The organism is Demequina maris (assembly GCF_000971155.1).
Lineage (GTDB): Bacteria > Actinomycetota > Actinomycetes > Actinomycetales > Demequinaceae > Demequina > Demequina maris.
The window spans coordinates 55,310-97,930 of sequence record NZ_BBLX01000009.1 but is presented as its reverse complement, the minus strand read 5'-3'; the positions used below and the strand labels follow the sequence as shown (position 1 = coordinate 97,930).

The 42,621-nt window shown below is 74.1% G+C and carries 40 protein-coding genes (1 of these 40 running past the window's edge); 27 read left to right on the top strand and 13 right to left on the bottom strand.

Annotated elements, in window-relative coordinates; translation table 11 throughout:
- Positions 1-130: 130 nt before the first annotated feature.
- On the bottom strand, positions 131-1,639 hold the full coding sequence (locus tag AOM02_RS11225) for a DHA2 family efflux MFS transporter permease subunit (protein ID WP_062299241.1): 1,509 nt from the start codon (positions 1,637-1,639) through the stop codon (positions 131-133).
- Between the two features lie 282 nt (positions 1,640-1,921).
- Here AOM02_RS11225 and AOM02_RS11220 point away from each other — a divergent pair, with 282 nt between their 5' ends.
- The 5 genes from AOM02_RS11220 to AOM02_RS11200 all read left to right on the top strand — a co-directional run bounded on the left by AOM02_RS11220 (position 1,922) and on the right by AOM02_RS11200 (position 7,725).
- Positions 1,922-2,767 carry a hypothetical protein gene (locus AOM02_RS11220; RefSeq protein ID WP_062299240.1) on the top strand — a complete coding sequence of 282 codons (846 nt, stop codon included), beginning with the start codon at positions 1,922-1,924 and terminating at the stop codon, positions 2,765-2,767.
- 24 nt (positions 2,768-2,791) lie between these two features.
- Entirely contained in the window at positions 2,792-3,448 is a 657-nt protein-coding gene (locus tag AOM02_RS11215; protein WP_062299253.1) for an NADPH-dependent F420 reductase, read from the top strand.
- Between the two features lie 2 nt (positions 3,449-3,450).
- A complete protein-coding gene (locus tag AOM02_RS11210) occupies positions 3,451-4,467 on the top strand; it encodes a glycerate kinase (protein WP_082105049.1) in 1,017 nt (338 codons plus the stop codon).
- Between the two features lie 85 nt (positions 4,468-4,552).
- Entirely contained in the window at positions 4,553-6,436 is a 1,884-nt protein-coding gene (locus AOM02_RS11205; RefSeq protein WP_062299239.1) for a family 43 glycosylhydrolase, read from the top strand.
- The gene (locus AOM02_RS11200; RefSeq protein WP_228373823.1) at positions 6,433-7,725 is read left to right on the top strand and encodes a glycoside hydrolase family 43 protein; all 1,293 of its coding nucleotides are present in this window, start codon (positions 6,433-6,435) and stop codon (positions 7,723-7,725) included. The genes AOM02_RS11205 and AOM02_RS11200 overlap by 4 nt, the downstream gene beginning before the upstream one ends.
- A 3-nt stretch (positions 7,726-7,728) precedes the next feature.
- Here AOM02_RS11200 and AOM02_RS11195 read toward each other — a convergent pair whose 3' ends face one another.
- From AOM02_RS11195 to AOM02_RS11170, 6 genes are all read right to left on the bottom strand, one after another.
- On the bottom strand, positions 7,729-8,103 hold the full coding sequence (locus AOM02_RS11195) for a SpoIIAA family protein (RefSeq protein WP_062299238.1): 375 nt from the start codon (positions 8,101-8,103) through the stop codon (positions 7,729-7,731).
- A gap of 73 nt (positions 8,104-8,176) precedes the next feature.
- Positions 8,177-9,166, bottom strand: a complete 990-nt coding sequence (locus AOM02_RS11190; RefSeq protein ID WP_082105048.1) for a pirin family protein — start codon at positions 9,164-9,166, stop codon at positions 8,177-8,179.
- Positions 9,163-9,456: a GNAT family N-acetyltransferase gene (locus AOM02_RS11185; RefSeq protein WP_062299237.1), complete on the bottom strand. Its 294-nt coding sequence runs from the start codon at positions 9,454-9,456 to the stop codon at positions 9,163-9,165. Before AOM02_RS11185 ends, AOM02_RS11190 begins: the two co-directional genes overlap by 4 nt.
- A complete protein-coding gene (locus AOM02_RS11180) occupies positions 9,453-10,154 on the bottom strand; it encodes a CE1759 family FMN reductase (protein WP_062299236.1) in 702 nt (233 codons plus the stop codon). Before AOM02_RS11180 ends, AOM02_RS11185 begins: the two co-directional genes overlap by 4 nt.
- A complete protein-coding gene (locus AOM02_RS11175) occupies positions 10,151-10,651 on the bottom strand; it encodes a MarR family winged helix-turn-helix transcriptional regulator (protein ID WP_062299235.1) in 501 nt (166 codons plus the stop codon). Before AOM02_RS11175 ends, AOM02_RS11180 begins: the two co-directional genes overlap by 4 nt.
- 8 nt (positions 10,652-10,659) lie before the next feature.
- Complete coding sequence (locus AOM02_RS11170) at positions 10,660-11,847, bottom strand: CE1758 family FMN-dependent luciferase-like monooxygenase (RefSeq protein WP_062299234.1); 1,188 nt, start codon at positions 11,845-11,847, stop codon at positions 10,660-10,662.
- Between the two features lie 158 nt (positions 11,848-12,005).
- Here AOM02_RS11170 and AOM02_RS11165 point away from each other — a divergent pair, with 158 nt between their 5' ends.
- Positions 12,006-12,650 carry an MBL fold metallo-hydrolase gene (locus tag AOM02_RS11165; RefSeq protein ID WP_062299233.1) on the top strand — a complete coding sequence of 215 codons (645 nt, stop codon included), beginning with the start codon at positions 12,006-12,008 and terminating at the stop codon, positions 12,648-12,650.
- On the opposite strand, the gene AOM02_RS11160 is transcribed toward AOM02_RS11165, so the two are convergent.
- From AOM02_RS11160 to AOM02_RS11150, 3 genes are read right to left on the bottom strand one after another with little or no spacing between them, the layout of a single operon-like run.
- Complete coding sequence (locus tag AOM02_RS11160) at positions 12,647-13,405, bottom strand: fructosamine kinase family protein (protein WP_062299232.1); 759 nt, start codon at positions 13,403-13,405, stop codon at positions 12,647-12,649. The genes AOM02_RS11165 and AOM02_RS11160 overlap by 4 nt on opposite strands.
- Positions 13,406-13,440: 35 nt before the next feature.
- Complete coding sequence (locus tag AOM02_RS11155) at positions 13,441-14,700, bottom strand: MFS transporter (protein ID WP_156156194.1); 1,260 nt, start codon at positions 14,698-14,700, stop codon at positions 13,441-13,443.
- Between the two features lie 4 nt (positions 14,701-14,704).
- Positions 14,705-16,942 carry an exo-beta-d-1,3/1,6-glucosidase gene (locus AOM02_RS11150; protein ID WP_228373822.1) on the bottom strand — a complete coding sequence of 746 codons (2,238 nt, stop codon included), beginning with the start codon at positions 16,940-16,942 and terminating at the stop codon, positions 14,705-14,707.
- Positions 16,943-17,073: 131 nt separating this feature from the next.
- Here AOM02_RS11150 and AOM02_RS11145 point away from each other — a divergent pair, with 131 nt between their 5' ends.
- The 3 genes from AOM02_RS11145 to AOM02_RS11135 all read left to right on the top strand — a co-directional run bounded on the left by AOM02_RS11145 (position 17,074) and on the right by AOM02_RS11135 (position 19,156).
- Positions 17,074-17,655 (top strand): TetR family transcriptional regulator, encoded by a 582-nt coding sequence (locus AOM02_RS11145; RefSeq protein WP_062299230.1) that lies wholly within the window; start codon positions 17,074-17,076, stop codon positions 17,653-17,655.
- A 167-nt stretch (positions 17,656-17,822) separates the two neighbouring features.
- On the top strand, positions 17,823-18,404 hold the full coding sequence (locus tag AOM02_RS11140) for a hypothetical protein (protein ID WP_062299229.1): 582 nt from the start codon (positions 17,823-17,825) through the stop codon (positions 18,402-18,404).
- 188 nt (positions 18,405-18,592) lie between these two features.
- Positions 18,593-19,156, top strand: a complete 564-nt coding sequence (locus AOM02_RS11135) for a DoxX family protein (protein WP_156156193.1) — start codon at positions 18,593-18,595, stop codon at positions 19,154-19,156.
- A gap of 58 nt (positions 19,157-19,214) precedes the next feature.
- Here AOM02_RS11135 and AOM02_RS11130 read toward each other — a convergent pair whose 3' ends face one another.
- Genes AOM02_RS11130 through AOM02_RS11120 form a run of 3 tightly spaced genes read right to left on the bottom strand, consistent with a single transcriptional unit; the run spans position 19,215 to position 22,293 of the window.
- Positions 19,215-20,054 carry an SGNH/GDSL hydrolase family protein gene (locus AOM02_RS11130; protein ID WP_062299227.1) on the bottom strand — a complete coding sequence of 280 codons (840 nt, stop codon included), beginning with the start codon at positions 20,052-20,054 and terminating at the stop codon, positions 19,215-19,217.
- A complete protein-coding gene (locus tag AOM02_RS11125; protein WP_062299226.1) occupies positions 20,051-21,175 on the bottom strand; it encodes a glycosyltransferase in 1,125 nt (374 codons plus the stop codon). The genes AOM02_RS11130 and AOM02_RS11125 overlap by 4 nt, the downstream gene beginning before the upstream one ends.
- Complete coding sequence (locus tag AOM02_RS11120) at positions 21,172-22,293, bottom strand: glycosyltransferase family 4 protein (protein ID WP_062299225.1); 1,122 nt, start codon at positions 22,291-22,293, stop codon at positions 21,172-21,174. Before AOM02_RS11120 ends, AOM02_RS11125 begins: the two co-directional genes overlap by 4 nt.
- A 126-nt stretch (positions 22,294-22,419) precedes the next feature.
- Here AOM02_RS11120 and AOM02_RS11115 point away from each other — a divergent pair, with 126 nt between their 5' ends.
- From AOM02_RS11115 to moaC, 18 genes are all read left to right on the top strand, one after another.
- Positions 22,420-23,037, top strand: a complete 618-nt coding sequence (locus AOM02_RS11115) for a copper resistance CopC family protein (RefSeq protein WP_062299224.1) — start codon at positions 22,420-22,422, stop codon at positions 23,035-23,037.
- Positions 23,038-23,098: 61 nt separating this feature from the next.
- Positions 23,099-23,770 carry a metal-dependent transcriptional regulator gene (locus AOM02_RS11110; RefSeq protein ID WP_062299223.1) on the top strand — a complete coding sequence of 224 codons (672 nt, stop codon included), beginning with the start codon at positions 23,099-23,101 and terminating at the stop codon, positions 23,768-23,770.
- The gene (locus tag AOM02_RS11105) at positions 23,770-24,984 is read left to right on the top strand and encodes an MFS transporter (RefSeq protein ID WP_062299222.1); all 1,215 of its coding nucleotides are present in this window, start codon (positions 23,770-23,772) and stop codon (positions 24,982-24,984) included. Before AOM02_RS11110 ends, AOM02_RS11105 begins: the two co-directional genes overlap by 1 nt.
- A 40-nt stretch (positions 24,985-25,024) precedes the next feature.
- Positions 25,025-25,942, top strand: coding sequence for a hydroxymethylbilane synthase (gene hemC, locus AOM02_RS11100; protein WP_062299221.1), 918 nt, complete (start codon positions 25,025-25,027; stop codon positions 25,940-25,942).
- Positions 25,939-26,736 carry a uroporphyrinogen-III synthase gene (locus tag AOM02_RS11095; protein ID WP_062299220.1) on the top strand — a complete coding sequence of 266 codons (798 nt, stop codon included), beginning with the start codon at positions 25,939-25,941 and terminating at the stop codon, positions 26,734-26,736. Before hemC ends, AOM02_RS11095 begins: the two co-directional genes overlap by 4 nt.
- Entirely contained in the window at positions 26,733-27,707 is a 975-nt protein-coding gene (gene hemB / locus AOM02_RS11090; RefSeq protein WP_062299219.1) for a porphobilinogen synthase, read from the top strand. Before AOM02_RS11095 ends, hemB begins: the two co-directional genes overlap by 4 nt.
- Positions 27,708-29,021: a glutamate-1-semialdehyde 2,1-aminomutase gene (gene hemL / locus AOM02_RS11085; protein ID WP_062299218.1), complete on the top strand. Its 1,314-nt coding sequence runs from the start codon at positions 27,708-27,710 to the stop codon at positions 29,019-29,021.
- Positions 29,022-29,302: 281 nt separating this feature from the next.
- A complete protein-coding gene (locus tag AOM02_RS11080) occupies positions 29,303-30,700 on the top strand; it encodes an MFS transporter (RefSeq protein WP_062299217.1) in 1,398 nt (465 codons plus the stop codon).
- Position 30,701: 1 nt separating this feature from the next.
- Entirely contained in the window at positions 30,702-32,903 is a 2,202-nt protein-coding gene (locus AOM02_RS11075; protein ID WP_082105047.1) for a molybdopterin oxidoreductase family protein, read from the top strand.
- Positions 32,900-34,375: an FAD-dependent oxidoreductase gene (locus AOM02_RS11070; protein WP_062299216.1), complete on the top strand. Its 1,476-nt coding sequence runs from the start codon at positions 32,900-32,902 to the stop codon at positions 34,373-34,375. The genes AOM02_RS11075 and AOM02_RS11070 overlap by 4 nt, the downstream gene beginning before the upstream one ends.
- Positions 34,375-36,945 carry a nitrite reductase large subunit NirB gene (nirB, locus tag AOM02_RS11065; protein ID WP_062299215.1) on the top strand — a complete coding sequence of 857 codons (2,571 nt, stop codon included), beginning with the start codon at positions 34,375-34,377 and terminating at the stop codon, positions 36,943-36,945. Before AOM02_RS11070 ends, nirB begins: the two co-directional genes overlap by 1 nt.
- The gene (locus tag AOM02_RS11060; RefSeq protein WP_062299214.1) at positions 36,942-37,325 is read left to right on the top strand and encodes a nitrite reductase (NAD(P)H) small subunit; all 384 of its coding nucleotides are present in this window, start codon (positions 36,942-36,944) and stop codon (positions 37,323-37,325) included. The genes nirB and AOM02_RS11060 overlap by 4 nt, the downstream gene beginning before the upstream one ends.
- On the top strand, positions 37,322-38,545 hold the full coding sequence (gene cobA, locus AOM02_RS11055; RefSeq protein WP_062299213.1) for a uroporphyrinogen-III C-methyltransferase: 1,224 nt from the start codon (positions 37,322-37,324) through the stop codon (positions 38,543-38,545). The genes AOM02_RS11060 and cobA overlap by 4 nt, the downstream gene beginning before the upstream one ends.
- Positions 38,546-38,564: 19 nt before the next feature.
- Positions 38,565-39,674, top strand: a complete 1,110-nt coding sequence (locus tag AOM02_RS11050; RefSeq protein ID WP_062299249.1) for a uroporphyrinogen-III synthase — start codon at positions 38,565-38,567, stop codon at positions 39,672-39,674.
- The gene (locus tag AOM02_RS11045) at positions 39,671-40,357 is read left to right on the top strand and encodes a sirohydrochlorin chelatase (protein ID WP_062299212.1); all 687 of its coding nucleotides are present in this window, start codon (positions 39,671-39,673) and stop codon (positions 40,355-40,357) included. Before AOM02_RS11050 ends, AOM02_RS11045 begins: the two co-directional genes overlap by 4 nt.
- Entirely contained in the window at positions 40,347-41,054 is a 708-nt protein-coding gene (locus AOM02_RS11040) for a HesA/MoeB/ThiF family protein (RefSeq protein ID WP_062299211.1), read from the top strand. Before AOM02_RS11045 ends, AOM02_RS11040 begins: the two co-directional genes overlap by 11 nt.
- Entirely contained in the window at positions 41,047-42,294 is a 1,248-nt protein-coding gene (locus tag AOM02_RS11035; protein WP_062299210.1) for a molybdopterin molybdotransferase MoeA, read from the top strand. The genes AOM02_RS11040 and AOM02_RS11035 overlap by 8 nt, the downstream gene beginning before the upstream one ends.
- On the top strand, positions 42,291-42,621 hold the 5' portion of the coding sequence (gene moaC / locus AOM02_RS11030; RefSeq protein WP_062299209.1) for a cyclic pyranopterin monophosphate synthase MoaC. It continues 170 nt past the right edge of the window; the window shows 331 of its 501 coding nt (coding positions 1-331); it begins with the start codon at positions 42,291-42,293; its stop codon lies off the right edge, out of view. The genes AOM02_RS11035 and moaC overlap by 4 nt, the downstream gene beginning before the upstream one ends.

Here is a 42,621-nt window from a genome sequence, read left to right as displayed (position 1 = left end):
TGGACGGCTCGCAAAGCGACCATGAGGTACCCATGAGACGCGCACATGTGCGGAAAGCGACCACCAGCCACCATCAGACTTGCAGGGGAACTGGTGGACGGTCCGCGCCGTGCGAGGTGGGTTTGAAGGCTCAGTGCGCCGCGTGCTCGGGGGAGGGCGAGTCGATCGGCCGCTCGATGAAGAACGCCGCCACCACCAGCGTGGTCGCGAGCGACGCCGAGATCAGGTACGCCGCACGGATGCCGGCGGCGATGGACTCCGCCTCGGCCACGCCCGCGGCGGCCTCTCCGGCCGCCACCGCCGCCATCGTCGAGACGAACAGCGCCGTGCCGGCCGCCGCCGCGACCTGCTGGACGGTCGACACCGTGGCCGATCCGTGCGAGTACAGCTGCGGCGGGAGCGCGCCGAGGCTCGCCGCGAACAGCGGCGTGAACATCAGTGCGAGGCCGCCGCTCATCGCGACGTGGCACGCGAGCAGCGCCCACCAGGGGGTGCCCGTGCCCAGGATCAGGGACAGGGCCCACAGCGTCGCCGCGACGATCGCCGACCCGGGGATCAGCAGCGGGCGCGGGCCGAAGCGGTCGACCGCGCGGCCGACCGGGCGCGCGCACAGGCCCATGAGCAGGCCGCCGGGCAGGAGCAGCAGCCCGCTCTGCAGCACCGACAGGCCCAGCACCTCCTGCATGAAGATCGGCAGCAGGATGATCATCCCGAACAGCGACATCATCATCACGACGAACATCACGATCGACACCGAGAACGTGCGCGCGCGGAAGGTCCGCAGGTCGAGCAGCGCGTCGTCGATGCGCTGCAGCACGAGCTGGCGCCACACGAACAGCCCGAGCGCGGCGACGCCGACCGTGATCGCGAGCACCGTCGACACCGGGACGCCCTCGCCGCGCGCCTCGCCGATCTGGCTCAGCCCCAGCACGATGCCGCCGAAGCCCAGCGCGGACAGCACCACCGAGAGCGCGTCGATCGGGGCGTCGCGCGTCTCGCTGACGTCGCGCATCAGCCGCCAGCCGAGGGCCAGCACGGCCGCCGCGATCGGCAGCACGAACACGAACATGAAGCGCCACGAGAACGTGGACAGGATGAGCCCGGAGATCGTGGGTCCGATTGCAGGCGCGACCGCGATCACCACCGAGATCGACCCCATGCGCCGACCGCGCGTGGCCGGCGGCTCGAGCTGCATCACGGTGGTCATGAGCAGCGGCAGCATGATCGCCGTGCCGCTCGCCTGCACCACGCGGGCGAGCAGCAGCACCTCGAAGCCGGGCGCGAGCGCCGCGATCAGGGTGCCCGCCGTGAACAGCGCCATCGCGGTGAGGAAGACGGGCCGGGTCCGGTAGCGCTGCAGCAGGAAGCCGGTCACCGGGATGACGATCGACATCGTCAGCAGGAACGCGGTGGTGAGCCACTGCGCCGCCACGGCGGTGATGCCCAGGTCGTCCATGAGGTGGGGCAGCGCGACGCCCATGATCGTCTCGTTGAGGATCACGACGAACGCCGAGACGATCAGCACCCAGATCACCACCGCGTTGCGACGCGAGGTCGCCTCGTCGAGGGAGGGGGTGGGGCCGGGGGCGCTCGCCTGCGAGGCGGGTGCCCGGCGCGAGGTCGCCAGGTCGTCGGACATGGGTTCCATTGTGACGCGGATCTCCGACAGCCCTTGAGCCCCCAGTTGTGAGGGTCCTGCACGACCGCGCATAACGCAGTCATTGCCTGATCGGCCTGGTCGTGCCTACCATCGTCCTGCTGAGCCGGCGGTGCACCCCGCCGGAGAGCGTCCTGGGGGGACCGCCGACCGGCGGAGGATGCGGAGGTTCTGATGGTGCACACGGCTGAGGGGGCCGCTCGTCGCTTCATCGCGCGCGACGTGCGGGCAGTAGGGGCCGCGCTTGACCCGTCAGGGCTGAGGATGGTGCGGCTGGACGTCGGGGACGAGTCCGACGACGCGATGCCGCTCGGGCCTGACGAGCATCCTTCGCCGGTCTCCTCGGGGACCTTCGGGGAATGGGCGGCGCGGATCGGCACGCCCGCGGCGCTGCCCAACATCTACCTGCCGTCGGTCGAGCGGCTGTCGTACCCCGACGGGGACGAGATGTTCGCCGGCCCGGCGCTCGACGAGCACGCCCGTCGCTACCTGATGGCGGCGACCGACGCCCGCGCCCTGCGCGTGCGGGCACGGGTGCTCCAGTGGATCGCGCAGCGGTCCGCGATCGACGTCGCGGGGACGCTGCGGTGGGCGAGCCTGTCGTGCGGACCCGCGTACCCGGTGGTCGCGGCGATCGCCGCCGCGTCCGACGCCGGCGCCCGCGTGAGCGCGACGCTCGTCGACACGTGCACCGACGCGCTCGACGCCAGCCGTCGCGTCGCGTTGGCCCACGGCGTCGATCCGGCGGACCACCTGTTCATCAGCGTCGAGGACACGCCCGTGTCGCCGGCGGCCGTCGTCGAGCCCGGCTCGCAGCACCTCGTCGAGGCTCTCGCGCTGCTCTCGTCGGTCGACGACGACGAGGCGCCCGCGGCGCTCGCGGAGGCGTTCGCCCTGGTACGGCCGGGTGGCACGCTCGTGTTCTCGGTGATGCTCGACGACCGCCCGCCGTGCGCGGGCTGCGCGGCGATCGGCTGGCCCACGGGCCCGACGTTCGACCTCGCGGGCGTCGCCGAGCTGCTCGCCGCCGCCGGCATCCCGGTCGCGGACGCGCTCGCCCTCGTGCCGCAGGACGGCGTCTACGCGGTCGTCGAGGTCGAGCGCCTCTGACACCCGCGCGCTAGCCTCGTGCCCGTGGACGATGCGCGGGTCGAGGGTGCGCCCGCGCCGCCGCGCGCGGTCGGCATCCTCGGCACGGGTCGCGTCGGCACGGTGCTCGCGCGCCTGTGCCGCGACGCCGGCCTCGAGGTGACCGCCGCATCGTCCGCCGACGACCCGGCCGCCGTGTGCGCCGCCGACGTCGTGATCCTCGCGATCCCGCTCGGCCGCTTCCGGACGCTCCCGGCCGACCTCCTGCGCGGGCGCCTCGTCGTCGACGCCATGAACTACTGGTGGGAGCTCGACGGCGCGCGCCCCGATCTCGACGACCCCACCACCTCCACCTCCGAGACGGTCGGCGCGTTCCTCGACGGCGCCCGCGTCGTCAAGGCGCTCAACCACGCGAGCGTGTGGGAGCTCGAGAACCTCGCGCACCCACCCGGGCACCCCGACCGGCGCGGCATCGCGGTGGCGGGGGACGACGCGGGGGACAGGGCCGCGGTCGCGGCGCTCGTGGATGCGATGGGCTTCGACCCCGTCGACGCGGGTCCCCTCGCGGCGGGGGTGCGGTTCGAGCCGCCGACCGAGATCTTCGGCTCGGACGCGACGGCCGCGGAGCTGCGCGAGATGCTCGACCGCTTCCCGCGCTCGCAGCGCGGCCGGGTGGTCGCACGGGCGCGCGGGGAGGCCTGACCGTGCGCGTGGTCGTCGCCCCCGACTCGTTCAAGGGCACCTGGCCGGCCGAGCGGGCCGCGGCGGCGATCGCGCGGGGCTGGCGATCCGTGCGGCGGGACGATGCGGTGGTCGAGATCCCGCAGGCAGACGGTGGCGAGGGCACGCTCGCCGGCGTGCGCCACGCGCGACCCGAGGCGGAGCTGCGGGGCGCCGGCGCGGTGACGGGCCCCGCGGGCACCCCCGTGCCGGGCGCGTGGCTCGACCTGGGGGACGGGACGGCGCTGTGCGAGCTCGCGATCGTCGCGGGCATGCACCTCATGCCGGGCCTCGACGCCCTCCGCGCGACGTCGCGCGGGCTCGGCGAGGTGATGGCGCACGCGCTCGACGCCGGCGCGACGCGGGTCATCGTCGCGCTCGGCGGCTCCGCCTCGACCGACGGCGGCCTGCCGGTGCTCGAGGCGCTCGGCGACCGGCGGCCGCCGCCGGGTGGCGCCACGGTGCTATGCGACGTGCGCGCGCCGCTGCTCGGCCCCGGGGGCGCGGCCGCGGTGTTCGCGCCGCAGAAGGGCGCCTCGCCGCTCGAGGCGGTCGCGCTCGAGGAGCGCCTCGCGGCGGTGGCCGCGCGGCTGGGTGCCGACCCGTCGGTCCCCGGGGCCGGTGCCGCCGGCGGCGTGGGCTACGCGCTGCTCGCGTGGGGCGCGACGCTCGTCGAGGGCGCGCCCGCGATGGCGCGCCTGACCGGCCTCGAGGACGCGGCCCACGACGCGGACCTCGTGATCACGGGAGAGGGGCGCTTCGACGCGCAGTCGTCGATGGGGAAGGTCACCGGGCATGCCCTGGAGTCCTTCCCCCGAGTCGCGGTGGTCGCGGGGGAGGTCGCGGTGGACCCCGGCGTGTGGTCCGCGTCGCTCGCCGCGCTCGCGGGATCGCGCGACGCCGCGATCAACGCGCCGGACCGCTGGCTCGAGGCGGCCGGGCGCGCCGCCGCGCAGGCGTGGGAGGACCACGGTCCCAGCGCTTTTGTGCGCCCTGGGTAAACGATGTAAATTCCACTGAGGCCCCGAGCGTCGCGCCCCGCGCGCGCGACGCCACCACCCCCGCCCGACTCGAAGGAGAGCGCCCGTGACCGACTCGATGGAGCGCCGCGTCCGCGCCTACCACCGCACGCCCACCACGGCCGCGGAGGCCAACAACGAGGACGTCGCGCTGAGCATGCACCTCGCGCTCGAGGGGCCTGACGGCTTCGTGCCGCTCTTCGACGACTACGGCATCCTCTTCGCGCGCGTGTCCGAGACGCCCGCGCCCGCCGGCACGAGCGAGGAGATCCTCCGCTCGCTCGTCGACCCGCACCTGTTCGCGCTGCGCGACGGCGGCTACGGCGTCGTCGCGACCCGAGTCGCCCGCGGCGGCGGTCCCGACGGCACCGAGCGCTCGAGCGTCCTCGTCGCGACGTCGGCCGACCTGCTCGCGTACGACGAGCTCGGCCTGCTCGACCTCGGCGTGACCGACGGCGTGCATCGTCCCGCCGCGGTCTACGACGCCGCGAGCGACACCTACCTGCTCCAGTGGACGAACGACGCCGGCGAGGTCCTCCACGCCGCCGTCACCGACCCCGCCGACGGCGGCCTCGCGAGCCCCGCGGAGCCGGGCCCCGTGCCCGGCCTCGAGCACGGCGCCCCGATCAGCATCCCCGCCGAGGTCGCGCGCGGCCTCGAGGTGCGCTTCGGTCCCATCGTCAACACGGGCGCGCGCCCCCTGCCGGTCGTCGAGGTCGCGGTGGGCTCGGCCCCGACCGTCGCCGACCTGCCGGCGCGCCTCGAGCTCGACTACAGCGACGGCTCGGCGGGCTCGCTCGCGATCGCGTGGGACGCCGACGCGCTGGCCGCGATCGACACCGCGGTGCCGGGCACCCACGAGGTCGCCGGCCGCGTCCGCCAGGAGGTCTACCCGACGCCGTTCGCGGACGAGCGCGCCGACCCGAGCGTCTACCGCTTCGACTTCAACGGCGTGCAGAAGTTCCTCATGATCGCGACCAAGGACCTCCACATGGACCCGGTCAACAACGCGGGGGAGCCTGTCGGGATGCCGATCCGCATGGCCGACCGCATCGAGGACCTCTCCGACGAGGCGCTCGAGGCCGGCCGCGTCGCCGAGGTCGACCTGCTCGTCCACGGCTCGCTCGACGCCGATGGCAACCCCATGACCGGCTGCTTCTGGGCGCCCGAGATCCACCTGATCGACGGCACCCTGTCGATCCTGTTCATGCCCTCGTACGGCGACCCGACCGACATGTGGTCCGGCCGCGCGAGCATCGTGCAGCTGCGCAAGGACGAGGCGGGGAACCACCTCGACCCGACCGTGCCCGAGCACTGGACCGCGACCCGCCACGTGCTGTGCGCGGATGGCTCCGCGCTCAACAAGATCCAGGGCATCTCGCTCGACATGACGTACTTCGAGGACTCCGGCACGCACTACTACGCCTGGCAGATGCTGGGTTCGGTGTTCATCGCGACGATGGACCCCGCGGACCCGACGCGCCTCACGAGCGAGCCGGTGCGCATCGTCGCCCCCGAGTACGCGTGGGACAACTTCATCGCCGAGGGCCCCAACGTCCTCGTCCGCGACGGCCGCCTGTTCCTGCTGTACTCCGGCTCGACCGTGGGCGACAGCTACACCACCGGCCTCGTCACGGCCGACGCCGGCGAGGGCGTCGACCTCACCGACCCCGCCGCCTGGACCCGTCTCAACTATCCGATCCAGAAGTCGGGCCCGTTCAACGGCGAGATGCAGCTGGGCACCGGCCACGGCATGTGGTCCGAGGACCAGGACGGCAACCTCCTGTACGTCTTCCACGCCCGCACCGACCACAAGGGGCTGACCGGCCGCGACATGTTCGTGCGCCGCGTCCACTTCGCCTCCGACGGCATGCCCGTGCTCGACATGGAGACCGAGGAGGAGCTGCTGCCCGCGCTGCGCGATGTGAGCGTGACGGTCGTCGTCCGATGACCGCCGTCGGCGGGGGCGACCGGCCCTACGGCTACCTCATGGTCCACTTCCTCGAGGACCCCGAGGGCTACGCCGAGAAGATCTACCTCGACCTGTCGGAGGGCGACGACCCCGAGCGCTGGATCCCGCTCAACGGCGGCGAGCCGATCCTCGCCTCCCACCTCGGCACCACCGGCGTGCGCGACCCGCACCTCACCTACAACCCGCAGACCGGCGTGTACTTCATCCTCGCGACGGACCTCCGCGTCTTCGGCGGGGACGATGCGGGCTGGGCCGGGTGGTCGCACGGCTACTCGACGCGCATGAACGTGTGGGAGTCGCGCGACCTCGTCACGTGGTCGCCGCTGCGTCAGCTCGACGTGGCGCTCGACACGTCCGGCGCTCCCGCCGCGGGCGCGCCCGACATGGGCATGATGTGGGCCGCCGAGACCACCTTCGTCCCGGACTTCCACGGCGAGGGTCGGGGCGCCTTCGTCGTGTACTGGACGTCGACGGTCGGCGACCACCAGGTCATCCTGTGGGGCTCGACGACGGACTTCACGCAGGAGACGTTCGCGTTCGGCGGGGTGCTGCTCGACCACGGCGACCACACCATCGACACCACGATGATCCAGCACGGCGGCCGCACCTACCGCGTCACCAAGGACAACGGCGCCACGCGGCGCGGCCTGTTCATGGAGGTCACGGACGCGGAGCGCTGGTGGGAGCCGGACGCCGCGTGGCACGAGGTCCAGACCCGCATCGGCGAGGGCTACGCCGACGGGCACGGCGTCGAGGGCCCCACGATGTTCAAGGCCCACGGGGAGGACCGCTGGTACCTCTACGTCGACGTCATCCCGTCGGTGGGCTACCGGCCGATGGTGTCGACCGACCTCGACGCGGAGACGCCGTGGGCGCCGCTCGACAGCCCCCGCTTCTCGCTGCGCGCCTCGACCAAGCACGGCGGCGTCCTCGGCCTCACGCGCGCGCAGCACGATGCGCTTCGGGCGGCGGACGCGGAGGCGGCGGTCACGCCGGACCTGGGCGAGATCCCGTCGGTGGCCGCGCTGCCCGCGACCGCCGAGGCCTCCCTGCACGGCGGCGGCACCGCATCGTTCCCCGTGGACTGGGCTGCCCCGGACGCCGACGGCGTCGTCGTGGGCACCCTGCGGGGCACGCTCGGCGCGAACCTCAACGCGTGGGCGGGGGAGGGCGGCTCGACCGCCTGGGACGCGCCCGGCAGGGAGCCGTTCAGCGCGACCGCGATCCGGGTGCGCGCGACCGTCGCGGCGGTCCCGGGGCCCGCGTAGCGTTCAGCCTTCGGTGCCGCTCGCCCAGGCGATCGCCTCGGCCTCGTGGTGGCCCGGGAAGATGCGCAGCTCGCCGGGGAAGAGGAACGACATGAGGTGGACGGCCTCGGCGAGCACCTCGTGCTCGGTGACGAGCGCGAAGCGGCCCCACGCCCGATGCGGGACGCCCTCGAGCCTCGCGTCCTCCCACATGGCGCCCAGCGAGTAGCGCTCGAAGTCGTCGCCGAGCACGTAGACGAGGTTGACGGGCCCGCCCGCCTCGACCGCGGCGTCGATCGCGGGCTCGAGGGCCGCGCGGTAGTCGTCGGCGCTCACGAGCCCCGTGCCGCGGAAGCCGAGCGTGCCGGTGGGAAGGTCATGGAGCTGCTCGATGGGCATGCCTCCATCGTGGCCCGGACCGCGGCGGTCCGCACGGCGGGCGCCGCGGCGGTCGGGCCGGTCGCCGGCCCCGCTACGCCTCGCGCCGGCGAGGACGCAGCCGCGCGTGGGGCAGCGGCGGCGCCGGGATCCGCGCGGTGTGGCCGGCGACCTCGCCGAAGCGCGGATCGCGCGCGTTCCACTCGCGCTGCGCGGCGACGATCTCGTCGTGATCGCGCGCCACGAAGTTCCACCACATCACCAGGTCGTCGGGGAAGGGCTCGCCGCCGAGCAGCATGACGGTCGCGCCGTCGCGCGAGGACAGCGCGACGGCGTCGCGGTCCGTGCCGAGGTAGAGGATCCCGCCCGCCGCGGGCGTCTCCAGCGCGCCCGCGCGGTCGGCGACCGTGACGTCGCCCGTGAGCGGCACGAGCCCGTGCTCCCACGCGGGGTCGAGGGGGAGCGTCACCGTCGACCCCGGTGCGAGCGCGATCTCCGCGCCGACGATCGGGGTGAAGGCGGTGGCGGGCGAGGCCGTGCCCGCGAGCGTGCCGAGGATGACGGTGGCGGTCGCGTCGTCCCCGCGCGACGCGGGCAGCGCGACGGACGGGAGCGACGGGTGCGTCTCGAACGACGGCGCGCCGTGGCGTGCCTCCTCGGGCAGGGCGACCCACAGCTGCAGCGCGTCGAGTCGGAGCGGCACGTCGCCCACCGAGTACTCGGAGTGCGCGATGCCGCGCCCGCTCGTCATGAGGTTGAGCGCGCCCCGCCGGAGCACCACGTCCGAGCCGAGCGAGTCGCGGTGGCGCACCTCGCCCGCGAGCGGCCACGTCACGGTCTGCAGGCCGATGTGCGGATGCGGCTCGACGCGCATGACCGCCTCCTGCGGCCCGAAGCGGTCGAGGAAGCACCAGGCGCCGATGGTCGTGAGCCCGCGCTGCGGGAGCGCGCGCCGCACCGTCATCGCGCGCAGCCCGCCGAGGGGGACGTCACGCGCCTCGAGGACGCGCGCGACGGGGCCGGGACGCCGGCCCGCGCCGGGGCAGAGCACCTCGGCGACGGGACCCGCGTCGTGCCGGGTCATGCGGCCGGCCAGTCCACCTCGGCGTCGGGGATCTCGTGGCGCTGCAGGTACCGCGCGATGAACGGGCACAGCGGCACGATGGTCTCGCCGCGCGAGGCGGCGTCCGTCAGCGCGGCCTCGGCGAGGGTCGAGCCGAGCCCGCGACCCTCGTAGGCGTCCGCGATCTCGGTGTGCGTGAACACGATGCGGCCCGAGCGGAGCCGGAACTCCGCGACGCCGGCGAGCTCGCCGTCGACCTCGAGCTCGTAGCGGCCGCGCTCATCGGACCGCGTCACGGCGGTCGTCATCATGCCTTCCGCGGGTCGAAGGGGTCGTCCTCGGGATCGCGCAGCGAGCCGCCGGTCGCGAGCCGCATCATGTCCGAGCTGAGGTCGATGTCCAGCTCGGTGCCGCCGCCGGAGCCGTAGGTGTGCTGGTAGGCGCCCCACGCATCGTCCCGCACGGCCCGCGCGAAGCCGGACTCCATGAGCAGGACCAGCTCGCGCGCCGCGCGGTCGATGCGGGTGCCGAGCGCGGTGTCGGTCCAGTCCTCCGTCGACGCGAAGAGGCTGGTGGGCACGGGCAGCGCGCGCAGGTAGGCGAACAATGCGCGCATCTCCTCGTCCACGACGAGCGCGTGGCGGGCGGTGCCGGCGGTGGCCGCCAGGATGACCGGCTTGCCGATGAGGAGATCGTTGTCGAGGACCTGGAAGAAGCTCGTGAACAGTCCGGACGCGCCGGCCTTGTACACGGGGGCGGCGGCGACGACCGCGTCCGCGGCGACCAGGGCGTCGACGGCGCGTGTGAAGCGCGGGCCGAGCAGCTGGCTCGACAGCGCGGCGGGCAGCTCCTGGAGGAGCTCGCGCAGGTCGATCGTGGTGACGGTCACGGCGTGACCGCGCTCGCGGGCGAGGGCGGTGACGCGCTGGGTGGCGCGGTCGGCGAGCAGGCGGGTCGACGAGGGGTCGGACACGCCCGCGCTCACGACCACGAGGCGGAAGTCGGTCATGGGGTCTCCTCGGGGAGGTCGTCGTCGGGAAGGGAGAGCTTGCGGGAGAGCGACTCGAGGAGCGCGAGCTCCTCGTCGGTCAGGCGCGCGGTGAGCGCGGCGGCCACGGAGGCGCCGTGCGCGCGGCCCACGCGGCGCTGGAGCGCGCGGCCCTCGGCGGTCAGCGACAGGTGGGCGGCGCGCGCGTCGGTCGGGTCGGCGCATCGTCCCACCAGGCCGCGCTCGACCAGGCGGTCGACCAGGCGGGACAGGCCCGGCTGGCTCAGCATCACGTGCCGGCCGAGGTCGCTGAGCCGCTGAGGCGCGTCGCACTTCGACAGCGTGTAGAGCACGTCGTAGTCGCGCATCGACAGCCCGGCCCACACGTCGTCCTCGGTGAAACGCCGCATGAGCGCGGTGTGGGCGCCCAGCGCGGCCTCCCACGCATCGTTCGCGAGGCGCGTGCGGCCGCGGGACGATGCGTGGGTCGCCGCGGGTGCGACGGGTGCGGTGGTCATCGCCCCTCCTAGAGGGTGGGGTAGGAGCCGACCGTCGACTCCGAGTCCTGGTAGGGCGAGCCGCCGGTGACGTTGTCGCCGCGGTTGGCGTTGGGGCGCGGCTGGCGCGGCTCGGCGTCGCCGTACTTCGCGTGGACCAGGTCCGCGTGCGACGGCGGGTTCGACGGCGACTCGGGGTCGCGGAGCTTGTCGAGCTCCTCGCGCAGCACGGGGACGACGTGCTCGCCCATGAGGTCGAGCTGCTCGAGGACCATCTTGAGCGGCAGGCCGGCGTGGTCGACGAGGAACAGCTGGCGCTGGTAGTCGCCGAACGCCTCGCGGAAGGTCAGGGTCTTGTCGATGACCTCCTGCGGGCTGCCGACCGACAGCGGCGTCATCTCCTCGAAGTCCTCCATGGTCGGGCCGTGGCCGTAGACCGGGGCCTCGTTGAAGTACGGGCGGAACTGGTCGTGCGCGTCCTGGCTGTTCTTCGCGATGAAGGCCTGGCCGCCGAGGCCGACGACCGCCTGCTTCTGCGTGCCGTGGCCGTAGTGCTCGAAGCGCTGGCGGTAGAAGCGGATGAGGCGCTTGTAGTGCTCCTTGGGCCAGAAGATGTTGTTCGCGAAGTAGCCGTTGCCGTAGAACGCGGCCTGCTCGGCGATCTCGGGGGTGCGGATCGAGCCGTGCCACACGAACGGCGGGACGTCGTCGAGCGGGCGCGGCGTCGAGGTGAAGCCTTGCAGGGCGGTGCGGAACTGGCCCTCGAAGTCGACCACGTCCTCGCGCCACAGGCGGTGGAGCAGGTTGTAGTTCTCGAGCGCGAGCGGCAGGCCCTGACGGATGTCCTGGCCGAACCACGGGTACACGGGCGCGGTGTTGCCGCGACCCAGCATGAGGTCCATGCGGCCCTTGGTGAGGTGCTGGAGCATCGCGTACTCCTCGGCGAGGCGCACCGGGTCGTTCGTGGTGATGAGCGTCGTCGAGGTGGTGAGCACGAGGCGCTCGGTGAGGGCGCCGATGTGGCTCAGCAGGGTCGTGGGCGACGACGAGAAGAACGGCGGGTTGTGGTGCTCGCCGACGGCGAAGACGTCGAGCCCGACCTCCTCGGCGTGGACCGCGATCTTCACGATCGCGTCGATGCGCTCCGCCTCCGACGGCGTGTAGCCGCTGACGGGGTCGCGGGTGATGTCCGAGACGGACATGATGCCGAACTGCATGGTGTGCTCCTCCGGGGCCGTGGCTGCGATGGTCGGGACGTGCGTCCCAGCCTCTGCCGCCGATTATATGCATTCGCATGTAACTAACGCGAGCCCCGTCGATCTATTCCCCGCGCATCGCGCCGTCGACGGGACGATGCGTGTGGTCGACTGGGCGCATGCGCCTCACCAAGCACGTCCACGCCTGCGTCGAGATCGCGCACGGCGGCGACCTCCTGCTGATCGACCCCGGGGCGTACACGCCCGACGCCGCCGAGCTGCTCGACCGGGCGCACGCCGTGCTGCTCACGCACGCGCACCCCGACCACGTGCACGCCGACGCGATCGCCGGGGCCCTCGCGTCGCGCCCCGGGCTGCGCGTCTACGGCCCGGCGAGCGCGCTCGCGCCGTGGGCCGCGCCGTTCGCGGACCGCGCGACCGCGGTCGAGCCGGGGGACGCGTTCCGCGTGGGCGGTCTCGAGGTGACGGTCCACGGCGGCACGCACGCCGTGATCCATCCGGACCTGCCGGGCGTCGCGAACGTCGGCTACCTCGTGGGGGATCGCGTGTTCCACCCGGGCGACTCGTACGAGGTGCCCGCGGTCGACGTGGAGCTGCTCCTCGTGCCCGTGAGCGGGCCGTGGATGAAGCTCGCCGAGGCGGTGGACTTCGTGCGCGCGGTCGCGCCCCGGCGTGCCGTCGGGATCCACGAGCTGGCGGCCTCGGACTTCGGGATGCGCCTCGTGGCCACGCGGCTGAGCGAGGGCGGGCTCACGCCCACGCCGGTCGAGCTGCTCGCTCCCGGCGAGGCGATCGAGGTCTAGGCGAGGCGGAGCACCGCGACCGCGGCCTCGGCCAACGCGACCCCGTACGCGCGCCCGTGCCCGGCGGCGTGCACCGCGAGCGGGTGCAGCTGATGGAGCGGCACGTGCGCCCGCCAGCCGGGGCGCAGGTCAGCCGCCTCCGCGTACCCGGCCAGCGCATCGTCCAGGAACGGCAGCCCGAAGAGCGTGAGCATCGCGAGGTCGGTCTCGGGGTGGCCGCCGTGCGCGGCCGGGTCGATGAGGACGACGCCGTCGGGGGAGAACAGCACGTTCCCGCCCCACAGGTCGCCGTGGATCCGCGCGGGCGGTGCGTCGTCGTCGAAGGCGCCCGCCTCGAGGAGTGCGCAGGCCTCGTCGACCAGCCGCGCCTCGTCCTCGCGCAGGAAGCCGGCGGCGAGGGCGGGCGCGAGGAACGGCCGCACGCGGGCCCGTGCGTAGAACGCGCCCCAGCTGTCGTCCGTGAGCGCCGGCATGCCGCGGCTGCCGATGAACAGCGGCCCGTCCCAGCCCGGCGGGCGCGCGCCGAACGCGGGCGCGCCCGCCGCGTGCGTGCGGGCGAGGTCCCGCCCGAAGGCGCGCGCCGCGGCCGGGGTGGGGATGGCGGGCTCGACGTGCTCGAGGACGATGCGGCCGGGGCCCACGTCCAGCACGCGCGCGATCCGGGCGCCGCCCGCCTCGGCGAGCCAGCGCAGGCCGGCCGCCTCGGCCTCGAAGAAGCCCGCCGGCGCGTCCGGGCGCCGCTTGACGTGGTCCATGAGTCCTCAGTGTCCCGGGAGGCGCAGTGAGGGCGCTAGGAGGAGGACTGAGCGTCCCGGACCGCGGGGTGGGGCTCCTTGCGCGTCGCCATCGCGCCCGCGAGGAGCACGACGAGCACGCCGAAGACCGGCACGAGCACCAGCCCGACGCGCACGCTGGTCTGGTCGGCGATCCATCCCACCAGGGGCGGGGAGAGCAGGAACGCGAGCCGCAGCAGCCACGACAGGATCGTGAGGCCGGTGCCGGCCCGCAGGCCGGGGAGCTCGTCGGCGGCGTGCATCGCGCCCGGGATCAGCGTCGCGACGCCGAAGCCCGCGGCGCCGAAGCCGGCGATGGTGCCCCACGGCGACGGGAACGCGAGCGCGAGCCCCATGCCCACCGCGACGAGCGCGCCGCCGGCCCGCGCGACCGCGCGCTGGCCCCAGCGGTCGACCATGCCGTCGCCGAGCAGGCGCCCGATGAACTGGCAGCCCTGCATCGCGACGAACGCGACGGCGGCGAGCGTCGCGCCGGCCGCCAGCTCGTCGCGCATGTAGATCGCGGACCAGGTGGACGCCCCGTCCTCGGCCCAGCCGCCGGCGATCGCGATGACGGTGAGCGCGCCGAGCAGCGCCCAGGTGCGCAGGGGGACGTGCTTGAGCGGGAGGTGCTGGGCGTGCGGGATCGCGGACTCGTCGGCGCCCTCCTCGCCCGCGTGCTGCGGCTCGGGTCCCTTGAGCAGCAGCGGGTACGCGACCGCGTTCGCGGCCGTCACCACGACGAGGCCGATGAGGAACTGCCACGGCACCGCGAGGCCGACGCCGGCCGCGACACCGCCGAGCAGGCCGCCCGTGACGGCGCCGATCGACCACAGCGCGTGGAACGAGTTGAGGATGGACCGCTTGTACAGCCGCTGGACCCGCAGCCCGTGCGCGTTCTGGGCGACGTCGACCCACGCATCGGTGACGCCGACGAGGAACAGCGCGGCGCCGAAGGTCCACACGTTCGGCGTGAGGCTCGCCGCGAGCATCGCGGATGCGGAGACGACCATCGCGACGGTCGCGACGCGAGACGAGCGGAAGCGGCGGATCATCGCGGCGGCCAGCAGGCCGAGCGCGAGGGCGCCCACCGGCCACATCGCCATCGCGACGCCGAGCTGGCCGTACGAGACGCCCAGCTGGTCGCGGATCTCGGGCACGCGCGGCGCGAAGCCGCCGAGCACGATGCCGTTGGTGAAGAACACCATCGACACGCCCAGGCGTGCGCGCCGCAGGTGCGGGGCGACGGGCGCGGCGGGGACGCGGGCGGACGTCATGGCCTCACGCTACCGAGAGGTCGGCGACCAGGAGGTCCGCGAGGCGCGAGGTCGGGCCCACGAGCACCTGGAACGCGCCCGGCTCCACGACGCGCTCGCCGCGGGCGTTCACGATCGAGCACTCCGCGACCGGGATCCGGATGGTCGCGTCCACGGACGCGCCGGGCTCGACCTCGACCTGAGCGACGCCCTTGAGCTCGCGGTCGGCCCATGTCGCGGACGTGTTGACGTCGCGCACGTAGGCCTGCACGGTCTCGAGGACGGGGCGCCGGCCGGTGTTCGTGACGGTCACGGTGGCCTCGATCGTGCCGTCGGTCCCCAGCGCGGAGGAGGCGAGGCGCAGGTCCGCGTACGCGACGGACGAGTACGACAGGCCGTCGCCGAAGACCCAGCGCGGCTCCTGCGTGAGGTCCGCGTAGCGGTAGCCGTGCTGGGCGTCGATCTGGTTGTAGAACGTCGGCTGCTGGCCCACGTGGCGCGGCCACGAGATCGGCAGGCGGCCGCTCGGCTCGATCGCGCCGAGCAGCAGCTCCGCCAGCGCGCGGCCGCCGGCCATGCCGGGGTTGGCGGCCCACACGACCGCGGCGGCGCGCTCCGCGGACGGCGGCAGCACGTGCGGCTTCGACGCGAGCACGACGAGGACCACCGGGGTGCCCGTCTCGACGAGCGCGTCGAGCAGCGCGACCTGGCCGCCGAGCAGCTCGAGCGTTGCCGTCGACTTGCCCTCGCCGACGAGCTCGATGCGGTCGCCCAGGACCGCGACCACCGCATCGGCGCCGCGCGCGGCCTCGACGGCCTGAGCGATTATGGCCGGGTCCGGCTCGACGGGGAAGGCGATGTGCGGGCGCGGCTGGCCGTCAGGGAAGAACTCGCCCTTGGGGTCGGGGCCGGTCGTGATGATCTCGGCGCCGCGGGCGTGGACCACCTCGGAGCCCTCGGGCGCGAGCGCCCGGAGCCCGTCGAGGACGGTCGTGGTGAGCTCGCGCGGGTGGCCCTCCATGAGCCAGTCGGCCTGGCCGGAGGCGCCGGCCCAGTCGCCCAGCTGCGTCTGCGCATCGTCCGCGTTGGGGCCGACCACCGCGAGGCGGAGCGGGCGGTCCGTGGGCAGCGGCAGCGTGCCGTCGTTCTCGAGCAGCACCAGCGAGCGGCGCGCGACCTCGACGTTGAGGGCACGATGCGCGGGCCGGCCCACGACCTCGCGCTGGCGGTCCTCGTCGGGCAGGCGCGGGTCCTCGAACAGGCCGAGGTCGAACTTGAGGGTGAGGATGCGGGCGACCGCCTCGTCGATACGCGACTCGTCGAGCAGGCCCTGCTCCACGGCTGCCTGGGCCCCCTGGAAGAACGCGGGGGTGGTCATGATCATGTCGTTGCCGGCGTTGACCGCGGCGGCCGAGGCCTGCGCGTAGTCGGGGAACAGGCGCTGCTCGCGCACGAGGTTGCCCACGTTGTCCCAGTCGGTGATGAGCGTGCCCTCGTAGCCCCACTCCCCGCGCAGCACGTCGTTGAGCAGCCAGTCGTTGATGGTGATCGGGATGCCGTCGGTCGACTGGTAGCCGAGCATGAAGGTGCCGCAGCCCGCGCGCGCCATGCGCTCGAAGGGCGGCAGGTACCAGGAGCGCAGCTTGCGGCGCGAGATGTCCGCCTCGGAGGCGTCGCGGCCGCCCTGGGTCTCGGAGTAGCCGGCGAAGTGCTTCGCGGTCGCGAGGATCGCGGTGCGGTCGCCGAGCCCGTCGCCCTGGTAGCCGCGCACCATCGCGGCGCCCAGCTCGCCCAGCAGGTAGGGGTCCTCGCCGAACGTCTCGGAGACGCGGCCCCAGCGCAGGTCGCGGGCGATGCAGAGCACGGGGGAGAAGGTCCAGTGGATGCCGGTGGCGGCGACCTCGACCGCGGTGGCGCGCGCGACGCGCTCGAGCAGGTCCGCGCTGAAGGTCGCGGCCATGCCCAGCTGCGTGGGGTAGATCTCGGCGCCCTTGAAGAACGAGTGGCCGTGGATGCAGTCCTCGCCGATCAGCAGCGGGATGCGCAGCCGGGTCTCCTCGACGAGCGCGTGGGCCTGCGCGAGGCGCTCGGGGGAGGCGTGCAGGATCGAGCCGACGTGGAGCTCCTCGATGAGGTGCGGCACGCCGTCGTAGGTGTGCATCTGCATCATCTGCCCCACCTTCTCGGGCAGCGTCATGCGTGCGAGGAGGTCGGCGACGCGCGCCTCGGTGGGCTGCGCGGGGTCCAGGTAGAGGTCGGTCACGTCGGTTCCTTCCACACGGCGACGGGCGGGCTCTGGCGAGCATTTCTACCACATGGTAAAAAGAGACTCGAAACGTTGCAAGCCCGGGGCGAGGAGAACCGGGCCGGGTGAGGACAGGAAGGAGGCGCGGGATGGCGGGACGGGAGCTGTCGGAGCGCGGCGCGGGCACGCGCGCGCTGATCCTCGACACCGCGCTCGCGGCCTTCGCGGAGTCCGGCTACCGCGGCACCTCGGTGCGCGACATCGCGACGCGCTGCGGCCTCACGCACCCCGCGCTGCTCTACCACTTCCCGACCAAGGCGGACCTGCTCATGGCGGTGCTCGGGCGCCGCGACGACTCGGAGGGTCGCGCCGTCGGCTTCGACGAGCTCCACGGGCGCGCGCTCCTCGACCACCTCGTCGACACCGCGCGGAGGAACTCCGCGAGGCGCGGGGTCGTCGAGCTCTACGCGACGCTATCGGCCGAGTCGACGGAGCCGGGCCACCCTGCCCACGCGTACTTCGTCGCGCGCTACGCCTCGCTGCGCGAGGCCGTGACCCGCGCCTACCGCGAGCTCGAGGCGGACGGCGCGCTACGGCCCGGCATCGCGCCCGCGACGGCCGCGCGCCAGCTCGTCGCCCTCATGGACGGCCTCCAGATCCAGTGGCTGCTGGACCCCGAGCTGGACATGGCCGAGGCGCTCGCTGCGCACGTCGAGGCGCAGCTGCGCTGAGCCGCCGCCACGCCTCTCCCGCGCCGCCGCGGAAGGCTCGCCGGTTGATCCGTCACGTATCCGGGACCGAGGTCCCTAGCAGGGGTTTCGAAGCGCTCCTAGGTTCGACGTAGGCGCTATCCCCGGTGCCACGGGCTCACGAGGCCCGGCTACAAAGGAGTAGAGCAATGGCAGTCAACTCAGAGGTCGCGGGCAGCGCGACCGCAACCGGCAGCAAGTTCGGCTTCGCGATGCTGAGCGTCACGCGCATCGCGCTCGGCTTCGTGTTCCTGTGGGCCTTCCTGGACAAGCTCCTGGGGCTCGGATTCTCGACGTGCCGCACCGTGGCGGAGGACGGCACCTTCACCATCGACGCGCTGTGCGACAAGGCGTGGGTCAACGGCGGCCACGTGACCGAGGGCTACCTCGTGTACGGCGGCAACGTGAACAGCCCGTTCCACGACTTCTTCGTGAACCTCGGCGCCGACCGCTGGACGGACTGGCCGTTCATGCTCGGCCTGCTCGGCGTGGGCGCCGCGCTCATGCTGGGCATCGGCACCAAGATCGCCGCCTGGGCGGGCAGCCTCATGCTGCTGTTCATGTACATGACGCAGATGTTCCCCAGCACCAACCCGATCCTGGACGACCACATCGTCTACATCCTCGCGATCTTCGGCATCGTGTGGGTCGAGCTGACCCGTCAGCCGATCGGCCTCGGGAAGTGGTGGCGGTCGCTCGAGATCGTCAAGAAGAACGCCTGGCTGGTCTAGCCGGCCGGCAGTTCTCACGGGGCCCCGCGTACGCGCGGGGCCCCGTTTCCGTGTCCGCGCGACACGGTGGTTTTCGTCCGCTTCCAGCGACGATGCGCGGACGGGAGTAGCGTGGACAGCGCGGACAACGTCGTCCGGGGGCCCACGGGCCTCGCCATCGCACCGCATTCCATCCCCGGGAGGCAATGATGAGCAGCACCGAACCGACCACCACCAGCCGCAGCTCGTTCGGCTGGGTCATGCTGAGCCTGACCCGCATCGCGCTCGGCTTCTACTTCCTCTGGGCCTTCCTCGACAAGCTCCTGGGCCTCGGGTACTCGACCTGTCGCACCACCGCGGAGGACGGCAGCTTCACCATCGACAACATGTGCGACAGCGCGTGGATCAACGGCGGCCACATCACCGAGGGCTACCTGGTCTACGGCGGCAACGTGAACAGCCCGTTCCACGACTTCTTCGTCGACCTGGGCGCGCAGCGATGGACGGACTGGCCGTTCATGCTCGGCCTGGCCGGCGTGGGCCTCGCGCTGATGCTCGGCATCGGCACCAAGGTGGGCGCGTGGGCCGCGACCGCGATGCTCATCATGATGTACCTGACCCAGATGTGGCCCTCGACGAACCCCATCCTCGACGAGCACCTCATCTACGCCCTGGCAGCCCTGGGCATCGTGTTCGTCGAGCTCGAGCACCAGTCCATCGGCCTCGGGCGATGGTGGCGAGGACTCGTCGGCGAGAAGAGCTGGCTGGTCTAGCAGCCGTCACGCACGAGGGGCGGGGCCGCGGGGCCTCGCCCCTCTGTCGTGCCACCGCTCAGGCATCCGCCGCGCGGGCGTGCCCGTCCGCGCCGGGACGCGCGGTGCCGGGCCGCGTGACCGAGGCGCCCGCCGTCCCCTCGCGGGCGAGCCGGCGCTCCTCGCGAAGCTCGCGCGCCACCACCATCGTCACCTGGGGGATGAGGTCGCGGCTGCGCTTGACGGCCCACGGCACGCCGTTGACGGCGAGCCACGCGGCCACGGCGAGACGGCTCGGGGGAGCGGGCGGGGCGGGGATGGCCGCCCGCTGCGGCCACGCGCCGGCGGCGAGCTCGACCGCCGCGCCGGCGAGGGCGCGATGCCCCTGCGGCGAGGGGTGGATGCGGTCGATGTGCCACGCGCGCCTGCCGAGCGAGGCGAGCAGCGTCGCGCCGTCGATGACCGCGACGTCGGAGCGCGCGACCGCGCGCCCGATCGCGGCGTTCGCCTGCCCGATGCGGCGTGCCATGGCGTCCGCGACGCGCCCGGGTGCGAGGTCGAAGAGCCCGATGCGGTCGAGCGACACGGTGATGAGCAGCCGCCCGGGTCGGGCGAGCCGCCCGATCGCGTCGCCCAGCGCCCGCTCGACCTCGTCGGGCGAGAAGTCGCCGCGCAGGACGTCGTTGCCGCCCACCGTGAGCAGGACGACGTCCGGCCGCTGCGCCTCGGCGGCGACCACCTGCTGCGTGAGCATCTCGCGCGCCCGCACCCCGTTCGCGGCGAGGTTGGCGAAGGACGACGCGCCAAGGGCCCGGGCGGCATGGGCCGCCCAGCCGACGTCGCCGCGCGAGTGCTGGACCCCGTCGCCCACGCCGAGCGTGATCGAGTCGCCGAGCGCCACCACCCGCGGGCCGGTCATCGCACGACCGCCAGGGACCCCGCGTGCACCGCCCGCATGCGCGCGACGGAGGCCGACCAGGGGAACTTGACCGCCCGCGCCCGCGCCTCGAGCCGTCTCGACCGTCCGTCGCGCGCGAGCATCGTCTGGATCGCGTCGGCGAAGGCCTCGGGCGTGCCCGCGGCGGCGATCCCGGCGTCGCCCACGACCTCCGGGAGCGCGGAGACGGCGTTGACGACCACGGGCGTGCCCGAGGCGAGCGCCTCGAGCGCCGCGAGGCCGAACGTCTCGATCGGTCCCGGGGCGACCACCGCGTCGGCGCTGGCGAGCAGCGATGCGAACGCGCCGCGGTCGGAGACGAAGCCCAGCAGCTCGACCGGCAGGCCCGACGCCGCGCGGCGCAGCGGGCGCGCGAGCGGGCCGGCGCCGGCCACGACGAGCCGCACGGGTCGCCCGCGCTCGCGGAGCACGCGCACCGCGTCGATCGCGAGGTCCGGGCGCTTCTCGCGCGACAGCCGCGAGGCGAGGACCACGAGCGGGACGTCGTCCGGCGCGTGGCGGCGGCGGGTCACCGCGTCGGCGTGGCGCGGGTGGAAGCGGTCGAGGTCGACCCCGAGCGGCACCGTGCGGACCCGCGCGCCCGCGGCGGCGAGCTCCGCGCCCGCGTACGCGGTGGTGGCGACGATGGTGTCGAAGCGCTCCGCGATCCGTGCGGCGTGCGCGCGAGCGAGCCTGTCCACCGTGCGCGAGGCGGCCCCGGGCAGCGCGGAGGCGAGGACGCCGTCGACCCGCTCGTGGGCGACGAAGGCGGCGCCGATGCCGCGCTCGCGCGCCCACGTGCCGAAGCCCGCGAGGGTGGTGCGGTCGGAGACCTCCAGGGCGTCGGGGCGGAACGCCTCGAGCGTGTCGGCGACCGCGCCGAGCCGCGTGATGGCCCGGTAGCCCCCGGTGCCCGGGACGAGCGGGCTGTGGAGCGTGACGACGCGGCCGTGCGAGGCCTCGTGCACGCGGTCCTCGTCACCCGGGACCACCAGCAGGACGTCGTCGCCGGCGTCCACGTAGCCGCGGCCGAGCGCGTGCAGCGCCGTGCGCAGGCCGCCCGAGCGGGGGCCGTAGAAGTTCGCGAGTTGAGCGATCCTCATGACGCCACCGCCCTCGCCGCGATGGCGCGCGCGTAGTGGTCCGTGAGCGCCTTGCACACGCGTGGCCAGGTGCGTCCCTCGACGGAGACCCGCGCGTGCGCGCCCTGCAGCAGCCGCATGTCCTCGTTGCCCACGAGCGCCGCGACCGCGTCCCGCAGATGGTCGAGCCGGCCCGGCGCGTACAGGAAGCCGTTCGAGCCGTGGTCGATGAGGTCGATCGGTCCGCCGCGGCGCGGCGCCACCACCGGCACGCCCGAGGCGAGGGCCTCCTGGATCGACTGCCCGAAGGTCTCGAGCTCGCCCGGGTGGACCATGACATCGAGGCTCGCGACGGCGCGCGCGAGCTCGCCGCCGCCCAGGAAGCCGGCGAGCTCCGCCCGGGGCAGCGCGCGCCGCAGGCGCGGACCCTCGGGGCCCTCGCCGATGACGACCAGCCGCACGCCCGGCAGGTCCGCGAGCACCGCGAGGTCGTCGACGCGCTTCTCGGGCGCGAGGCGGCCCACGTACCCGACCACGACCTCGCCGCGCGGCGCCCACGAGGCCCGCAGCGCATCGTCCCGATGCGCGGGGTTGAAGCGCACGGTGTCGACGCCGCGCGGCCACAGCCGCAGGCGGTCGACGCCGAGGTCCTCGAGCTGGCCCATCGCAGCCGTCGAGGGCGCGAGCGTGAGGTCGGCGGCGCGGTGGATGTTGCGGACGCGCGCCCACAGCAGCGGCTCGCCCCACGGCGCGCGGTACGAGGCCGCGTAGGACGGCACGTCCGTCTGATAGATCGCGACCGTCGGAAGCCCGAGGTCGGACGCGGCGCGGACCGCCGCCCAGCCGAGCATGAACGGCGACGCGAGGTGGACGACGTCGGGGCGCACGTCCTCGAGGATGCGGGCCACGCCGCGCACCGTCGACAGCGCGACGCGCACGTCCTTGTAGCCGGGCCAGCCGACGGCGGGCACGTGGATGATGGGCACGCCCGCGACGGACCCCGGAGCACCGGGGGCCTCGGGGGCGATGACGACCGCCTCGTCGCCGCGGGCGGCGAGGTGGTCGAGGACTCGCAGCAGCGAGTGGGTGACGCCGTTCGTGTGCGGCAGGAACGACTCTGCGACCAGCGCGACCTTCACGCTCGTCAGTCTTGGAGCCCCGGGCGAACCGTCGGTTGCCTCGCGCTTGATGTCGCGTGACCATCGGGTGACCATCGGGTGAAGCCGGCGGACGGTCGCGCCGGCGCCCCGTGGGAAACTGGCCCCATGCCCCGCATCGTGCCTCGGATCCTTGCCGCCCTGGCGGCCGTCGCGGGTGCGCTCGTGCTCGCGGGCGCCCCGGCGTCCGCGCACACCGCGCTGGTCTCGTCGACCCCCGCCGAGGGGGACACCGTCACGGAGCTCGCCGAGGTGTCGCTCGAGTTCACCGAGCAGCTGCTCGACATCGGCAACGAGCTCGCGATCGTCGCGCCCGACGGCACGCGCACCGCGCTCGAGGTGCAGGAGCCCGTCACGGAGACCATCACGGCCGCCGTGCCGGACGATGCGCTGGGCGCCGGCGAGAACGTCCTCAGGTACCGCGTGGTCGCCGGCGACGGCCACCCGATCGAGGGCGAGGTCGCCTTCACGTACGCGCCGCCCGAGGCGGCCGGCGCGGACCCCAGCGCCTCCGTCACCGCGTCCCCCAGCGCCTCGCCGTCGGCGACCGACGCGAGCGCCGAGGCCGTGCTGCCGACCGCGAGCCCCGCGCCCCACGTCACCGTGTACGAGGAGGTCGGCCCCAACCCGGCCGTCTACGTCATCATCGGCGCGGTGGCCGCCGGCGCGCTCGCGCTCACCATCGCGCTGCGGGGCCGCGGCCCCGAGGACGGGACCCGCCGCTGACGCGCTCGCTACCGTGTCCCCTGGGGGCACGGCGCGGCGCGAGGCCGCGGGGGAGGACACGATGACCGAGGTGCAGCTGACCGCGACCGCGCAGGACTACGTGAAGATCGTGTGGAGCGCGACCGAGTGGTCCGACGAGCCGGTCACCACGAAGCGCCTCGCGGAGCGGCTCGGCGTGTCCGCGCCCACCGTGTCGGAGAACGTCCGCAAGCTGGTCGCGGCGGGCCTGCTCGACCATCGGCCGTACGGTGCGATCACGCTCACTCCCGAGGGGGAGCGGCGCGCGCTGGACATGGTGCGCCGGCACCGGCTCATCGAGACCTTCCTCGTCACGCAGCTGGGCTACGGCTGGGACGAGGTGCACGACGAGGCCGAGGTGCTCGAGCACGCGTGCTCGCCGCGCATGATCGACGCGATCGACACGATGCTCGGCCACCCCACGCGCGATCCGCACGGCGACCCGATCCCGAGCGCGAGCGGCCGCATCGACGTCGTCGACGGCACGAACCTCGCCGAGGCGGCTGCCGGCGACTGGACCGTCGCCCGCCTGTCGGATGCGGATCCCGGCGTGCTCCGGGACCTCGCGACCCTAGGATTGACCGTGGACGCCTCGATCCGGGTGCTTGGCCCCGACGGCTCCGGCGGGATCCGGGTGGAGACCGCGGAGGCGGCCGACCTCGTCGTCCCGCCCGCCACCGCGACCGCGGTGTGGCTCGTCACGCAAGGCACCTGATGACCTCTCTGCCCCCGGCCTCCGAGGCCGGCACCCCGCGCTGGCTCCTGCCGCGCACCGCGCACGCCGCGCACCCCGCCCTCGTCCTGGCCGGCTTCGTCGTCGCCGGCTTCGCGATCAGCCTCTCCCAGGGAGGGGCGTCCGGCGTCATCCAGGACCAGGTGCGCGACCTGGACACCACGGTCGACATGATCGGCTGGACCATCGTCGCGTACGCGCTGGGCGTCGTCATCGGCGCCCCGCTCATCATGGTCGGGCTCGCCTCGTGGAACCGCCGCCGGCTGCTGCTCACGATGTCCGCGGTGTTCGTCGCGACGTCGGCGCTCACCGCGCTCGCGCCCACGGTCGAGACGCTCTTCCTCGCGCGGCTCCTCGCGGGCCTCCCGCACGGCGCCCTGCTGGGCTCCGCCGCCTATGTGGGCGTGCTCGCGCTGGGCGTCGAGAAGCGCGGCAAGGTGATCGCGACCATCATGTACGGGCTCACCGCTGCGATCGTGGTCGGCGTGCCCGCGATGCAGTGGATCTCGGTGCAGTCCGGATGGCGCGTCGCGTTCTGGCTCGTGGCCGCCGTCGGTCTCGCGGGCTTCGCGCTCATGTGGGCCTTCGTGCCGTCGGTGCCCGGCACCCACGGCGCCGGCTTCCGCACCGAGCTCGCGGCCCTGCGCGGGCGCGTGCTGTGGACCGCGATCCTCACGGTCACGGTCGGCTTCGCGGGCCTCGGCGCGGTGCAGTCGTACATGGTGCCGCTGCTCGAGGACACCAACGGCTTCGCGCCGCCCACGGTCACCGTGGTCCTCGCCCTGTTCGGCCTGGGCATGACGGCGGGCGCGTACGTGGGCGGCCGGCTCACCGACCGCTCGGTGCTGCTCACCTCGCGCGTCGGGCTCATCGGGGTCGCCGTCACGCTGCTGATGCTGGGTCTCGTCGGCAGCCTCGGCTGGCCGGTCGTGGTGGCGCTCGTCCTGCTCGGCGTGTTCATCCAGACGTTCTCGCAGGCCGCGCAGGCGCACCTCATGGATGCGACGCACACGTCGCCGTCGCTCGGCGCCGCGATCTCGCACTCCGCCCTCAACGCCGCGACGGTGGTGGGCACGGGGCTCGGCGCGATCGTCATCGGCGCGGGGCTCGGCTTCGTCGCGCCCGCCTGGGTGGCGCTCGTGCTGGCGCTGGTCGCGGTGGTGCTCGTGTTCGTCGGGCCGGGGTACCGACGGTGACCGGTGCCGGGTGTCCGGTAGGGCGACTACCCTGGACGCCATGAATCTCCGCCTCGGCACCCGTGGATCCGCGCTCGCGACGGCACAGTCCGGCCAGTTCGCCGACGCGGTCGTCGCCGCGGCCGCGACCGGCGGCGCCGAGGCCGCCGTCGAGCTCGTCAAGGTGACCACCAAGGGCGACATCGACCGCGGCTCGCTCGTGGGCCTGTCGCAGACCGGCGTGTTCGTCACGGCGCTGCGCGAGGCGCTGCTCGCGGGGGAGTGCGACTTCATCGTGCACTCGCTCAAGGACGTCCCCACGCAGCCCTACCCGGGCCTCGAGGTGGTGGCGATCCCCGAGCGCGAGGACCCGCGCGACGCGCTCTGCACGGACGGCCGCACCCTCGCGGAGCTGCCCGAGGGCGCCGCCATCGGCACCGGTTCGCCGCGCCGCGCCGCGCAGCTGCTCGCCGTCCGCCCCGACCTCGACGTCCAGCCGCTGCGCGGCAACGTCGACACCCGCCTGTCGCGCATCGGCGACGGCCTCGACGGCGTCGTGCTCGCGGCGGCGGGCCTCAACCGCCTCGGCCGCGGCGACGATGCGACCGAGCCGCTGTCCGTCGAGGACATGGTGCCCGCGCCGGGTCAGGGCGCGCTCGCGATCGAGATCCGTGAGGACGCCCCCGACGAGCTGCGGGCGCTGCTCGCGACGCTCGACCACGCGCCCACCCGTGCCGCCGTGACCGCCGAGCGCGAGGCGCTGCGCGTGCTCGACGCCGGTTGCGCCGCCCCCGTCGCCGCGCATGCGACGGTCTCCGGCGGCCGCCTCACGCTCCACACGCGCGTCATCGGCCACGACGGCACGCTCGCGCTCAACGAGCGCAACTCCGGCGTGCTCGCCGAGGCCGCCGCGATCGGCCGCTCGAGCGGCTTCTCGCTGCTGGGCCGCGGCGCCGAGCGCCTCATGGGCCGCGCGTGAGCCTCGCCGGACGCCGGCTGCTCGTGCCGGTCACCGCCGAGCGGACCGCCTTCGCCGACGACCTCGTCGCCGAGGGGGCGCTCGTCACCCCGGTCGCGTTCATCGCGATCGCCGGGCCCGAGGACCCCTCCGCGCTCGAGGCCGCCACGCTCGCGTGGCTCGACGGCGCGTACGCCTGGATGGCCGTGACGAGCCGCAACGCCGTCCTCGCGATGGACCGCATCGCCCGTGCCCACGGCCGGAGCCTGGGCGAGCCGCAGCCCGCCTCGCGGTTCGCCACGGTCGGGGAGGCCACCCGCGGCGTGTGCGCCGCGGTCGGCCTCACGGTCGACCTGGTGCCCGCCACGCGCCACGACGCCCGCGGCATCGTCGCGGACTTCCCGGACGCTCCGGGCGAGGCGTCCGCCCGTGTCCTCGTGCCGCTCGGCAACCTCGCGTCGCCCGTGCTCGAGCGCGGGCTCGCGCGCAAGGGCTGGAGCGTCGACACCGTCGAGGCCTACCGCACGGTGGACGGCCCGGGACCGGACGATGCGACGGTCGCCGCGGTCGCCGACGGCGGCCTCGACGCGGTCCTGCTCACCTCCGGCTCGGTCGCCGAGCGCTTCGCCGCCGCCTGCCCGGCGGTCGCCCCCACCACCCGCATCGTCGCCATCGGACGCACCACGGAGGCCGGCGCGCGCGCCGCCGGGCTGCGTGTCGACGCGGTCGCGGACACGCCCACCTACGCTGGGATCCGGGCCGCGGTGCTCGCGGCGCTCGCACCCCACGACGCTCCCGAGGGAGACCACGCATGACCTCGTACCGCCCGCGCCGCGTGCGCACCACGCCCGCGATGCGCCGCCTCGTCCGCGAGGTGCGCCCGCACCCCGCCGAGCTGGTGCTGCCCGTCTTCGTCCACGAGGACCTCGCCGAGGAGCGGCCGATCACGTCGCTGCCGGGCGTGTCCCAGCACCCGCTCGACGCGGTGCCGGGACTGGTCCAGGACGCGGTCGCGGCCGGGATCGGCGGCCTCATGCTGTTCGCGATCCCCTCGGTGCGCGACGCGCAGGGCTCGGGCGCGGTCGACCCCGAGGGCATCCTCAACCGCGCGATCGGGCTCGCGGCGGAGGCCGCCGGCGATCGCCTCGTGATCATGGCCGACCTGTGCCTCGACGAGTTCACCGACCACGGCCACTGCGGCGTCCTCGACGCCGGCGGCCGGGTCGACAACGACGCGACCAACGAGATCTACGCCGCGATGGCGCTCGCCCAGGCCCGCGCCGGCGCCCACGTGCTGGGCCTCAGCGGGATGATGGACCACCAGGTCGCCGTGGTGCGCGAGGCCCTCGAGGCCGAGGGCTTCACCGACACCGCGCTGCTCGCGTACGCCGCCAAGTACGCCTCGGCGTTCTACGGGCCCTTCCGCGAGGCCGTCGACAGCCAGCTCCAGGGCGACCGCCGCACCTACCAGCTCGACCCGGCCAACGGCCGCGAGGGCCTCCACGAGGCCGAGCTCGACGAGCTCGAGGGCGCGGACATGGTCATGGTGAAGCCCGCGCTGCCCTACCTGGACGTCGTCGCCGAGGTCGCCGCGCAGTCGCGCGTGCCGGTCGCGGCCTATCACGTGTCGGGCGAGTACGCCCAGATCGAGGCGGCCGCCGCCCACGGCTGGCTGGACCGCCGCGCCTCGCACCTCGAGGCTCTCACGTCGATGCGCCGTGCCGGCGCCGACATCGTCGTCACCTACGCGGCGCTCGACCTCGCCGCCTGGCTCAAGGAGAACTGAATGACCTCGTACTCGGAGCGCGCCCGCGCGATCCTGCCCGGCGGCGTGAACTCGCCCGTGCGCGCGTGGAACGGGGTCGGGGGAGAGCCGGTGCCGATCGCCTCGGCGAGCGGGTCGCGCATCGTCGACGCGGACGGCCGCGAGATGATCGACCTCGTCGCGTCCTGGGGTCCCGCGATCCTGGGCCACGCGCGGCCCGAGGTCGTCGCCGCCGTGCAGGCCGCCGCCACGCGCGGCCTGTCCTTCGGCGCGACCACCGAGGCCGAGGTCGAGCTCGCGGAGATGATCCGCGACCGCTACGCGCCCGCCGAGCGGGTGCGCCTCGTGTCGACCGGCACCGAGGCGACCATGACCGCGATCCGCCTCGCGCGCGCCGCGACCGGCCGGACGGTCATCGTGAAGTTCGCCGGCTGCTACCACGGCCACTCGGACGCGCTGCTGGTCGCCGCGGGCTCGGGCCTCGCGACGGCGGGCGTCCCCGACTCCGCGGGCGTGACCCCCGGCGCCGCGCAGGACACGCTGGTGCTGCCGTACGGCGACGAGGCCGCGCTCACCGACGCCTTCGCCGAGCACGGCGCCGAGATCGCCGGCGTCATCGTCGAGGCGGCGCCCGCCAACATGGGCGTCATCCAGCCGCCCGCCGGCTTCAACCGCCTCATCTCGACGCTCTGCCGCAACGAGGGCGCGGTGATGATCCTCGACGAGGTGCTCACCGGCTTCCGTGCCGGGCCCTCGGGCTACTGGGGCATCGAGCGCGACCACGACGTCGCCGCGGGACTCGACCCGTGGACCCCGGACCTCGTGACCTTCGGCAAGGTCATCGGCGGCGGCCTGCCGGTCGCCGCGCTGGGCGGCCGCCGCGACCTCATGGAGCAGCTCGCGCCGCTCGGCCCCGTCTACCAGGCGGGCACGCTGTCGGGGAACCCCGTCGCCGTGGCCGCCGGCCTCGCGACGATGCGCCTGCTCACCGACGACGTGCACGCGCATGTGGCGCGCATCTCCGCCGACCTCGCCGACGGCGTCTTGGGCGCGCTGACCGAGCGCGGCATCACCCACGCTGTCGGCCGCGCGGGCACGCTGTTCTCGATCTTCCTGGGGCTGGACGAGGCGCCGGTGACGTTCGACCAGGTCTCCGCGCAGGACACGGCGGCCTTCGCGCGCCTGTTCCACGCGGTGCGCCGCGAGGGCGTCGCGCTGCCGCCGAGCGCCTACGAGGCGTGGTTCGTCTCGGCCGCGCACTCGGTCCACGACGTGCGCCACATCGTGTCGACCGTCGCCCACTGGGCGGACTCCGAGGTCGCCGCGCGCGTCTGAGGCGTCGCGCCGTCGCGACACGACCCGCTCGGCTATGGCACCAGGCGCCACCGGGCCGCATCGCCCTGCCGGAGCATCGTCCCTGGTAGATCGTCGTTCTCACGCCGCGTGTGGGCGGCTGTGAACCACTTCACGGGGCCGGCCCCTGTGAGGTGAGAAAGAGTTCTCCCACGTTTCACACGGCGTGACCGTGGGTGAAACCTTCCCTCCCTACCTTCGGAGTTGTCCGATTCCCCGCGGGGCGACCGTCCCGGTCGGACATCAGTCCCCCGGGAGGGACCATGACCATCTCCGACAAGACCACCGTCGAGGCGATCGAGCCCGGCGTCATCGGCAAGGGCCGGTGGATCGAGCGCTGGGAGCCCGAGAACGAGCTGTTCTGGGAGGCCCGCGGCAAGTCCATCGCGTTCCGCAACCTCGTGTTCTCCATCGTCGCCGAGCACATCGGGTTCTCGGTGTGGCTGCTGTGGTCGATCGTCGTCGTCCGCATGTACGGCACCTTCGACGAGTCCGGCGCTCTCGTGGCCGCCGGCGCCAACGGCTGGGCGCTCACCGCGAGCCAGGGCTTCACGCTCCTCGCCGTCGCCTCCGGCGTCGGCGCGTTCCTGCGCGTCCCCTACACGTTCGCGGTGCCGATCTTCGGCGGCCGCAACTGGACCGTCATCTCCGCCCTCCTGCTGCTGGTGCCGACCCTCGGCCTCGCCTGGGTGGTCCAGCACCCGGAGACGTCCTTCGGGATCCTCGTCGCGATCGCGGCGACCGCGGGCTTCGGCGGCGGCAACTTCGCCTCGTCGATGTCGAACATCTCGTTCTTCTACCCCGACAAGGAGAAGGGCTGGGCGCTCGGCCTCAACGCCGCGGGCGGCAACATCGGCGTCGCCGTGGCGCAGAAGCTCGTGCCGGTCGTCATCGGCATCGGCGCGCTCGGCCTCTCCGCGGCGGGCCTCGTCTACGTCCCCCTCGCGGTCGTGGCCGCCATCCTCGCCTTCCTCTTCATGGACAACCTCCGCGAGGCGAAGGCGGACCCGAAGCCCACGGCGGCCTCGCTCCAGCACGGCCACACGTGGCTGATGGCCTTCCTCTACATCGGCACCTTCGGCTCGTTCATCGGCTACTCGGCGGCGTTCCCCACGCTCCTCACGGTGGTCTTCGAGCGTGCCGACATCGCGCTGAGCTGGGGCTTCCTCGGGGCGCTCATCGGCTCGCTCTCCCGTCCCTACGGCGGCAAGCTCGCGGACCGCATCGGCGGCTCGATCGTCACCATCGCCTCGTTCGTCGTGATGGCGGCGGCGGGAGCGACCGCGGTGGTCGGCGTCCAGCACGAGTCCCTCGCGCTGTTCTTCGTGAGCTTCATGGTGCTGTTCGCCGCGACCGGCATCGGCAACGGCTCGACGTACCGCATGATCCCGTCGATCTTCGGCCGGCTCCAGGCGAGCAAGGGCGAGGACACCGAGGAGAGCCGTCTCGACTTCAAGCGCCAGGCGGCGGGCGCCGTGGGCATCATCTCCGCGGTGGGCGCCTTCGGCGGCTTCGCGATCCCGTTCATCTACAAGATCTCCAAGGAGATGTCGGGCACGATCGTCCCGGCCCTGCAGATCTACGTCGCGGTCTTCCTCGCGATGGCCGCCATCACGTGGGTGTTCTACCTGCGCAAGGGCGCCACGATGAGGAACGTCTGACGTGACCACCCCCCAGCAGGACGCGGTGGCGCCGGGACCCCTCCCCGGCGCCACCGCGGCCACCCACTGCCCCTACTGCGCCCTCCAGTGCGCGCAGACGCTCACCGCGACGCCGGGGGAGCGCCTCCCCGTCGCGGTGACGGGGCGGGAGTTCCCCACCAACCGCGGCGGCCTGTGCCAGAAGGGCTGGACCTCGGCCGAGGTGCTCCGGGCCTCCGACAGGATCACGACGCCGCTGATCCGCACCGCCGACGGAGGTTTCCGCGAGGCGGGCTGGGACGAGGCGCTCGACCTCGTGGCGGGCCGCGTCCGTGAGCTCCAGGCCGAGTCGGGGAACGATGCGGTCGCCGTGTTCGGCGGCGGCGGGCTCACCAACGAGAAGGCGTACGCGCTGGGGAAGTTCGCGCGGCTCGCGCTCGGCACGCGCCTCATCGACTACAACGGCCGCTTCTGCATGTCGTCCGCCGCCGCGGCCTCGAACCGCGCGCTCGGCATGGACCGCGGCCTCGCCTTCCCGCTCGCGGACCTGGGCGGCGCGGACGCCGTCCTCGTCCTCGGCTCCAACATGGGCGTGACGATGCCGCCCTTCGTCCAGCACCTCGCGGGCGTGCGCGAGCGCGGCGGCCTCGTGGTCGTGGACCCGCGCGAGACCGTCACCGCGAAGCTCACGCGCGACGGCGCGGGCGTCCACCTCGCCGCCGTGCCCGGCTCCGACATGGTCGTGCTCCTCGCGCTGCTGCACATCGTGCTCGCCGAGGGCCTCCAGGACGACGCCTACCTCGCGGACCGCGTCGAGGGTCTCGACGACGTCCGCCGCTCGGTGGCGCAGTGGTGGCCCGAGCGCGCGGAGGCCGCGACCGGCGTCCCCGCGGACACGCTCCGCGAGGTCGCACGCCTCCTGGCCGCCGCGTCCCCCTCGCGTGGCGGCCGGGGGGCGTACATCCTCACGGGCCGCGGCGTCGAGCAGATGGCGCAGGGGACCGACTGCGTGAACGCCGCGATCAACCTCGCGCTCGCGCTCGGCCTCATCGGGCGCGAGGGCTCGGGCTACGGGCCCGTCACGGGCCAGGGCAACGGCCAGGGCGGCCGCGAGCACGGTCAGAAGTCGGACCAGCTGCCCGGCTACCGCATGATCACCGACCCGGCGGCGCGCGCCCACGTCGCCTCCGTGTGGGGCGTCGACCCGGAGGTCATCCCCGGCCCGGGCGTGCCGGCGGTCCAGCTCCTGTCGTCGCTCGGCACGGCCGACGGGCCCCGCGCGCTGCTGGTCCACGGCAGCAACGTCGTGGTGAGCGCCCCGAACGCGACGGCGGTCGAGGAGCGGCTGCGCGCGCTCGACCTGCTCGTCGTGTGCGACCTCGTGCCGTCCGAGACCGCGCTGCTCGCGGACGTCGTCCTCCCCGTCACCCAGTGGGCCGAGGAGGACGGCACCATGACCAACCTCGAGGGCCGGATCATCCGCCGCCGCGCGGCCGTCGCGGCGCCCGGCGAGGCGCGCTCCGAGCTGTGGATCCTCCGCGAGCTCGCCCGGCGCCTGGGCTGCGACGCGACCTTCAGCGAGGACGCCGAGACGATGTTCGACGAGATGGCCCGCGCCTCCGCCGGCGGCAAGGCCGACTACTCCGGCGTCACGTACGCCCGCCTGGACGCGGGCGAGGAGCTGTTCTGGCCCTGCCCGGCGCCGGCGCCGGGGGAGTCCGCCCACCTCGGGACGCCCCGGCCGTTCCTCGAGTCCTTCCCCACGCCCTCGGGCCGCGCGCGCATGATCGCGGTCGCTCACCGCGGCCCCGCGGACGACGTGCGCCCGGGCATGGCGACCTACCTGGTGACGGGGCGCGTGCTCCAGCACTACCAGTCGGGCGCGCAGACCCGTCGCGTCAAGGAGCTCGCGCAGGCCCAGCCCGAGGCCTTCGTCGAGATGCACCCGCTGCTCGCCGAGCGGTACGGGCTCACGGAGGGCGCGGTCGCGTTCCTCGCCACCGCGCGCGGAGAGGCGATGGCGCGGGTGCGCCTCACCACCGACATCCGCACCGACACGGTCTTCATGCCGTTCCACTGGGCGGGGGCGGGTTCCGCCAACCGCCTCACCAACGACGTCACCGACCCGACGTCGTCGATGCCCGAGTTCAAGGTCACGGCTGTCGCGATCCGCGCGGCTCACCAGCTGCGGCCCGCGTCAGAGCTGGAAGGAGCGGCGCGATGAGGATCGTCGTCATCGGCCACGGGATGGTCGGCTCACGATTCGCCCAGGACGCGGCCGCCCGCGTGCCCGGGGCGCACGTCACCGTGCTCGGGCGCGAGGACACCGCGCCGTACAACCGGGTGCTGCTGTCGAGCGTCGTCGCGGGCAAGGCCGACGCGGACGCGATCGCGCTCGTCTCTCCCGACGCGGACGCCGTCGACGTGCGCCAGGGCGTGTCCGCCGTCGAGATCGACCGCGCCCGCCGCCTCGTCACCGCGTCCGACGGGTCGGTGCACCGCTACGACCGGCTCGTCCTCGCCACCGGCTCGGCCGCGCGCGTCCCTCAGATCCAGCACGTCGCGAACCCCGACGGCCTGGTGCCGGGGGTGAGCGTGCTCAAGGACCTCGCGGACGCGCAGGGCATCCTCGCGGCGCTTCCCAAGGCGCGGCGCGCCGTGGTGCTCGGCGCGGGCGTCCTCGGGCTCGAGGTCGCCACCGGGCTCGCCGCGCGCGGGCTCGCCGTCACCCTCGTGCACCACGCCGACCGCCTCATGGAGCGCCAGCTCGGCTCCTCCGCCTCGCAGGTCGCGGAGGGCTCGCTCGGGCGGCTGGGCATGACGGTCGTCACGCAGGCGTCGGTGACGCGGGTCGTCGAGCGCCGCGGCCGCATCTCCGCCGTCGAGCTGTCCAACGGCGCCGAGATCCTCACGGACCTGCTCGTCATGTGCGCGGGCACCATCCCCGAGACGGCCCTCGCACGCCGCGCCGGGCTGCCGTGCGAGCGCGGCGTCGTCGTCGGAACCGATCTCGCCTCGCCCGCGGACCCGCACGTCTTCGCGATCGGCGACTGCGCCCAGCCGCCCGAGGGAGGCACCGGCCTCGTCGCGCAGGGCTGGGACCAGGCGCAGCGCCTCGTCGACGCGTGGGCGGGAGCGCCGATCGCCCCGCGGGACGATGCGGCGGGCACCGACCGCACCAACGTGGTCCGCGTCAAGGCGTCCGGGCTCGAGGTGGTCACCATGGGCCTGAGCGGCAAGTTCGAGCACGGCGACCGCCTGCTGCGGGCCGTGCGGATCTCGGACCCGGCCGTCGGCCGCTTCGTCGAGGTCGTCATCCACGAGGGGCGCCTCGTGGGGGCGACGGTGGTGGGCGACAAGGCCACCGCCACCGATCTTCAAGCGCTCTACACGCGCGGGCTGCCGGTCCCGTCGGACCCGGCCCACCTCATCGTCCGCCCCATCCCGGGTGCAGCGCCCGCGAGCCGGAACGCCGCGGACATGGCGGACGCCGACACGGTCTGCCAGTGCAACACCGTGTCGAAGGGGCGCATCACGGACGCCATCGCGGACGGCTGCGAGTCCGTCGAGGACGTCTCGCGCGCCACCCGCGCGTGCACGGGATGCGGCGACTGCAAGTCGCTGGTGAAGGAGATGCTCGTGACCGCCGCGAGCGACCGCAAGGTTCCTGCGATGGCAGGCACAGGGGAGGCATGATGACCACCGAGCACATCGTCGTCGTGGGTGGCGGCATGGTCGCCCACCGTTTCACCGAGGCCATGCGGGCCCGCGACACCGAGGGGCGCTTCAGCGTCGAGGTGCTCGCGGAGGAGCCCCGCGCGCCGTACGACCGGGTCGCGCTCACGAGCTACTTCCAGGGCAGGACGCCCGAGGACCTGCAGCTGGGCGATCCCGCGCTGTGGCAGGACCCGCTCGTCACGCTGCACCGCGACAGCCGCGCGACCGCGGTGGACCGCGACCGGCGCATCGTCACCGTGGAGGGCGGCCGCGAGGTCGCGTACGACCACCTGGTCCTGGCGACCGGCTCGTACGCGTGGGCGCCGCCCACGCCGGGCGCGGACCTGCCCGGCGTGTTCATGTACCGCACCGTCGACGACGTCGCCGCGCTGCGCGGCTGGGTCGAGGAGCGCCGCGCGGAGCTCGGCCGGCCCGTCCGCGGCGCGGTCATCGGCGGCGGCCTCCTCGGCCTCGAGGCGGCGGGCGCGCTCCAGAGCCTCGGCGCGCGCAGCACGGTGATCCAGTTCGCGGACCGCCTGATGAACCTGCAGGTGGACGAGGGCGGCGGCGAGGCGCTCAAGCGGCTCATCGAGCGCATGGGCGTGACGGTGCGCTGCAGCACCGCCACCCAGGAGATCCGCGCCGGCAAGGACGGTCACGTGGGCAGCCTCCTCTTCGCGGACGGCGGGGAGCAGCTGGTCGACGTGGTGGTCTTCGCGACCGGCGTGCGCCCGCGCGACGAGCTCGGCGCGACGTCCGGCCTCGAGACCGGTGCGCGCGGCGGCGTGGTCGTCGACGACACGTGCCTCACCGCGGACCCCGCCGTCAGCGCGATCGGCGAGGTCGCGTGCATCCAGGGCGCCTGCCTCGGCCTCATCGCGCCCGGCAACACGATGGCGGAGATCGCCGTCGACCGCCTGCTGGGCGGCGCGAGCACGTTCCCCGGCGCCGACATGGCGACCAAGCTCAAGCTGCTCGGCGTCGACGTCGCGTCCTTCGGCGACGCGTTCGCCACCACCCCGGGCGCGCTCGAGATGGTCTACGCGGACCCCGTCAACGGCGTCTACAAGAAGCTGGTGCTCACGGACGACGCGAAGACGCTGCTGGGCGGCGTGCTCGTCGGCGACGCCTCGGCGTACGCGTCGCTGCGGCCCATGGTGGGCGCGGAGCTGCCCGGCGACCCCGCCGCGTGGATCCTGCCCGAGGGGTCCGTCGAGAAGGGCGAGATCGAGCTGCCGGACGATGCGGGCGTGTGCTCGTGCAACAACGTGTCGGCGGGCAGCATCCGTGGCGCGGTCACCGACCACGACTGCCACGACCTCGGCGCGGTGAAGGCCTGCACCAAGGCGGGCACGTCGTGCGGCTCGTGCCTCCCGCTCGTCAAGAAGATCATGGGGACCGAGCTCGAGAAGGCCGGCATCGAGGTCTCGAACGCGCTGTGCGAGCACTTCGCGCTGTCCCGTGCTCAGCTCTTCAACGCGATCAAGGTGGCGGAGGTCACCACGTTCTCCGAGGTCATCGAGCGCTTCGGCACCGGACGCGGCTGCGACATCTGCAAGCCCACCGTCGGCTCGATCCTCGCGTCGCTGTACAACGCGCACGTCCTCGGCGGCGACCGCGCGGCGCTGCAGGACACCAACGACCGTGTGATGGCGAACATGCAGAAGGACGGCACCTACTCGGTGGTGCCGCGCGTGCCGGGCGGGGAGATCCTGCCCGAGCACCTCATCCTCATCGGGCAGATCGCCCAGGACTACGGGCTGTACACGAAGATCACCGGCGGCCAGCGCATCGACATGTTCGGCGCTCGGCTCGAGCAGCTGCCCCAGATCTGGAAGCGGCTCGTGGACGCGGGCATGGAGTCGGGCCACGCGTACGGCAAGTCGCTGCGCACCGTGAAGTCCTGCGTCGGCTCGACCTGGTGCCGCTACGGCGTGCAGGACTCGGTGGGCATGGCGATCGCCCTGGAGCTGCGCTACCGCGGCCTGCGCAGCCCCCACAAGCTCAAGCTGGGCGTCTCGGGCTGCGCCCGCGAGTGCGCCGAGGCCCGCGGCAAGGACGTCGGCGTGATCGCGACGGACAAGGGCTGGAACGTCTACGTGGGCGGCAACGGCGGCTTCACGCCGGTGCACGCGCAGCTGCTCGTGGAGGACGTGTCCGACGACGACGTCTTCCGCGTGATCGACCGCTACCTCATGTATTACATCCGCACCGCCGACCGCCTGCAGCGCACGGCCCCGTGGCAGCAGGAGCACGAGGGCGGCCTCGACCGCATCCGCGAGATCGTGGTCGACGACTCCCTCGGCCTCGGTGAGGAGCTCGACGCGCACATGGCCCGCCACATCGACTCCTACGAGGACGAGTGGAAGGCCGTGCTGAACGACCCGGTGCGCCTGCGCCAGTTCGCGTCGTTCGTCAACGCGCCCGAGCAGCCCGACCCGACGCTCGCGTACGTCGAGCAGCGCGGCCAGCGCCGCCCGGCCACCCCCGCGGAGCGCGAGAACGCGCCCGTGCTCATCGCCCCCACCACCCTGGAGGTCCGGTCATGACCGCCGTCTCCGCCACCGCATCGTCCACCGCGACCCGCGTCTGCACGCTCGCGGACCTCACGCCGGAGCTCGGCGTGGCCGCGCTCGTGGGCGGCGAGCAGGTCGCGATCTTCCTGCTCGCCGACGGCTCGGTGCACTGCGTCCAGAACCTGGACCCGTTCTCCGGCGCGTCGGTGATCTCGCGCGGCATCACGGGCTCGAGGGGCGACGTGCCCACCATCGCGTCGCCCATCTACAAGCAGGTCTTCTCGCTGCTCGACGGGACCTGCCTGGTCACGATGGACAAGGAGCCGAAGGAGGGACGCGCGCCGGACTTGGCCGTTCACCGTGTCCACCTCGACAATGGCGTCGTGTTCATCGACCTGGCGGGTGGTGCGTGACAGCTCTTTTCGGACTCGACCTCAAGGATCGGCGCGTGCTCGTCGCGGGCGCCGGCCATGTGGCCTCGCGGCGCATCAAGCGCTTCCTCGCGGAGGGCGCGGACGTGTGCGTCGTGTCGCCCGACGCGAGCGACGACGTGCGCCGGCTCGCCCAGCACGGCGACCTCGAATGGCGTGAGCGACGCGTCGAGGAGCCCGACCTCGACGACGCGTGGTTCGTGCTCGCGGCGACGGACGATGCGGCGGTGAACGATGCGGTGGCGGCCTGGGCCGAGTCGCGACGCGTGTTCTGCATCGACGCCTCCGACGCGACCAACGGCACCGCGCGGCAGGCGGCGCTGTCGCGTCACGGCGACCTCGCGGTCGGCGTGATCTCGACCGACCGCCCCGACCCCGCCCGGATCCGGGCGGTCCGCGACGCGGTCGCCGCGCACATCGACGCGGGCGCGGTCGACCTGCGCAGGCGCCGCTCCGGTCACGGCCGCGTGATCCTCGTGGGCTCCGGCCCCGGCGACCCGGGTCTCGTCACCGTGCGCGGTCGCCAGGCGCTCGCCGAGGCCGACGTGGTGGTTACCGACCGTCTGGGCACCACCGAGCTGCTCGTCACCGTGCCCTACGACGTCGAGGTCATCAACGTCGGCAAGTCGCCCGACCGCCACCCGGTGCCGCAGGACGAGATCAACCGGATCCTCGTGTCGCACGCGCAGCAGGGCCGCACCGTGGTGCGCCTCAAGGGTGGCGACCCGTTCGTGCTGGGGCGCGGAGGCGAGGAGGTGCATGCGTGCCTCGAGGCGGGCGTGCCCGTCGAGGTGGTGCCCGGCGTGACCTCGGCGCTGTCGGTCCCGGCACGCGCGGGCATCCCCGTGACGCAGCGGGGCCTGTCCACCGCGGTGCTCGTCACCTCGGGCCACGCCGGTGCCGACGCGACCTCCGTGGCCGCCATGACGCACGGCACGACCGTCGTGGTGCTCATGGGCGTCGCCGCGCTGCCGGACATCGTCGCGGCGGGCCTCGCGGGCGGTGCGCCCGGGTCCACGCCGGTCGCGATCATCGAGTCCGGGACCACCGCGGACGAGCGTGTGACTCACGGCACCCTCGACGACATTGTTCTTATCGCGGGGGAAACAGGGGTGAAACCTCCCGCGATTATCGTCATCGGCAACGTAGCGAGGCCGGATCTGCTGGCCTCGGAGGTCGCGGCGACGCCGCGACGCGAGTGACGGGGAGGTCCGCGTGTCGATGGTGGGGGAGCCGCTGTCGGGCTGTGTGATGGTCATCACCGCGGACCGTCGGAAGCGCGAGCTCGCGTCGGCGCTGGAGCGCCGCGGCGCGCTCGTCCGGCACGCGCCGGCGCTGAGCACGATCCCGCACCTCGACGACGCGCGCCTCGTCGCGGACACGCGGGCGCTCATCGCCGCGCCGCCGGACATCGTGGTCGCGACCACGGGCATCGGCTTCCGCGGCTGGATCGAGGCCGCGGACGCCGCGGGCCTCGCCGAGGACCTGCTCGACGCGATCAAGGACGCCCGCTTCATCGCCCGCGGCCCCAAGGCGCGTGGAGCGATCCAGCAGGCCGGCCTCGAGGCCGACTGGGTCGCCGAGTCCGAGACCGCCGCCGAGCTGCGCGACTACCTCCTCGCGGAGGGCGTCGACGGGATGCGCGTCGCCGTCCAGCATCACGGCAACGGCTCCGACGGGCTCGACGAGGCGTTCACGGCGGCGGGCGCGGAGGTGCAGAGCCTGCTGGTCTACGGCTGGGGGCGGCCGCTGCAGCCCGACATCCACGACGAGTGGATCGACCAGGCGGCCTGCGGCGGCGTCGACGCGGTGATCTTCACCTCGGCCCCGGGCGCGGAGTCGTGGCTCGCGACCGCGCGTGAGCGCGGGATGCTCGACGCGGTGGCCGCGCGCGCGGAGTCGGGCGACCTCGTCATCGCCGCCGTCGGTCCCGTGACGGCGGGACCGCTGCGCGAGGCCGGGCTGACGGTGCGGCATCCGGACCGCTGGCGGCTCGGCGCGCTCGTGCGGCTGCTCGTCCAGGACTTCACCGAGACCGCGGTGGGCATCCCCACGCCGGACGGGCCGCTCGTGATGCGTGCGACCTCGGCCGTGCTCGACGGGCGGGTCCTGCCGCTCACGCCCACCGGGCTCGAGATCCTGCGTGCGCTGGCGCACGCGAAGGGCAACGTCCTCACGCGCGAGCAGCTGGCCGGGATCCTGCCGGGGGCGCAGGCGGGAGCGCATGCGGTGGAGGCGGCGATCAACAGGCTGAGGGAGAACTCGGGGGCACCCATGCTGGTGAGAACGGTTGTGAAGAGGGGCTACGCGCTGGCGGTGAGCGCCGCATGAGCACGCTGATCGCCTGCGCGCACGGGACCAGGGACGAGGCCGGTCAGGCGACCATCCTCAAGGTGGTCGAGGACGTGCGCGCCGCGCTGCCCGCGCACGAGGTCCGCGACGCCTACGTGGACGTCCACGGCCCGTACTGCAAGGAGGTGGTGGCGGAGGTCGAGCCCGGCGACGGCACGTCGGCCGTCGTCGTGCCGCTGCTGCTGGCGGGCGGCTATCACGTCTACCACGACATCGCGGAGGCGGTGAAGGACCGTCCGGACGTCGCGGCGGCCTCCGCGCTCGGCCCGGATCCGCGGCTCATCGACATCGTCATGGACCGCATCCGCGAGGCGCACGTCCCGGAGACCACCACGCTCATCCTGGCGGCGGCCGGATCCTCGGACCCGCGCAGCACCGCGGACACCGAGGCGGCGGCCGAGATGCTCCGTGCCCGCTGGAGCGGTCCCGTGCGCATCGGCTACGCGGCGGGGATCCACCCGACCGTGGGCGACGCGGTCGCCGACGCCCGCGCCAACGGCGAGGACGGGGAGGTGGCGGTCGCGTCGTTCCTGCTGGCACCGGGCTTCTTCCAGCAGCGCCTCACGGAGTCCGGGGCGGACTACGTGACCGCGCCGCTCGCGCCGCATCCGCGTCTCGTGGAGATCGTGCTGGACAGGTACCGTGACGCGGGTGGCAGCTGACGCGTACGTCCGGCAACGGGCGCTCCCCGGCTTCGGGGGAGAGGGGCAGGAGGCGCTGGGCGCGGCGCGGGTCGCGATCGTCGGCGTGGGCGGGCTCGGCTGCCCGGCCGCGCTCTACCTCGCCGCAGCGGGTGTCGGGGCGCTCACGCTGATCGACTCCGACCGGGTCTCGGTGACCAACCTGCACCGGCAGGTGCTCTTCGGGCCCGCCGACGTGGGACTCGCGAAGGTCGAGGCCGCCGCATCGTCCCTCGCCGCCCTGGCCCCCCAGGTCTCCGTGACCACGATTGACGCCCGTCTGGGCGCGGACGCGGCCGACGTGCTCGCCGGGGACGACCTCGTGCTCGACTGCACCGACACGTGGCCGTCGCGCCTCGCGGTCGCCGATGCCTGCGCCGACCTCGGGATCCCCCTGGTGTGGGGAGCGGTCCAGGGGTGGTTCGGCCAGGTGACCGTGTTCGACGAGGGGCGCACCCTCCGCGACGTCTTCCCGGTGGAGCCGGCGCCCGACTTCGGCGTGTGCGACGCGGGCGGCGTGCTCGGGCCGCTGTGCGGCCAGGTGGGCGCGGCGATGGCATCGCAGGCGATCGTGCGGCTCACGGGAGCCGGGCGCGGCCTGGTCGGGACCCTCCAGGTGGTCGACGCCCGCGACGGCGCGTGGCGCAGCCTGCCGATCGCGGGAGGCGCGGGTGCGTAGCGCCGCGGAGCACCTCGCGCAGGTGCTGGCGCTCGTGGAGCCGCCGCCGCCGCGACGGGTGCCGCTGCGGGACGCGCTCGGCGCGGTCCTCGCGGTGGACGTCAGGGCGGCCGGCGACCTCCCGCCCTTCGACAACTCGGCGATGGACGGCTACGCGATCCGCGCGCGTGACGTCGTCCAGGCGACCGAGGCCGCGCCCGTCCGCCTCGTGGTCGCGGGGGAGTCGTCGGCGGGCCATCCGTGGGACGGGGTGCTGGGCGCGGGCGAGGCGGTGCGGATCATGACCGGCGCCCCGGTGCCCGCGGAGGCCGATGCGGTGGTGCCCCAGGAACAGGTCACGGCGACCGCCGGCACCGTGCTCGTCGATGCCCCCGTCCCTCCCGGGCGTCACATCAGGCGCCGCGCCGAGGACGCGCGGCACGGGGACCTCGTGGTCGAGGCGGGCGTGCGCCTGCGGCCGCGCCACCTCGCCGCCGCGGCGGCCGCCGGGAACGGCGAGCTGGTGGTGCTGCCCGCGCCCCGCGTCGCCTTCCTCGTCACCGGGGACGAGCTCGCCGCGCCCGGCGCGACGCTCGGCCCCGGACAGATCTGGGAGTCCAATGCCACGTACCTCGAGGCCGCGCTGCGGAGCCTCGGGGCTGTGGCGGTCGACCTCGGGACCGTGGGCGACACCGGCGAGGCGGTGCGCGCCGCGGTCGAGTACGCGGACGCGGACCTCGTGGTCACGACCGGCGGCGCCAGCGTCGGGGACCACGATCCGGTGAAGGAGGGGCTGGCCGGCGTCGGAGTCGAGTTCCTCCGGGTCGCGATCCAGCCGGGCAAGCCCCAGGGGCTCGGGGTCGTGGGCGGCGCGCCCGTGATCTGCCTGCCCGGGAACCCCGTCGCCGTCGCGGTGTGCGTCGAGCTGTTCGTCGGCCCCGCGGTGCGCGCGATGCTGGGGGTGCCCGAGCCCGCGTGGGAGCCGATGCGCGCGCTCGAGCCGTGGCGGTGCCCGCCCGGGCGTGAGCAGGTGATGCCGGTGGTCCTCGTCGACGGGGACGCCGACGCGGTCGCCGGCGGTGTCGAGGCTTCCGGGGCGGTCGCCGGGGCGCTCCCGGGCGTCCGGCCGGCCACGTCCGGCGGCTCCGGCTCGCACCTGGCGGCGCGCCTCGCCGCGGCCGACGGGCTCGCCCGGGTCCGGGCCGAGGCCGACGCCGTCGAGGCTGGCGATATCGTCGCCGTCAGGAGGTTCACCGTATGAGCGAGAACAGCGAGGCCGGCACGACCGGGCCCGCCTTCACCCATCTCGACGCGCGCGGCCAGGTCCGCATGGTCGACGTCACCGCGAAGCAGCCCACGGTCCGCAGCGCTACCGCGGAGGGCTTCGTCGCGTGCTCGCCGCACGTCGTGGCCGCCCTGCGGGACGGCACGGTGCCCAAGGGGGACGCGCTCGCGCTCGCCCGGATCGCGGGCATCGCCGCCGCGAAGCGCACGCCCGAGCTGCTGCCGCTCGCCCACGTGATCGGCGTCCACGGCGCGGTCGTCGACGTCGCCGTGGAGGACGAGGGCGTGCGCATCACCGCCACCG

Excerpts from the sequence above, each read along its gene's own strand:
- AOM02_RS11225 (WP_062299241.1), bottom strand. The coding sequence starts at position 1,639 with ATGTCCGACGACCTGGCGACCTCGCGCCGGGCACCCGCCTCGCAGGCG.
- AOM02_RS11220 (WP_062299240.1), top strand. The coding sequence starts at position 1,922 with ATGGTGCGGCTGGACGTCGGGGACGAGTCCGACGACGCGATGCCGCTC.
- AOM02_RS11200 (WP_228373823.1), top strand. The coding sequence starts at position 6,433 with ATGACCGCCGTCGGCGGGGGCGACCGGCCCTACGGCTACCTCATGGTC.
- AOM02_RS11195 (WP_062299238.1), bottom strand. The coding sequence starts at position 8,103 with ATGCCCATCGAGCAGCTCCATGACCTTCCCACCGGCACGCTCGGCTTC.
- AOM02_RS11190 (WP_082105048.1), bottom strand. The coding sequence starts at position 9,166 with ATGACCCGGCACGACGCGGGTCCCGTCGCCGAGGTGCTCTGCCCCGGC.
- AOM02_RS11185 (WP_062299237.1), bottom strand. The coding sequence starts at position 9,456 with ATGATGACGACCGCCGTGACGCGGTCCGATGAGCGCGGCCGCTACGAG.
- AOM02_RS11180 (WP_062299236.1), bottom strand. The coding sequence starts at position 10,154 with ATGACCGACTTCCGCCTCGTGGTCGTGAGCGCGGGCGTGTCCGACCCC.
- AOM02_RS11175 (WP_062299235.1), bottom strand. The coding sequence starts at position 10,651 with ATGACCACCGCACCCGTCGCACCCGCGGCGACCCACGCATCGTCCCGC.
- AOM02_RS11170 (WP_062299234.1), bottom strand. The coding sequence starts at position 11,847 with ATGCAGTTCGGCATCATGTCCGTCTCGGACATCACCCGCGACCCCGTC.
- AOM02_RS11165 (WP_062299233.1), top strand. The coding sequence starts at position 12,006 with ATGCGCCTCACCAAGCACGTCCACGCCTGCGTCGAGATCGCGCACGGC.
- AOM02_RS11160 (WP_062299232.1), bottom strand. The coding sequence starts at position 13,405 with ATGGACCACGTCAAGCGGCGCCCGGACGCGCCGGCGGGCTTCTTCGAG.
- AOM02_RS11155 (WP_156156194.1), bottom strand. The coding sequence starts at position 14,700 with ATGACGTCCGCCCGCGTCCCCGCCGCGCCCGTCGCCCCGCACCTGCGG.
- AOM02_RS11145 (WP_062299230.1), top strand. The coding sequence starts at position 17,074 with ATGGCGGGACGGGAGCTGTCGGAGCGCGGCGCGGGCACGCGCGCGCTG.
- AOM02_RS11140 (WP_062299229.1), top strand. The coding sequence starts at position 17,823 with ATGGCAGTCAACTCAGAGGTCGCGGGCAGCGCGACCGCAACCGGCAGC.
- AOM02_RS11135 (WP_156156193.1), top strand. The coding sequence starts at position 18,593 with ATGAGCAGCACCGAACCGACCACCACCAGCCGCAGCTCGTTCGGCTGG.
- AOM02_RS11130 (WP_062299227.1), bottom strand. The coding sequence starts at position 20,054 with ATGACCGGCCCGCGGGTGGTGGCGCTCGGCGACTCGATCACGCTCGGC.
- AOM02_RS11125 (WP_062299226.1), bottom strand. The coding sequence starts at position 21,175 with ATGAGGATCGCTCAACTCGCGAACTTCTACGGCCCCCGCTCGGGCGGC.
- AOM02_RS11115 (WP_062299224.1), top strand. The coding sequence starts at position 22,420 with ATGCCCCGCATCGTGCCTCGGATCCTTGCCGCCCTGGCGGCCGTCGCG.
- AOM02_RS11110 (WP_062299223.1), top strand. The coding sequence starts at position 23,099 with ATGACCGAGGTGCAGCTGACCGCGACCGCGCAGGACTACGTGAAGATC.
- AOM02_RS11105 (WP_062299222.1), top strand. The coding sequence starts at position 23,770 with ATGACCTCTCTGCCCCCGGCCTCCGAGGCCGGCACCCCGCGCTGGCTC.
- hemC (WP_062299221.1), top strand. The coding sequence starts at position 25,025 with ATGAATCTCCGCCTCGGCACCCGTGGATCCGCGCTCGCGACGGCACAG.
- hemB (WP_062299219.1), top strand. The coding sequence starts at position 26,733 with ATGACCTCGTACCGCCCGCGCCGCGTGCGCACCACGCCCGCGATGCGC.
- hemL (WP_062299218.1), top strand. The coding sequence starts at position 27,708 with ATGACCTCGTACTCGGAGCGCGCCCGCGCGATCCTGCCCGGCGGCGTG.
- AOM02_RS11080 (WP_062299217.1), top strand. The coding sequence starts at position 29,303 with ATGACCATCTCCGACAAGACCACCGTCGAGGCGATCGAGCCCGGCGTC.
- AOM02_RS11070 (WP_062299216.1), top strand. The coding sequence starts at position 32,900 with ATGAGGATCGTCGTCATCGGCCACGGGATGGTCGGCTCACGATTCGCC.
- nirB (WP_062299215.1), top strand. The coding sequence starts at position 34,375 with ATGACCACCGAGCACATCGTCGTCGTGGGTGGCGGCATGGTCGCCCAC.
- AOM02_RS11060 (WP_062299214.1), top strand. The coding sequence starts at position 36,942 with ATGACCGCCGTCTCCGCCACCGCATCGTCCACCGCGACCCGCGTCTGC.
- AOM02_RS11050 (WP_062299249.1), top strand. The coding sequence starts at position 38,565 with ATGGTGGGGGAGCCGCTGTCGGGCTGTGTGATGGTCATCACCGCGGAC.
- AOM02_RS11045 (WP_062299212.1), top strand. The coding sequence starts at position 39,671 with ATGAGCACGCTGATCGCCTGCGCGCACGGGACCAGGGACGAGGCCGGT.